The 47,782-nt window shown below is 64.7% G+C and carries 45 protein-coding genes, 1 tRNA gene and 2 pseudogenes (1 of these 48 running past the window's edge); 19 read left to right on the top strand and 29 right to left on the bottom strand.

Annotated features, from left to right (window positions below; translation table 11 throughout):
- On the bottom strand, nucleotides 1-568 hold the 5' portion of the coding sequence (locus ACM9ME_RS10965; protein ID WP_415643500.1) for a hypothetical protein. It extends 326 nt beyond the left edge of the window; only the first 568 of its 894 coding nucleotides appear in the window; it begins with the start codon at nucleotides 566-568; its stop codon lies off the left edge, out of view.
- Between the two features lie 223 nt (nucleotides 569-791).
- Here ACM9ME_RS10965 and ACM9ME_RS10970 point away from each other — a divergent pair, with 223 nt between their 5' ends.
- Genes ACM9ME_RS10970 through ACM9ME_RS10980 form a run of 3 tightly spaced genes read left to right on the top strand, consistent with a single transcriptional unit; the run spans nucleotide 792 to nucleotide 4,157 of the window.
- Complete coding sequence (locus ACM9ME_RS10970; protein WP_415643501.1) at nucleotides 792-1,796, top strand: PEPxxWA-CTERM sorting domain-containing protein; 1,005 nt, start codon at nucleotides 792-794, stop codon at nucleotides 1,794-1,796.
- Nucleotides 1,797-1,839: 43 nt separating this feature from the next.
- The gene (locus ACM9ME_RS10975) at nucleotides 1,840-2,427 is read left to right on the top strand and encodes a response regulator transcription factor (protein WP_415643502.1); all 588 of its coding nucleotides are present in this window, start codon (nucleotides 1,840-1,842) and stop codon (nucleotides 2,425-2,427) included.
- The gene (locus ACM9ME_RS10980; RefSeq protein ID WP_415643503.1) at nucleotides 2,427-4,157 is read left to right on the top strand and encodes an ATP-binding response regulator; all 1,731 of its coding nucleotides are present in this window, start codon (nucleotides 2,427-2,429) and stop codon (nucleotides 4,155-4,157) included. Before ACM9ME_RS10975 ends, ACM9ME_RS10980 begins: the two co-directional genes overlap by 1 nt.
- Before the next feature lie 15 nt (nucleotides 4,158-4,172).
- On the opposite strand, the gene ACM9ME_RS10985 is transcribed toward ACM9ME_RS10980, so the two are convergent.
- The gene (locus ACM9ME_RS10985; RefSeq protein ID WP_415643504.1) at nucleotides 4,173-4,796 is read right to left on the bottom strand and encodes a trimeric intracellular cation channel family protein; all 624 of its coding nucleotides are present in this window, start codon (nucleotides 4,794-4,796) and stop codon (nucleotides 4,173-4,175) included.
- 102 nt (nucleotides 4,797-4,898) lie between these two features.
- Between ACM9ME_RS10985 and ACM9ME_RS10990 the strand changes: the two genes are divergently transcribed.
- On the top strand, nucleotides 4,899-6,203 hold the full coding sequence (locus ACM9ME_RS10990; protein WP_415643505.1) for a chloride channel protein: 1,305 nt from the start codon (nucleotides 4,899-4,901) through the stop codon (nucleotides 6,201-6,203).
- A gap of 12 nt (nucleotides 6,204-6,215) precedes the next feature.
- On the opposite strand, the gene lpdA is transcribed toward ACM9ME_RS10990, so the two are convergent.
- From lpdA to ACM9ME_RS11035, 9 genes are all read right to left on the bottom strand, one after another.
- Nucleotides 6,216-7,610, bottom strand: a complete 1,395-nt coding sequence (gene lpdA, locus ACM9ME_RS10995) for a dihydrolipoyl dehydrogenase (protein ID WP_415643506.1) — start codon at nucleotides 7,608-7,610, stop codon at nucleotides 6,216-6,218.
- Between the two features lie 3 nt (nucleotides 7,611-7,613).
- A complete protein-coding gene (locus ACM9ME_RS11000) occupies nucleotides 7,614-7,964 on the bottom strand; it encodes a gamma-glutamylcyclotransferase family protein (protein ID WP_415643507.1) in 351 nt (116 codons plus the stop codon).
- 4 nt (nucleotides 7,965-7,968) lie between these two features.
- Nucleotides 7,969-9,186: a 2-oxoglutarate dehydrogenase complex dihydrolipoyllysine-residue succinyltransferase gene (odhB, locus tag ACM9ME_RS11005; protein WP_415643508.1), complete on the bottom strand. Its 1,218-nt coding sequence runs from the start codon at nucleotides 9,184-9,186 to the stop codon at nucleotides 7,969-7,971.
- Between the two features lie 12 nt (nucleotides 9,187-9,198).
- Nucleotides 9,199-12,036 carry a 2-oxoglutarate dehydrogenase E1 component gene (locus ACM9ME_RS11010; protein ID WP_415643509.1) on the bottom strand — a complete coding sequence of 946 codons (2,838 nt, stop codon included), beginning with the start codon at nucleotides 12,034-12,036 and terminating at the stop codon, nucleotides 9,199-9,201.
- Between the two features lie 18 nt (nucleotides 12,037-12,054).
- Nucleotides 12,055-12,939 carry a succinate--CoA ligase subunit alpha gene (gene sucD, locus ACM9ME_RS11015; RefSeq protein ID WP_415643510.1) on the bottom strand — a complete coding sequence of 295 codons (885 nt, stop codon included), beginning with the start codon at nucleotides 12,937-12,939 and terminating at the stop codon, nucleotides 12,055-12,057.
- Between the two features lie 68 nt (nucleotides 12,940-13,007).
- Complete coding sequence (locus ACM9ME_RS11020; RefSeq protein ID WP_415643511.1) at nucleotides 13,008-13,568, bottom strand: hypothetical protein; 561 nt, start codon at nucleotides 13,566-13,568, stop codon at nucleotides 13,008-13,010.
- Entirely contained in the window at nucleotides 13,565-14,527 is a 963-nt protein-coding gene (gene mdh / locus ACM9ME_RS11025) for a malate dehydrogenase (RefSeq protein ID WP_415643512.1), read from the bottom strand. The genes ACM9ME_RS11020 and mdh overlap by 4 nt, the downstream gene beginning before the upstream one ends.
- A 106-nt stretch (nucleotides 14,528-14,633) precedes the next feature.
- Nucleotides 14,634-14,993, bottom strand: coding sequence for a hypothetical protein (locus ACM9ME_RS11030; RefSeq protein ID WP_415643513.1), 360 nt, complete (start codon nucleotides 14,991-14,993; stop codon nucleotides 14,634-14,636).
- Nucleotides 14,994-15,063: 70 nt separating this feature from the next.
- Nucleotides 15,064-15,663 (bottom strand): HD domain-containing protein, encoded by a 600-nt coding sequence (locus tag ACM9ME_RS11035; protein ID WP_415643514.1) that lies wholly within the window; start codon nucleotides 15,661-15,663, stop codon nucleotides 15,064-15,066.
- Nucleotides 15,664-15,744: 81 nt separating this feature from the next.
- Between ACM9ME_RS11035 and ACM9ME_RS11040 the strand changes: the two genes are divergently transcribed.
- Together ACM9ME_RS11040 and ACM9ME_RS11045 are read left to right on the top strand one after the other, a co-directional pair.
- Nucleotides 15,745-16,836, top strand: coding sequence for a sensor histidine kinase (locus ACM9ME_RS11040; RefSeq protein ID WP_415643515.1), 1,092 nt, complete (start codon nucleotides 15,745-15,747; stop codon nucleotides 16,834-16,836).
- The gene (locus tag ACM9ME_RS11045) at nucleotides 16,833-17,639 is read left to right on the top strand and encodes a LytR/AlgR family response regulator transcription factor (protein ID WP_415643516.1); all 807 of its coding nucleotides are present in this window, start codon (nucleotides 16,833-16,835) and stop codon (nucleotides 17,637-17,639) included. The genes ACM9ME_RS11040 and ACM9ME_RS11045 overlap by 4 nt, the downstream gene beginning before the upstream one ends.
- A 6-nt stretch (nucleotides 17,640-17,645) precedes the next feature.
- On the opposite strand, the gene ACM9ME_RS11050 is transcribed toward ACM9ME_RS11045, so the two are convergent.
- The 4 genes from ACM9ME_RS11050 to ACM9ME_RS11065 are packed head-to-tail and all read right to left on the bottom strand — an operon-like array spanning nucleotide 17,646 to nucleotide 20,245.
- Nucleotides 17,646-18,137 carry an NUDIX hydrolase gene (locus ACM9ME_RS11050; RefSeq protein WP_415643517.1) on the bottom strand — a complete coding sequence of 164 codons (492 nt, stop codon included), beginning with the start codon at nucleotides 18,135-18,137 and terminating at the stop codon, nucleotides 17,646-17,648.
- The gene (locus tag ACM9ME_RS11055) at nucleotides 18,134-18,805 is read right to left on the bottom strand and encodes a TPM domain-containing protein (RefSeq protein ID WP_415643518.1); all 672 of its coding nucleotides are present in this window, start codon (nucleotides 18,803-18,805) and stop codon (nucleotides 18,134-18,136) included. Before ACM9ME_RS11055 ends, ACM9ME_RS11050 begins: the two co-directional genes overlap by 4 nt.
- A complete protein-coding gene (locus tag ACM9ME_RS11060) occupies nucleotides 18,799-19,662 on the bottom strand; it encodes a TPM domain-containing protein (protein ID WP_415643519.1) in 864 nt (287 codons plus the stop codon). Before ACM9ME_RS11060 ends, ACM9ME_RS11055 begins: the two co-directional genes overlap by 7 nt.
- Nucleotides 19,663-19,666: 4 nt before the next feature.
- Complete coding sequence (locus tag ACM9ME_RS11065) at nucleotides 19,667-20,245, bottom strand: LemA family protein (RefSeq protein ID WP_415643520.1); 579 nt, start codon at nucleotides 20,243-20,245, stop codon at nucleotides 19,667-19,669.
- An 87-nt stretch (nucleotides 20,246-20,332) separates the two neighbouring features.
- Here ACM9ME_RS11065 and mscL point away from each other — a divergent pair, with 87 nt between their 5' ends.
- Nucleotides 20,333-20,773, top strand: a complete 441-nt coding sequence (gene mscL, locus ACM9ME_RS11070; protein WP_415643521.1) for a large conductance mechanosensitive channel protein MscL — start codon at nucleotides 20,333-20,335, stop codon at nucleotides 20,771-20,773.
- A 107-nt stretch (nucleotides 20,774-20,880) separates the two neighbouring features.
- Here the strand turns inward: mscL and ACM9ME_RS11075 are convergent, their stop codons facing one another.
- The gene (locus ACM9ME_RS11075) at nucleotides 20,881-21,312 is read right to left on the bottom strand and encodes an RrF2 family transcriptional regulator (RefSeq protein WP_415643522.1); all 432 of its coding nucleotides are present in this window, start codon (nucleotides 21,310-21,312) and stop codon (nucleotides 20,881-20,883) included.
- A 56-nt stretch (nucleotides 21,313-21,368) separates the two neighbouring features.
- Here ACM9ME_RS11075 and pyrC point away from each other — a divergent pair, with 56 nt between their 5' ends.
- Nucleotides 21,369-22,403, top strand: a complete 1,035-nt coding sequence (gene pyrC, locus ACM9ME_RS11080; RefSeq protein ID WP_415643523.1) for a dihydroorotase — start codon at nucleotides 21,369-21,371, stop codon at nucleotides 22,401-22,403.
- Nucleotides 22,404-22,491: 88 nt separating this feature from the next.
- Here the strand turns inward: pyrC and ACM9ME_RS11085 are convergent, their stop codons facing one another.
- Nucleotides 22,492-23,214: a DUF1134 domain-containing protein gene (locus tag ACM9ME_RS11085; protein ID WP_415643524.1), complete on the bottom strand. Its 723-nt coding sequence runs from the start codon at nucleotides 23,212-23,214 to the stop codon at nucleotides 22,492-22,494.
- A 114-nt stretch (nucleotides 23,215-23,328) separates the two neighbouring features.
- Here ACM9ME_RS11085 and ACM9ME_RS11090 point away from each other — a divergent pair.
- A tRNA-Ser gene (locus tag ACM9ME_RS11090) sits at nucleotides 23,329-23,420 on the top strand.
- Between the two features lie 81 nt (nucleotides 23,421-23,501).
- On the opposite strand, the gene ACM9ME_RS11095 is transcribed toward ACM9ME_RS11090, so the two are convergent.
- Nucleotides 23,502-24,158 (bottom strand): DUF305 domain-containing protein, encoded by a 657-nt coding sequence (locus tag ACM9ME_RS11095; protein ID WP_415643525.1) that lies wholly within the window; start codon nucleotides 24,156-24,158, stop codon nucleotides 23,502-23,504.
- 72 nt (nucleotides 24,159-24,230) lie between these two features.
- On the opposite strand from ACM9ME_RS11095, the gene ACM9ME_RS11100 reads away from it, so the two are divergent.
- Nucleotides 24,231-25,307 (top strand): transposase, encoded by a 1,077-nt coding sequence (locus ACM9ME_RS11100; RefSeq protein ID WP_415643526.1) that lies wholly within the window; start codon nucleotides 24,231-24,233, stop codon nucleotides 25,305-25,307.
- 230 nt (nucleotides 25,308-25,537) lie between these two features.
- Here the strand turns inward: ACM9ME_RS11100 and ACM9ME_RS11105 are convergent, their stop codons facing one another.
- The 7 genes from ACM9ME_RS11105 to ACM9ME_RS11135 form a co-directional block, all read right to left on the bottom strand.
- On the bottom strand, nucleotides 25,538-26,686 hold the full coding sequence (locus ACM9ME_RS11105) for a copper resistance protein B (protein WP_415643527.1): 1,149 nt from the start codon (nucleotides 26,684-26,686) through the stop codon (nucleotides 25,538-25,540).
- Nucleotides 26,683-28,617, bottom strand: coding sequence for a copper resistance system multicopper oxidase (locus ACM9ME_RS11110; protein ID WP_415643528.1), 1,935 nt, complete (start codon nucleotides 28,615-28,617; stop codon nucleotides 26,683-26,685). The genes ACM9ME_RS11105 and ACM9ME_RS11110 overlap by 4 nt, the downstream gene beginning before the upstream one ends.
- Nucleotides 28,618-28,769: 152 nt before the next feature.
- Nucleotides 28,770-32,006, bottom strand: coding sequence for an efflux RND transporter permease subunit (locus ACM9ME_RS11115; RefSeq protein ID WP_415643529.1), 3,237 nt, complete (start codon nucleotides 32,004-32,006; stop codon nucleotides 28,770-28,772).
- The gene (locus ACM9ME_RS11120; protein ID WP_415643530.1) at nucleotides 32,003-33,151 is read right to left on the bottom strand and encodes an efflux RND transporter periplasmic adaptor subunit; all 1,149 of its coding nucleotides are present in this window, start codon (nucleotides 33,149-33,151) and stop codon (nucleotides 32,003-32,005) included. Before ACM9ME_RS11120 ends, ACM9ME_RS11115 begins: the two co-directional genes overlap by 4 nt.
- A complete protein-coding gene (locus ACM9ME_RS11125) occupies nucleotides 33,148-34,407 on the bottom strand; it encodes a TolC family protein (RefSeq protein ID WP_415643531.1) in 1,260 nt (419 codons plus the stop codon). The genes ACM9ME_RS11120 and ACM9ME_RS11125 overlap by 4 nt, the downstream gene beginning before the upstream one ends.
- A 51-nt stretch (nucleotides 34,408-34,458) precedes the next feature.
- Nucleotides 34,459-34,761, bottom strand: coding sequence for a hypothetical protein (locus ACM9ME_RS11130; RefSeq protein WP_415643532.1), 303 nt, complete (start codon nucleotides 34,759-34,761; stop codon nucleotides 34,459-34,461).
- Nucleotides 34,762-34,849: 88 nt separating this feature from the next.
- A complete protein-coding gene (locus tag ACM9ME_RS11135) occupies nucleotides 34,850-36,175 on the bottom strand; it encodes an MFS transporter (protein ID WP_415643533.1) in 1,326 nt (441 codons plus the stop codon).
- Nucleotides 36,176-36,250: 75 nt separating this feature from the next.
- Between ACM9ME_RS11135 and ACM9ME_RS11140 the strand changes: the two genes are divergently transcribed.
- Nucleotides 36,251-36,520 (top strand): metal-sensing transcriptional repressor, encoded by a 270-nt coding sequence (locus ACM9ME_RS11140; protein ID WP_415643534.1) that lies wholly within the window; start codon nucleotides 36,251-36,253, stop codon nucleotides 36,518-36,520.
- A gap of 33 nt (nucleotides 36,521-36,553) precedes the next feature.
- Here the strand turns inward: ACM9ME_RS11140 and ACM9ME_RS11145 are convergent, their stop codons facing one another.
- Genes ACM9ME_RS11145 through ACM9ME_RS11155 form a run of 3 tightly spaced genes read right to left on the bottom strand, consistent with a single transcriptional unit; the run spans nucleotide 36,554 to nucleotide 37,850 of the window.
- Nucleotides 36,554-37,123 (bottom strand): RNA polymerase sigma factor, encoded by a 570-nt coding sequence (locus tag ACM9ME_RS11145; protein ID WP_415643535.1) that lies wholly within the window; start codon nucleotides 37,121-37,123, stop codon nucleotides 36,554-36,556.
- A gap of 11 nt (nucleotides 37,124-37,134) precedes the next feature.
- Entirely contained in the window at nucleotides 37,135-37,572 is a 438-nt protein-coding gene (locus ACM9ME_RS11150) for a periplasmic heavy metal sensor (protein WP_415643536.1), read from the bottom strand.
- Entirely contained in the window at nucleotides 37,572-37,850 is a 279-nt protein-coding gene (locus tag ACM9ME_RS11155) for a hypothetical protein (protein ID WP_415643537.1), read from the bottom strand. Before ACM9ME_RS11155 ends, ACM9ME_RS11150 begins: the two co-directional genes overlap by 1 nt.
- Before the next feature lie 175 nt (nucleotides 37,851-38,025).
- On the opposite strand from ACM9ME_RS11155, the gene copC reads away from it, so the two are divergent.
- The 4 genes from copC to ACM9ME_RS11175 all read left to right on the top strand — a co-directional run bounded on the left by copC (nucleotide 38,026) and on the right by ACM9ME_RS11175 (nucleotide 42,192).
- Entirely contained in the window at nucleotides 38,026-38,403 is a 378-nt protein-coding gene (copC, locus tag ACM9ME_RS11160) for a copper homeostasis periplasmic binding protein CopC (protein ID WP_415643538.1), read from the top strand.
- Between the two features lie 2 nt (nucleotides 38,404-38,405).
- Nucleotides 38,406-39,341 carry a copper homeostasis membrane protein CopD gene (gene copD / locus ACM9ME_RS11165; RefSeq protein ID WP_415643539.1) on the top strand — a complete coding sequence of 312 codons (936 nt, stop codon included), beginning with the start codon at nucleotides 38,406-38,408 and terminating at the stop codon, nucleotides 39,339-39,341.
- Nucleotides 39,342-39,418: 77 nt separating this feature from the next.
- Nucleotides 39,419-41,794 (top strand): heavy metal translocating P-type ATPase, encoded by a 2,376-nt coding sequence (locus tag ACM9ME_RS11170; RefSeq protein ID WP_415643540.1) that lies wholly within the window; start codon nucleotides 39,419-39,421, stop codon nucleotides 41,792-41,794.
- On the top strand, nucleotides 41,791-42,192 hold the full coding sequence (locus ACM9ME_RS11175; protein WP_415643541.1) for a Cu(I)-responsive transcriptional regulator: 402 nt from the start codon (nucleotides 41,791-41,793) through the stop codon (nucleotides 42,190-42,192). The genes ACM9ME_RS11170 and ACM9ME_RS11175 overlap by 4 nt, the downstream gene beginning before the upstream one ends.
- Nucleotides 42,193-42,200: 8 nt before the next feature.
- Here the strand turns inward: ACM9ME_RS11175 and ACM9ME_RS11180 are convergent, their stop codons facing one another.
- On the bottom strand, nucleotides 42,201-42,686 hold the full coding sequence (locus ACM9ME_RS11180) for a DUF4440 domain-containing protein (protein ID WP_415643542.1): 486 nt from the start codon (nucleotides 42,684-42,686) through the stop codon (nucleotides 42,201-42,203).
- Between the two features lie 181 nt (nucleotides 42,687-42,867).
- Between ACM9ME_RS11180 and ACM9ME_RS11185 the strand changes: the two genes are divergently transcribed.
- The 4 genes and pseudogenes from ACM9ME_RS11185 to ACM9ME_RS15475 all read left to right on the top strand — a co-directional run.
- Nucleotides 42,868-44,049: an MFS transporter gene (locus ACM9ME_RS11185; RefSeq protein ID WP_415643543.1), complete on the top strand. Its 1,182-nt coding sequence runs from the start codon at nucleotides 42,868-42,870 to the stop codon at nucleotides 44,047-44,049.
- Nucleotides 44,050-45,356: 1,307 nt separating this feature from the next.
- A pseudogene (locus ACM9ME_RS11190) lies at nucleotides 45,357-45,908 on the top strand (hypothetical protein); the annotation flags it as partial.
- Nucleotides 45,909-46,103: 195 nt separating this feature from the next.
- Nucleotides 46,104-47,474 (top strand): hypothetical protein, encoded by a 1,371-nt coding sequence (locus ACM9ME_RS11195; protein ID WP_415643548.1) that lies wholly within the window; start codon nucleotides 46,104-46,106, stop codon nucleotides 47,472-47,474.
- Between the two features lie 61 nt (nucleotides 47,475-47,535).
- Nucleotides 47,536-47,667, top strand: a pseudogene (locus ACM9ME_RS15475) (IS6 family transposase); the annotation flags it as partial.
- Nucleotides 47,668-47,782: the final 115 nt, after the last annotated feature.

Genomic DNA, 47,782 nt, shown 5'->3' on the forward strand with positions numbered 1-47,782 from the left:
GCCCGCTCGTGGCCATCAGCGCCCCGTTAATGGTGAATTGCCGCAGACCGCAACCACCGTTGCCGCGGATGCATTCCAGATTGGCCCCGGGGCCGATCGCGCCCGTATAGATGTCGACCTCGGCGTGGCCATTGGGACCCGACGAGGTAAACTCTCGTCCGCTGATCGTGACCAACGGCGCATTGAACAGGTTACAGCCCGGCTGGCCCACGCAGAGCGATTGGGCGTAATCGATGATCGCGCTGCGTTCGGCCAAACTCGCTGCCGTATACGTATAGTCGTAACGCAGCGTTCCCTGAGCCACCGCAAGGCCGGATTCATAGGTATACCCGGTCGGGTTCACGAACGCGCTCGCCACGATTGCGGGATAGGGCGACGGCTGCAACGCGACATAGGCTTGTCCATAGGACCGCGCATCGAGGTGGACGCCAGCGTCGGTGCCGCTTGAGGTGTTTTGCATCGGCGTTGTCGAATATTGGGTTGTTGTCGTCCATTCGATGTTCGCCGCCGCGGCGGGCGAAGCAAAAGCGGCAAGGACGGCCATAAATGCAGTCAGTCGGCGCAACATGATGATACTCCCCGGTGATTGCGCCGTCCCTGCAAACACCGGTCAGCCGCGCCAATTGCCTAAAGAGGCAGTTGCCGGTGCTCGTCCCGTTCCGGGACAAGTGCACGTCCCACGCCGCCGACCTGCCTATTTAGGCAATTGGTTCGCACACCCCGCGCGGTCACTAGGGCCTCAATAACGCCGGATAAGGTCGCAAACGGCAGTCGTTTCAGGGAGCTACCCAATGAACCATCGTTTGCTGATCGCAGCGGCATCTGTCGCCATCGCCTGCATGACCTCTTCAGGGGCGTTGGCGTTCAGTCCCGACTGCGAATCGGGTGGCGAATGCAGCACGCCGACCCCACCGCCGCCGCCTCCGCCCCCGCCAGGTGTCGGCGTAGCCCGTGCCGGGTTCTTCTTTGTCGCTCCGGGCGGAGACGTCCTGCAGGGCCAGACCTATTACCCCAACGGGGTACCAACGATCTACATTTTCAACCATGGTCCTGGCGGCACAGTCTTGACCGACACACCTTTCAGCCAAGGTGACGGGACCACACAGGTGACGCTGATTGCCGACGCTGCGAATGCCCGGGCCACGGCGATTTCGCATATTGGCGACGAATACGGCCGCAACGACGTCGGCGCCGCTCTATATTACGGCCTGAGCTTCACTGCGGGTAGCGACACGGTCGGTGATGCAGTCGCGGCGATCCTCGCGCACGCGCCGCTCGCCAGCCTCTCCGGAAGCTACTCACTCAGTGGGTCGGGGTCGGGCCGCGCGCTGGTCAGCGCCTCGAGCTCTGGTAACAACGCCGGCTACAGTTTCGGTGCCAATTGCGGCTATTATTACAACAATTCCCCGACCTGTGACGCAAATCCGGCGGCGAACCCCTGGTCGATGAGTCTCGCGTTCACGCGTGGTACCGAATTCACCGGCGGCGATCGAAACACGTTTTACGCGACCTTCTCGTTAAATGCGTCGACCGAAGCGGGTTATCCCGGCGGTTACCCCAACACCTACCCGGGCGACGCGACGGCGTGGATCGATCCGACGGTCAATTACAATTCGCAGCTTGGCCAATATGGCAACAGCCTGACGTTCAACGCGCCCGGCGGTCTCGGCAATGGCGGCTTCAGCTTTGTCAGCAGCGGCGCGGTGCCGGAGCCGGCGAGCTGGGCGCTGATGCTCAGCGGGTTCGGCTTGCTCGGCGGGACGATGCGTCGTCGCCGCACGCTCGTAACCGCTTGATCAGGAACCCCCGCGCGGCCAGAGTGCCGGGCGGGGGATGCCCATGCGGCTGCTGCTGATCGACGACCATCCGCTGTTTCGCCAAGGATTTGCGGCGATGATTGCGGAGGCGCGCCCGGATTGGCAATGCACGCCGGTCGGTTGCGGCGAGGATGCCGAAGCCGCCGCACGGCGCGAACGGTTCGACATCGCGTTGATCGACCTGCAGCTCCCCGGGGCCGATGGCTTCCAGACATTGGCCCGCATCGCCGACGCCGCGCCGCTCCTCCCCTGCGCCATCGTGTCGGGCCGGGAGGACGCCGCCGCCCGCGAACGCGCACGCGTTGCCGGGGCCAAGGGCTATATCGCCAAGGCGTCCGAACCCGCCGCGATGATCGCGCGCATCGAAGCGATCGCGGCAGGCGGCGAAGGCTGGGATGCGGGCGATGGCAAGGCGCCCGTGCTGACCGAGCGGCAGAGGCAGGTGCTCGCTTTGCTCTGCGAAGGGCACGGCAATAAGGAAATTCGTCACCGGCTGGGCATCGCCGAAAGGACGGTCCGCGCGCATTTGACCGAATTGTTCGGGGCACTCGGAGCGCACAGCCGGGTACAGGCGGTACTACGCGCACGCACTCTCGGACTGTGCGACTGATGGACCCGCGCGTCCGGGCAGAATCGATCCGGACGCTTTATCTGCAGATGCGCAATGCGACGGCGGCGGCGATGATCGTCACCGTGTACATGGCGGCGACCGCCTGGGCTTTTTCGCCGCACGACGAAGTGCTCGGCTGGCTTGCCGTGCAATTGCTGAGCCAAGTCGGTCGCGAAGCGTTGCGCCGCAGCTTTTCCGCACGGGCGCGCCACGATGAAGAGCTCGAGCCGTGGGCGCGCCGCTCCGCGATATACATGGGCGTGGCCGGCGCGATCTGGGGCGGCACGATCATATTGTTTGCGCATCCCGCCCAGCCGATCACCGTCGCGCTGACGCTGTGCGGGCTTTACGGCATCTCGGGCGGCAGCGTACCGGGCAATGCGTACAACCCCACCGGACTGTACGCATTCGTCGGCACGATCTTCGCCATCGTCCTCGCGCGGCTGCTGGCGATCGGCGATTTCGATTATGCAGTGCTCGGTTTTGCCAGCGCCGGATTCGCCCTGATCATGATCGGCTTCTGCCGGGTGCAAGCGGGCGCGATCGCCGAAAGTTTCCGCATCCGCTTCGAAAACGAACAATTGCTCGCCGCCCTCGCGCGCGAAAAAGGCGAAGCCGACGCTGCCCGCGCCAAGGCCGAAAGCGCCAGCCTCGCCAAGTCGCAATTCCTCGCCGCCGCCAGCCACGATCTGCGCCAGCCACTCTATGCGCTGGGGCTGTTCTCGGCGTCGCTCAAAGAGCTCAAGCTCGACGCCGCGGGGCGCGAGACCGTGGCGCGGATCGGCGGCAGCATCGGCGCGATGGAGCGGTTGTTCGACGGACTGCTCGACATTTCCAAACTCGAAGCCGGGGCGGTCGTCGCACATCTCGAGCCGGTCGACGTCGATGCGCTGTTCGACCGGCTGAGCGGCTATCACCGCCCGATCGCGCTCGCCAAGGGGCTCGATTTGCGTCTCCGCAGTGATGGCGAATGGGTGCTGAGCGACCCCGTCTTGCTGGAACAGGTGCTGTCCAATCTCGTCGCCAACGCCATCCGCTGTGCCGATGACGGCGGCGTCCTGATCGCCGTGCGCCACCGCGAGGGACAATTGCGGTTCGAGGTCTGGGACACCGGCATCGGCATCGCCGAACCCGACCGCGCGCGCATTTTCGAAGAGTTCGTCCAACTCGGCAATCCCGAGCGCGACCGGCGCAAGGGGCTGGGCCTCGGCCTGTCGATCGCCCGTCGCGCCGCCGAGTTGCTGGGCGCGCGGATCGCCGTCGCGTCGAAGCCGGGACGCGGCTCGCGCTTCAGTTTCTGCCAGCCCCTCTGCGAAGCGAGCGTCGCCACCGTCACGCTCCATGTCGCCGCGCCACCGGTCGCGCGCGGGCGCGTGCTGGTCATCGACGACGACGCGGACGTTCGCGCCGCGCTCGGCGAACTGCTCCGGCGCTGGGACGTCGCACACGATCTGGCGGGCGATGCCGAAGAGGCGCGACGGTTAGCGGCCGGCAACGACTATGCCCTTGTGATGTGCGACCAGCGGCTTCCTGGCGCGACCGACGGACTGACTCTGCTCTCCGCTCTCGCGGTCATCCTGCCTGCAGCCGCGCGCGTCCTGATCACCGCCGATTTCGACCCCGCCTTGCTCGCCGCGGCGGAGGCAGCCGGGGTGCCGCTGCTCCACAAACCCGTCGCGCCCGACACGCTGCGCGCGCTGGTCGGCGCGGATCGAACGCCTGTGGGGTGATGCAGTGACGCGTTGCTAGCGCCGATAGGAAGGGATCGACAGCCCCCGCGCAATCGCCAGCGCGCGCAGCGTGAAGCCCGCCACCACCGCCGCAAGAAACGCGATATCGAGCCGCACACCGGCCACATTCAGCGCCACGAAACACGCCGCCGACAAGGCCGCCGCGGTCACATAAATCTCCGGCTTGAGCAGGATCGACGGCGTCCCCGCCAGCAAATCGCGGATGATACCGCCGACGCACGCGGTGATCACGCCCATCATCATCGCCGGAAGCACTGGCACCCCCGCGCTCAGCGCCTTGGCCGCGCCGAAGCTCGCATAGACCGCCAGCCCGACAGCATCGAACCAGTCGAGCGCACGCCCGCGCCACCACCGCGCCGGGGTCAGCCACACCAGCCATGCCGTCCCCAAACACACCGCCGGCACGCGCCAGTCATGCACCCAGAACACCGGCACACCGATCAACAAATCGCGCACTGTGCCACCGCCCACGCCCGTGACCAGCGCAAAGAAACTGAACGTCACCAAAGTCTGCCCCGCCCGCGCCGCCGCCAGCGCACCCGAGGCGGCGAACACGGCAATGCCGAACAGGTCGAGCAACGGCAGAAATTGCGTCATTAGGACGGTCGGCGGGTTCATCGCCCCGCCTTTAGGCCAAGCGCACAGCGATCCAAATATGCCAGCGGAATCGCGCCTTTCCGGCTGACGCCATGGCCAAGTGGCATTAAGTGAGTCCCGAGCATGTCCGCCCTCACTCCCAAATCACGGCCTTGGACGATGGGTCGATGGCGCGCACTCTTGCGCTCTCGCGGGCCACGGTCGCTGATTTTCCGGCGGCGTGTCGCGGTGCTGGCGGGGGCGGTCGCGGTCGGCCTCGCCGCCGTGGTGTTTGCCCGGGCATCCGACGCCGCCGGTCAGGCATTCACGACGTTCGCGGCGGGTTGGCGCTGGGCACCGTTGATCGTCACCCCGCTCGGTTTTGTCGCTTTGGTATGGCTGACGCGGCGCTTCGCCCCGCTGGCGCGTGGATCAGGCATCCCGCAGGTCATGGCGGCGCAGAGCCGACCCGATCTCGGCCAAAGCGACCTGATCTCGCCCCGGACTGCCACGGCCAAGGCCGGGCTGACTCTCGGCGCGCTGCTGACGGGTGCAAGCGTCGGACGAGAAGGACCGACGGTGCAGCTCGCCGCGGCGATCATGGCGCTCAGCCACCGGCTGATGCGCGTGCCGATGCGCGCGTCGGTGGTCATCGCCGGTGGTGCCGCCGGCGTTGCAGCCGCGTTCAACACGCCGCTCGCGGGGGTCCTCTTCGCGATCGAGGAGCTGGCCTCCGCTTACGAACAGCGGGTGACGTTGCTGGTCCTGTTCCTAATCGTCATCGCCGGGATCGTGGCGCAGGGCGTTGCCGGGGACTATCTCTATTTCGGCGCGATCGGCGCGCATATGCCGCTGTCATCCGCGCTGCTGTTCGTGCCCGTGGCCGGCATGCTGGGGGGTTTGGCGGGCGGATTGTTTTCCCGCCTGATGCTGTTTTTTGCGACAGGGACAGGGCCTGTGGTGAAACTGATCCGGGCGCGTCCGCTGGTTTTTGCTTTGCTGTGCGGGCTGATTGTCGCCGCGATCGGTTGCACGACGCAGCTGACCTGGGGCGCGGGTTACGCTCCCGCGCGTGCGATGATCGTCGGGGTCGATGCGCCATGGTGGTACGGCCCAGCCAAATTCGTCGCGACGCTGTCGACGGCGATTGCCGGGCTTCCTGGCGGCATTTTCGCACCAAGCCTGTCGATCGGTGCCGGCTTCGGCAATGTGCTGCGCATGGCGTTCAGCGACGATCCCGCCAGCGCAGTCGTGATCCTCGGCATGGTCGCCTATTTCACCGGCGTGGTCCGCGCACCGTTGACGGCGGTGATCATCCTTAGCGAAACGACTGCCAGCCGCGGTCTCATCCTGCCCATGTTCGCCGCCGCGTTCGTCGCCGATTGGGCCAGCACATTGGTCTGCCGCGAAAAACTATATCACGGACTGGCGCGAACCTTCGCCCGCTGACGATTGTCCGACCTAAATATGGATTGGCTTGCCTGTCACCGCCATGGCGGCTTCCTTGATCGCTTCCGAATGCGTTGGGTGGGCGTGGCAGGTCAGGGCGATATCTTCGCTCGTCGCGCCGAATTCCATGGCCAGCGCAACCTCAGCGATCATCGTGCCGGCAAGGCTGGCGACGATCCACACACCGAGCACCTTGTCGGTCTGCGCGTCGGCGATGATTTTTACGAAGCCGTCGGTGTCGCGGTTGGTCTTGGCGCGGCTGTTGGCCATCATCGGGAACTTGCCGACCTTGATTTCGCCGCGTTCTTTGGCGGCTTCCTCGGTCAGCCCGACGCCGGCGATCTCGGGCATGGTGTAGACCACGCTGGGGATCACATCGTGGTTCACGATGCCGGTGTGCCCGGCGATATTGTCGGCCACCGCGACGCCTTCGTCCTCGGCCTTGTGCGCCAGCATCAGACCCGGCGCGACGTCGCCGATCGCCCACACGCCGGGAACGCTGGTGCGGAAATCATGGTCGATCTCGACCTGCCCGCGCGCGTTGACCTTCAGCCCGATGGCATCGAGGCCCAGCGTGTCGGTGTTCGGCTTGCGGCCAATCGCCACGAGCACCGCATCGGCCTCGAGCGTTTCCGCTGCACCACCTGCCGCCGGTTCCATGGTCAACGTGGCCTTGCCGCCCTTGACGGTGACGCCGGTGACCTTGGTCGATAACTTATACTCGAAGCCCTGCTTCTTGAAGAGCTTCGCCGCTTCCTTGCGGACCTCGCCGTCCATGCCCGGCAGGATCTGGTCGAGATATTCGACGACGGTGACGCGCGCGCCCAGCCGCCGCCACACGCTGCCCAATTCCAACCCGATCACACCCCCGCCGATGACGACGAGGTCCTCGGGCACCTTCAGCAAAGCCAAAGCTCCGGTGCTGTCGACGACGACCTTCTGGTCGATTTCGACGCCCGGCAACGGCGTGACCACCGAGCCCGTGGCGATGACGATGTCCTTGGCGGTGACGCTCTGCCCGGCGACGTCGAGCGTGTTCGGGCCGGTGAAACGGCCATTGCCCTTGAGCCAGGTGACCTTGTTCTTCTTGAACAGGAATTCGATCCCGCCGGTCAGCTCCTTGACCGCCTTGGCTTTTTCCGCGTGCATCTGGTCAAGGTTGAGCTTCACACCCGAGAACTCGACCCCGAACTTGGTCAGATGCCCGCCCATCGCCTCTTCGTACAATTCGGACGCGTGCAGCAGCGCCTTGGACGGGATGCAGCCGACATTGAGGCACGTCCCGCCCAGCGTCTCGCGCCCTTCGACGCACGCGGTGCGCAAGCCCAATTGCGCCGCGCGGATCGCCGCAACATAGCCGCCGGGGCCGGCGCCAATCACGATCACGTCATAGTCGAATTCGGCCATTATCTACTCCACCTGCACCCCGGGTGCGGCGACATAAACCCATGCCTCCCGTCCCGATTCCAGCGTCACGCGCGTCCGCACATAGTCCGCCGCTTCATAGTCATCTGCGGCAGCCAGTTCGCCACCGCTCAACTCGAATATCGTCCCCGCAATCTGGTGCGCCGGATCGTCCGAAGCAACCAGCGCGGGGTGATGGCTCTCGCCACTTTGCCGCACCACCTCCGGGTCGCTGATCGCGATCCGCCCGACGCGAAACCCGCTCAACGTGTCGGCGGTACCTGTCAGCAACCGCCCGAACTGTTCCCGCTGCACGGCGGCATATTGCAGCGTGCCGTAGGAAAAGAGCGGCTCCACAATCCTAAAGATCGATCAGCAACCGCGTCGGATCCTCGATCGCTTCCTTGATCGTCTTGAGGAACGTCACCGCCTCGCGCCCGTCGATCAGGCGGTGGTCGTAACTCAGTGCCAGATACATCATCGGGCGGATCACGATCTGCCCGTCGCGCACCACCGGCCGGTCCTCAATGCGGTGGAGGCCCAGCACCGCCGATTGCGGCGGGTTGATGATCGGCGTGGACATCAGCCCGCCGAACACGCCACCATTGCTGATCGTGAACGTACCGCCCTGCATGTCCGCCATCGTCAGCGTGCCGGCCTTGGCCTTCGCACCCAAAGCGGCGATCGCCTTTTCGATGTCGGCAAAGCCCATCCGGTCAGCATCGCGCACGACGGGTACGACCAACCCATTTGGTGCGCTGACCGCCACAGAGACATCCATATAGTCGAAATAGACGATCTCATCGCCCTGGATCTGCGCATTGGCGCTGGGGATGGTCTTCGCCGCGAGGATCGCCGCCTTGGTGAAGAAGCTCATCAGCCCGAGCCGCACGCCATGCTTGTTCTCGAACGCATCCTTGAAGCGCGCGCGCGCCGCCATGACTTCGGTCATGTCGCAATCGTTGAACGTGGTCAGCAGCGCCGCCGTGTTCTGCGCGTCCTTCAGCCGCTTGGCGACCGTCTGGCGCAGCCGCGTCATGCGGACGCGCTCCTCGCGGCGGTCGGCCGCGGGGGCCGCGGCAGGTGCGGCAGCCGCGGGAGCCGCCTCGGGCGCAGCCGCTTGAGCAGGCGCGCCGAGCACGTCTTCACGCGTCAGGCGCCCGTCCTTGCCGGTGCCCTTGATCGTCGTCGGATCGACGCCCTTTTCCAGCACCAGCTTGCGCACCGAAGGCGAAAGCGTCGGCGCGCCGCCACGCTGATCGTCGCTCGCCGCCACAGGCGTCACCGGCGGAGACTGACGCACATCCTCGACCTTGGCCGGTGCCGCAGCGGGAGCGCCCGAACCAGCCTCGATCGATCCGATGACACCACCGACCGAAACCGTATCGCCGATCTGCACGCCATACGCGCCCATCACGCCGGCAACCGGCGCGCCGACCTCGATCGACACCTTGTCGGTCTCCAGACTCGCGACCGCCTCATCCTGGGCAACCGCTTCACCCGGCTTTTTGAGCCATTCACCCAGCGTCGCTTCGGTGATTGATTCACCCAGCACCGGCACCTTGATTTCGGTCGACATCGTCAGTTCCTCTTATGCCGATGCCTTGCCGACAACCGGTTTCTGGTTGTCGCGGACACGGCGAATTTCTTCACGCACGCTGTGGCCCAGCGCATCGGCGACGAGCGCCGCCTGCTCGGCCTGATGCCGCTTCATCAGCCCCGTCGCGGGCGATGCCGCCGCCTTGCGCCCGGCATAGCGCGCGCGTTTGTCGGCATGCCCGGTCTCGGCCAGGCACTCCTCGATAAAGGGCTCGACGAAGAACCACGCACCGTTATTCTTCGGCTCTTCCTGGGCCCACACCACTTCCTTCAAATTGGGCATGCGCGACAGACGCAGCGCCAACGGCTCGGACGGGAACGGGTAAATCTGCTCGACGCGCAGCACCGACGTTACACCGTCATCGTCGGCATCGCGCGCATCGAACAGATCGTAAGCCACCTTGCCGGTGCACAGCACCAGCCGCTCGACCTTGTCGTCGGCCAGCTCGCGCGGATCGCTGAGGATGCGGCGGAAATGGCTGCCCGAACCGAAATCTTCGGCCTTCGAAACCGCGCGCTTGTGCCGCAGCAGCGATTTGGGCGTCATCAGGATCAGCGGCTTGCGGAACGGCCGGTGCATCTGCCGCCGCAAAATGTGGAAGTAGTTCGCCGGCGTGGTGCAGTTCGCGACCTGGATATTATCCTCGGCGCACAATTGCAGATAACGTTCGAGCCGCGCCGACGAATGCTCCGGCCCCTGCCCTTCATACCCATGCGGCAGCAGCATCGTCAGCCCGTTTGCCCGCAGCCACTTAGCCTCGCCCGATGCGATGAACTGGTCGATCATCACCTGCGCGCCATTGGCGAAATCGCCGAACTGGCCTTCCCACAACACCAATGCTTTCGGGTCTGCCGAAGCAAAGCCATATTCGAAGCCGAGCACACCGAACTCGCTGAGCGTCGAATCGAGCACTTCGAACCGCCCGTGCGGCACCGTGCACAACGGAATGTAGCGGCGTTCGTCATTCTGATCGACCCACACCGCATGGCGCTGGCTGAACGTGCCGCGCCCCGAGTCCTGCCCCGACAGGCGGACTTGATAACCCTCCGACAGCAAGGATCCGAACGCCAGCGCCTCGCCCGTCGCCCAGTCGAAATTCTCACCCGTCTTGAACATCGCCGCCTTGGCATCGAGCACGCGCTTCAATGTCGGGTGCACCGTCAGATCGTCGGGCACCGTCGTCAGCGTCCGGCCCAGCGCGTCGAACAATTTCTGCGACAGGCCGGTGTCGACATTGCGTCGTGCGGTTTCGGGATCGGCGGGTTTGGACAACCCCGACCAGCGTCCACCGAACCAGTCGGCCTCGTTCGCCTTGTAATTCGCGCCCGCAGTGAATTCGTCCTCCAGCATCGCGACGAAGCTGTCGGTCTTGTCCGCGACCCACTTGCCGTCAATCACGCCTTCGCCTTCCAGCTTGGCGGCGAACACCGCGCTGACCGGCGGGTGCTGCTTGATCGTCTTGTACATTAAAGGCTGGGTGAACATGGGCTCGTCGCCCTCATTGTGCCCGAACCGGCGATAGCACCACATGTCGATCACGATGTCGCGGTGGAACCGCTGGCGGAACTCGATCGCCATCTTGCAGGCAAAGGTCACCGCCTCGGGATCGTCGCCGTTGACGTGGAAGATCGGCGCCTGGACGCCCTTGGCCACATCCGACGGATAAGGCGACGACCGCGCATATTGCGGACTGGTCGTGAAACCGATCTGGTTATTGATCACGAAGTGAATACAACCACCCGTGTTATAACCGCGCACGCCGGAGAAGCCGAGACATTCCCAGACGATGCCCTGCCCCGCGAATGCCGCGTCGCCGTGGATCAGCACCGGCAGAACCTGCTTATGCTCCTCAAGATCGTTGCGATCGGTCTGGATCGCGCGCGCCTTGCCCAGTACCACCGGGTCCGCCGCCTCGAGGTGCGACGGGTTGGGCACGAGCGACATGTGCACCTTGATCCCGTCGAACTCGCGGTCGGTCGAGGTGCCCAGATGGTATTTCACATCGCCCGATCCGCCGACATCGTCGGGATTGGCGCTGCCGCCCGAAAATTCGTGGAAGATCACGCGGAACGGCTTGGCCATGACGTTGGCGAGCATGTTGAGCCGCCCCCGATGCGCCATGCCGTAAACGATCTCGCGCACGCCGAACTGGCCGCCATATTTGATCACGGCCTCCATTGCCGGGATCATCGCCTCGCCACCGTCCAGCCCGAACCGCTTGGTGCCGACATATTTGCGGCCGAGGAATTTTTCCCACTGCTCGGCCTCGATCACCTTGGCCAGGATCGCCTGCTTGCCCTCGGGCGAAAACGAGATGGCGGCGTCCTTGCCCTCCATGCGCTGTTGCAGGAAGCGGCGCTCCTCGACATCGCCGATGTGCATATATTCGAGGCCCACATTGCCGCAGTAATTGCGCCGCAGAATGTCGATGATCTCGCGGAAACTCGCGCGATCGAGCCCCAGTGCCCCGCCCAGCCACACCTTACGGTCGAGATCAGCCTCGGACACGTCGAAGAATTCGGATTTCAGATCGTCGGGTAACGTCCGGTTGCTGAGGCCCAACGGATCGAGATTGGCCGCCAGATGCCCACGCACGCGATAGGTGCGGATGATCAGCATCGCCTTGATCGCGTCTGCCGCCGCCTGCTTCACCGATGTTTCATCGACCGGCGCGCCCGCCGACTTCGCCGCCGCCTTGACCGCCACCTCCATCTGCGTCGGGTCGAGCGCGGCCGTCAGATCGTCGCTGTCGAGCACCGGCCATGCCGGGTTCGCCCATGACGGCCCGGCTTCGTGTTCGGCGTTGAATTCGTTCGTTTCGTAACCCATCGACCCGCTCCTCGCGGTTTAGCCGTTCAGAACGGCCTTCAACGTCGTGCCCAATTCGCTCGGCGACAGCGACACGCGGATGCCCGCCGCCTCCATTGCCGCGATCTTGCTCTCGGCATCGCCCTTGCCGCCTGACACGATTGCCCCGGCATGGCCCATGCGCCGTCCCGGGGGCGCGGTGCGCCCGGCGATGAAGCCGGCCATCGGCTTCTTCCGCCCGCGCTTGGCCTCGTCGATCAGGAACTGCGCCGCCTGCTCTTCCGCGTCGCCGCCGATCTCGCCGATCATGATGATCGACTGCGTCGCCTCGTCCGCCAGGAACAGTTCGAGCACGTCGATAAAGTTCGTGCCGTTGACCGGATCGCCGCCAATGCCGACCGCGGTGGTCTGGCCGAGGCCCTCATTGGTCGTCTGGAACACCGCTTCATACGTCAGTGTGCCCGAACGCGACACGACGCCGACCGAACCCTTGGAGAAAATCGACCCCGGCATGATGCCGATCTTGCACTCGCCGGGGGTCAGCACGCCGGGACAGTTCGGCCCGATCAGCCGCGACTTCGAGCCACTCAGCGCGCGCTTGACCTTGACCATGTCGAGCACCGGAATGCCCTCGGTAATGCACACGATCAGTGGCACTTCGGCGTCGATCGCCTCGAGGATCGAGTCCGCGGCGAAGGGCGGCGGCACGTACACCACGCTGGCATCGGCGCCGGTCATCGCGACAGCCTCTGCCACCGTGTTGAACATCGGCAGCCCGATATGCGTCTGGCCACCCTTGCCCGGCGTCACGCCGCCGACCATTTGCGTGCCATAAGCCAGCGCCTGTTCGGTGTGGAACGTGCCGGTATTGCCGGTCATCCCCTGCGTGATGACCTTGGTATGCTTGTTGACGAGGATGCTCATCGTAACTCCTTGGATGCAGTGCCGCGAAGGCCCGCAAGCGTTTGATCATTTGTGTTGGATGCGTGCATCTATTTGCGGCTATTCACGGGGTTGCGCTTGATCGACTGACGCAGTTTCCAGTCGCCGGTCTCTTCCTTGCTCATCGTCGCTACCTGCAGTTTGACGAACGTGCCTATGCGACCAACATAAAGCTTCTTGCCTTCCTCGGGCAGCGGGAACTCGACCTGCCCATAGCGCGTCTCGACTTCGATAAACCGGCTCCGCTGGGTTGCCGAAAAACGCGTATTGAGTACCTTCTCCCAAGTTGGCGCAAACGGCAGCCCCTGAGCAACAACCGCGCAGCCCTTGGTGTAATACTCGCCCTGCGGCTTGTGATCCCACACCACTAAGTAAGCGGGCTTTGACAAGGTCAGCTGATAATATTTTGCGTCGTCAATATGCCCGTAGGACCAACGCACATCGCTGTGCAAATCCTTGGGCTGGATCGCCTTGACCTGGCCGGGCCCGAATGTCGCCTGACCATGCATGCAGGCCTCACGAAACCGGCTGACCACGTAATCGACCTCGGCATCGGGCAAATCCGACGCACTGATGTCCATTATCATCAAAAGGCTCGCCGCGCCGATCACGCCAGCGAGCTATCGATGCCCTTACACGCCTCAAGCAACTCCTTGACCGCATCGACGCTGACCTGAAGGTTGCCCTTGGCTTCCTCGTCCAGTTCGATCTCGACGATCTGCTCCACGCCGCCCGCGCCGATCACCACCGGCACGCCGACGTATAGTCCGTCGAGGCCATACTGGCCCTCGACATAAGCCGCGCAAGGCAGCAGGCGCTTCTGGTCGCCGAGATAGGCTTCGGCCATCGCGATGCCGCTGGTCGCCGGAGCGTAATAGGCCGAGCCTGTCTTGAGCAAGGCGACGATCTCGCCGCCGCCGCCGCGCGTGCGCTTGACGATCGCGTCGATCTTTTCCTTGGTCGAACGGCCCATCTTGATGAGGTCGGGTACCGGGATGCCCGCGACGGTCGAATATTGGACCACCGGGACCATCGTGTCGCCGTGCCCGCCGAGCACGAAGGTGGTCACGTCCTTCGCCGAAACCTGGAATTCCTCGGCGAGGAAATGCGAGAAGCGCGCCGAGTCGAGCACGCCGGCCATGCCGACGACCTTGTTGTGCGGCAGGCCCGAAAATTCGCGCAACGCCCACACCATCGCGTCGAGCGGGTTGGTGATGCAGATAACGAACGCGTCGGGGGCGTTGTTCTTGATGCCCTCGCCGACCGCTTTCATCACCTTCAGATTGATACCGAGCAGGTCGTCGCGGCTCATGCCCGGCTTGCGCGCCACGCCCGCGGTGACGATCACCACGTCGGCGCCGGCGACATCGGCATAGTCATTGCTGCCGGTGATCTTCGCGTCGAAGCCCTCGACTGCGGCACACTGGCTCAGGTCCAGCGCCTTGCCCTGCGGGATGCCTTCGGCGACGTCGAACAGGACGATGTCGCCCAGTCCTTTCAATGCTGCGAGGTGGGCGAGCGTGCCGCCGATATTACCCGCGCCGATCAGCGCGATCTTCTTGCGTGCCATGAACGAAACCATCCCCGCTTCTACTGGAAACGGAGGGCGCATTAGGCGCGAATGGTTAATGCGGCAACCTAGCGCCGGGAACTATCTTTGCAACTTGTTCGCAATATCAAATGGCTTCGATCCGCAGCGATAAGCTACCCCCGCTTGGCGCATCCTCCAGCGCCACCGCCCGGTCGACAATCCCCGGCGAAGTTGAAGACGACACTTGTACTTCTTGTCCCGTCAGCAGTTTGCGAACGCCATCCACGACCAAAGTCGCCCCGACCAGTTCGGGTGAAGGCGCGGCATAAACGCGGTAGCCGGTTCCCGAATTGCAAAACTCGTGAAGCTTGCCGCCGTTCAACGCGACGCGGCAGGCGAGCGGCACTTCGCCACGGATCGCGATCGTGTAGCTCGCCTCGCTCCGTCCCACCGACGGAATGGTCGCGGCTAGTGCGAACAACGCTGCAATGATCGGGCGGGACATGCCAGCGGATTACGGCGACCCCGGTCAACACCCGGTTGCCCGCGCTGGTTAACGGTTAGTCTTCCATAACTTAAGTCGCGGCACCCTCGATCGGCCCCGCCGACGCGCGCGGGCGCGACATAACGCGGTGAACCATCGGTTCGAAATATTCGAGCGGCAGCGTGTCATAGTCAGGATCGAACGCCGCCTGGTCGTATTTCTCGCAAAACTCCGCGCACGCATCGAAATACGGGTTGCCGATAAAGGCGTCGCGCGCGTTGCGGTTCATCCCCAGGAAGTGGAAGTAATAATAACCCTGAAAAGCGCCGTGCTGCTTGCAAATCCAATGTTCCTCGGGCGTGACGAACGGCTTGACGATCGCCGCACCGATATCGGGATGATTATACGTCCCGATCGTGTCGCCAATGTCGTGGAGCAGCGCCATCACGACATAGCTCTCCCCGCGCCCGTCGCGGTGCGCGCGAGTCGCGGTTTGCAGGCAATGCTGCAGCCGGTCGATCGGAAAGCCGCCATAATCGCCGTCGAGCAATTTGAGATGGGTCAGCACGCGGTCCGCGACGCCGCCGGCAAATTGCATGAAGTGCGTCGCGATCAGCGACCAGTCTTCTTGCGTGCCTTCTTCGAAATTTCGAAACTTGGCCCGCTGCTGCGGTGCTTCGTAATCGGCCATGACCAGTCTCCTCGACGTGGAACCTACGCCGATTGGAAGCAGATTGGAACGGGGCGCCAAGCTCTGCTAGTCCCGCCCGCAATGGCTGCTCCGCCCACCCCCAAGACGTTCTTCGAAGACAAGGACCGCGCGTTCTGGATGCTCCAGGGTGCGGGCTGGACCGGCTATCTGATGCTCCGCGCGGCACAGGGCGTCGCCAACGGGATGAGCATCAGCTTCTTCATCCCGGTGCTGGTGTCCGCCGCCACCGGCTATTCGCTGACGTTGGTGATGGCGGCGGTTTATCGCTTCCTGATCCGCCAGCGCCCGGTGCTATTGTGGATCGGCAGCGTCATTTCGCTGGTCATCGCGGTGTCGGCTTATTCGATCATCGACGCGTTCGTGTTTTCGCTGATCAACCGGGGCGGCGCCTTCGAAGGGGCATTGCTGCTGGCTTCGGTGTTGCTCGACGGGCTGCTCCTGGCCGCCTGGTCGGCGCTGTATTTCAGCATCAATTTCTTCCTGATCGCCGAGGAACAGCGCGTGCAACTGGCGAAGCTCGAAGGTCAGGCGAGTTCGGCGCAGCTGGCGATGCTGCGCTATCAGCTCAACCCGCATTTCCTGTTCAACACGCTCAATTCCATCTCGACACTGGTGCTGCTCAAGCAAACCGACCGCGCCAATGCGATGCTCAGCCGCTTGGCGTCGTTTCTGCGCTACACACTGGTCAACGAACCCGAAGCGCAAGTCAGCCTCGCACAAGAGTTCGAGACGCTGAAGCTCTATCTCGAGATCGAAAAGATGCGCTTCGAAGAACGCCTCCGTGCCACGTTCGAGCTCGATCCCGCCGCGTCGCAGGCACGCATCCCTTCGCTCCTGCTCCAGCCGCTGATCGAAAACGCAATCAAATACGCGGTGACGCCGCAGGAAGAGGGGGCGGAGATCGCAGTCGATGCACGGCTCGTCGGGGATCGGGTGCGAATTGTCGTCTCCGACACCGGCCCCGGCTTGAACGATGTCAGCGTTCGTCCCAGCTTCTCAACCGGCGTCGGCTTGCCCAACATCCGTGATCGGTTGGGCCAGGCCTTCGGGGAGGATCAGACGTTCGACATGACGAACCGGCCAGAAGGCGGGTTCCTCGTGACGATCGACATTCCCTTCGTGACCGACGCGCAGTTGCAAGAGGCCGCATGACCATACGCACCATTCTCGTCGACGATGAAACACTGGCCATTCAGGGGCTGCAGCACCGCCTCGCCGCGTTCGACGATGTTGAAATCGTCGCGACCTGCAACAACGGGCGCGAGGCGATCCGCCAGATCAAGACCGAAAAACCAGACTTGGTGTTCCTCGACATTCAAATGCCGGGGTTCGACGGGTTTTCGGTGGTTCAGGGGTTGATGGACATCGAGCCGCCGCTGTTCGTGTTCGTCACCGCTTATTCGGATCACGCGCTGCGCGCGTTCGAGGCCGACGCGCTCGATTACCTCATGAAACCGGTCGAGGAAGCGCGCCTCGCCGACACGCTCGAACGCGTCCGCGCGCGGCTGCTGGAAAAGAAAGGCGCAGTCGACGCCGAGCGGCTTATGGAGGTGCTGACCGAGCATGCGCCCGAAGCTGCCGAGGAACTTGCCATCGCGACCGACGAAGCGGGACCGGCTGCCGACCGCTACGAAAAGATCATCAATATCAAGGATCGCAACCAGATTTTCCGCGTCGAGGTCGACACGATCGAACGTGTCGAAGCCGCGGGCGATTACATGTGCATCTACACGGCGGAAAACTCCCTGATCCTGCGCGAAACGATGAAGGATCTGGAACGCCGCCTCGACCCGCGTCGGTTCCAACGCATCCACCGCTCGCAGATCGTCAATCTCGACCACGTCAAACAGGTCAAGCCGCACACCAATGGCGAATGTTTCCTGCTTCTCGATTCAGGGGCGCAGGTGAAGGTGTCGCGGTCGTATCGAGAGGTTGTCGCCAGGTTCGTTCACTAAGTCGCCTCAGACGAACGTCAGCAAAGCCAGCAACTTTACGTCCACGACCAAACCTTCGTCCCGCTTGCGCGAAAGAAACGCCGGCACATCCGCCAATGCCACGCGGTGCAGCACTATCCCGTCCTCGGGCGCATCGCCGCTGTCTTGCAACCCTGTCGCGCGCAGCAGTTCGAACGTCTCGCTGACCATCCCGGGTGATGACGCGAACGTCCCCAACCGCTCGACGTTTCCGGCAATCCAGCCGGTCTCCTCGCGCAATTCCTTAATCGCCGCGGACTCGATAGTTTCGCCAGCGGTCTCGTCGCCGACCAGCCCCGCAGGCAATTCGATGGTCCGCGCGTTAAGCGGCACGCGAAACTGTTCGACCAGCAGGACGTGCCCATCATCGACCGCCAAGATCACCGCCGCGCCGATATTTCGCGCTCGCGCTGCCCATTCCCATGACCCGTCGCGCATCGCCGCGATGTAACGGCCCTGCCAGACGGTTTCGCGGCTCACAGTTCGATCAGGCGGTCGGGCAATTCGTTCACATCGCCGTCGAGGCGCGGCAGGCCTTCGCGCAGGATCGAACCGACCTGCGTTACGGCCGCGGCCATGCCTTCGGCGACGCGGCCATGGCGCACTTCGGCGACCAACGCGACCATCGCGTCGCCCCAGCGTTCCTCGGGCACTTTCGCATGGATTGCCTCGTCCGCGATGATTTCTGCCATATGTTCGCGCATCGACAGGTAAATGAGGATGCCGGTGCGCCCGGTGGTGCGGGCTTCGGCGCCGACCTTGAACAGTTCGAGGGCGCGGCGGCGGACGCGGCGGCGTTTGGTCGATTTGGGCACCAGCGCGATGCGCAGCGGCATCCAGGCGAGGATCAGCCGGGTCCCGAAATATTTGAGCGCCAGCGCGATCATGATCACGATCATCAGGTTGCGGAAATCGAGATCGCCCCAGCCGCCCGAGACCAACCCGATCAGCCGTTCGTAAAGCGCCGGAAAGCTCGCAAAGGCGGCGAGCGCAAGGAACATCACCAACACCGCATATTGGATCGCCGCATCATGATACGGATCGGATTGTTCGGTGACGACAGTCAGGATTTCGCCCGAGGTCGTGCCCTCCGCGTCGCTGACCGCCTGCGACACCAGGGCGCGTCCGGCATCGTCGAGCCCTACCATGAGCCCGACGCTCCGCCGCCACCGAAACCGCCGCCGCCACCGCCCGAAAAACCGCCGCCGCCCCAGCCGCCGCTGGAGCCGCCGCCGCCGTCACCGCCAAACATGCCGCCGCCACCCGAAGAACGCCCGCTGTTGAGCGCGCCGTTGATCGCGCTCCACAAGATGATGTTGCCGATCCCCGATCCCGCGCCGCGACTATAGCGCCGCCCGCCGGCAACGCGCCCGATCATCGGAAAAACGAAACCGAACAGAATGACGAGAATGACGAAGATGAAATTGAGCGACACGCCGCCTCCGCCCGAGGATCGCTGGTGCGCCCGATCAAACGCCTGCGTCGCAGCATCGAGGCGCGCCTGAGCCTCCTCCGGCGACGCACGCAGTTGGGCGACGATCTGGTCGGTGCCCGCGGTCATCGCGCCGTCCACATCGCCCGCCTTCAGGCGCGGCATCATCGATTGGTTGATGATCACCGACGACAAGGCGTCGGTCATGATCGGCTCGAGCCCACGCCCGACTTCGATCCGCGGGCCGCGTTGGCCTTGAGGGTTGTTGGGGGCGATGAACAGGATGACGCCATTGTCGACATCCTTCAGCCCGACGCCCCAGGCACGGCCCAATTTATAGCCGTAATCCTCGAGCGGATAACCCTGCAGGTCGGCGATCGTCGCGACGACGACCTGCCGCTTGGTATCGCGCTGCAAGGCCTGCAGCTTCGCGGTCAGATCCGCCTCGGTCTGCGGCGACAACACGTTCGCGTCATCGACGACCAACCCGGTGAACTTCGGGAAATTTTGCGCCGTCGCCGCCGTAGCCAGCAAAGCCAGCCAGGCGGCGAGCAGCGCCCGCCAGAATGTCACGGCGTCAGAAGCTCACTTTCGGAGCGGCTTCCGAACCCGGCGTGGTCGCCTGGAACGGAACCATCGGCTTGGCACCATAGAAGATCTTGGCACCGATCGCGTCGGGGAAGGTGCGGATGCGCGTGTTATACTGCTGCACCGCCGTGTTGTAGTCGTTGCGCGCGATGGTCACGCGGTTCTCGGTCCCTTCGAGCTGGCTCATCAGCGTGGTGTAATTCGCCTGGCTCTTCAGTTCGGGATAGGCCTCCTGCAGCCGCTGCAGCGACAAGCTCAGCCCATTCTGTGCGGTCTGATAGGCCTGCATCTTGGCCGGATCGGTCAATTCGTCGCCCGACACCTTGATCTGGTTGGCCGAGGCACGGGCGTTGGTCACCTGCACCAGAATGTCTTTTTCCTGCGCGCCCGCGCCCTTCACGGTCGCGACGAGGTTGGGGATCAGATCGGCACGGCGTTGATACTGGTTCTGGACGTCAGCCCAGCGCGCCTTGGCATTTTCTTCCGCGGTCGGGACGGAATTCACGCCGCATCCGGCGAGCGCCAGCGGTGCGAGAAAGGCGACGGTGCGAAGGCTCTTCATCGACATGAACTCCATTCTGTTATGCACGGCTAATACACTGCCCCGCCGCGGGGTTGCAATCGCAATCGTGGGGAGCATGATGGTTGCGTTCAAGTGGGAGCACCGCACATTTCGATCGTCGCCGAGTTCAAGGCCTTCGTAAACCGCGGCAACGTGCTCGACCTCGCGGTCGGCGTGATCATCGGCGCGGCGTTCGGCAAGATCGTCACCGCGCTGACCGACGATTTCATCACTCCGATCCTCAGCTTGCTGACCGGCGGGTTCGATTTCACGAACATGTTCGCGCCGTTGCGCGCGATGCCCGACGGCGCGCCACACACGCTCGCGGCGGCAAAAGCAGCCGGCGTACCGGTGTTTGCGTACGGCCACTTCATCACCGAGGTGATCAATTTCCTGATCCTCGCCTGGATCATCTTCCTGATCGTCAAGACCGCCAACCGTGTGCTCAAGCGGCACGACGACGATGCGACACCGGCGGATGTCCTGTTGCTGCGTGAAATCAGGGACGAGCTGAAGGCGCGCCCTAAGGTTTAGCGAACATCCAATCGTCACCCCGGACTTGACCCGGGGTCCATTGGCTCTCCGTCTGAAACGGACGAAGAATGGACCCTGACTTTCGTCAGGGTGACGGGCTTTGCGCCTCAAGCGACGAGCAAATCCTCGGCGGTCGCGTCCGCCAGGCTGGTGCCGTCCAAAATCGTCGCTGTCTTGTCGCGCACCAACAGCATCGCCCGGCGGATCGCGCACGCCGCCTCGCTGCGGCAATCGTCGCAACGGCGATAGGCGGTGCGGCTGACGCAAGGCACCAACGCCAGCGGCCCTTCGATCTGGCGGATGATATCGCCGAACGAGATCAGATGCGGCGCGCGCGCGAGGTGAAACCCGCCCTGTTTGCCGCGCGTCGACACAACGAATCCCGCCTGACGCATTTCGCCCAGAATGATTTCGAGGAACTTGCGCGGAATGTCCGCCTCGGCAGCGATGCGGCTCATCGGCACGGGTGCCGCGCCCGCTTTCTCTCCAGCGAGCAGCAGCATCGCGCGAAGGGCGTAACGGGAGCGCTGGGTCAACATCCACCAATCCCATAGCGATTTGGACCTGAACGGCAAATTGCCGCAAAGGGCGTTTTATGGATGAGATCACGATCCGCACGCCCGACGACTGGCACGTTCACTTGCGCGATGGCGATGCGTTGAAGGCGGTGGCGGGCCACACCGCCGCGCAATTTGCGCGCGCGATTATCATGCCCAATCTGACCCCGCCGCTGACCCGCGTCGCGGATGTCGCGGCCTATCGCGAGCGGATCATGGCGGCGTTGCCGACGGGCGCGGACTTCACGCCGCTGATGACGCTGTATCTGACCGACGGCATGCCGCCGGAGACGATCCGCGAAGGCAAATCGACTGGCGTCGTCACCGCCGCCAAGCTTTATCCGGCGCACGCCACGACCAATTCGGCAGCGGGGGTGACCGCCATCGATCGCATCATGCCCGCATTGGAGGCGATGGCGGCAGTCGGCATGCCGCTGTGCGTCCACGGCGAAGTCACCGACCGCGACGTGGATATTTTCGACCGCGAGGCGGTATTCATCGACCGCACGCTCGCGCCGCTGGTCGCGCGGCTGCCCGAATTGAAGATCGTCTTCGAACATATCACCACGCGCCAGGCGGTCGATTTCGTGACGGCGAGCGGCCCCAACGTCGCCGCGACGATCACGCCGCAGCACCTCCACCTCAACCGCAATGCGATCTTCGACGGGGGCCTGCGCCCGCATGCCTATTGCCTGCCGGTGCTCAAGGGCGAGGAACACCGCCGCGCCGTTCGCGCCGCCGCCGTCTCGGGCAGTGCCAAATTCTTTCTCGGCACCGACAGCGCGCCGCATCTGCGCGGGGCCAAGGAATCGAGCTGTGGTTGCGCGGGCATTTTCAACGCGCCTTTCGCGCTGGAAAGTTATGTCACCGTGTTCGACGAAGAGGGCGCGTTGGACAGGTTCGAAGGGTTTGCCGGCGAACACGGCGCGCGGTTTTACGGGCTGCCGCTGAATGATGGCACACTGACCCTCGAACGCACCGAACTGTCAGTACCCGCCGAGATTGACGGCTACATCCCGTTCCACGCCGGTGAAACGCTGACTTGGCGCGTGGTCAGGCCGACATCGGAGTAAAATCCGATGTCGTCGGACGGGCCGACTGCCCGCCGGCCGGCCCGGCGCGAGTCTCGCCGCTGCGCCGCTACGGCGTGCCGCGCTCGGGCTAGAACGGAAGAATCCGGCTCTTTTCGCTGAACTTCATATAGCCGATATTCGCGCCCAGTCGCATGCCGACGCCCGCACGCACCGGGATCAGCACGACGTTGCCCCGGCGCAGATACGTGGCCGAAAAGCCGCCGATAAAATATGCGCGACCTTCGACCTGCGGATAGCGGCGATACAGGTCGGCCGTATCGTCGAGGTTGTAGACGAGTGTGAACACCTTCGTCGCATCGCCGCCCAGATCGAACCCGATCGACGGCCCGGTCCAGTAAACCGGCCGCTGCCCCTCGATCTTGTGCGTCATCGTACCCGACCCGTAACGCAGCCCAATGCCGATCGCACCCGATGCCTCGCGTCCGGCGATATAGGCGACGGGTTCGCCCTGATCCTTCAGAATTTTTTCGATGATTCCGCCCAGCCCTTCGGCGCCGCGGCCAAATACGCCTTCGGCCGCGCCGATCACGTCGTTCTTTTGATACGTCGCAGGCTTGGTCCCGGACGCCGGCGGCAGCACTTGGCCCTGCGCGTTGGTCGGCGGAATGTCGTTCGCGGGCGGTGGCGGCGGGGCTGGCTCGGTCTGATTGACCGCATAGCCTCGCTCGCCGGGTTGGAGCGTGGTGTCGGTTTGCGCCGCCTTGTCGGGATCGACCGTTTGCATTTGCGCGGGCGCGGTCGTGCCCCACATCAGCAACGCCGCCGCGATCGCCTGTCCGAACTTACGCATCACCAAGCCCTCCCATGCGGTCACGAAAGCGCACCGCACCTGTCGCTACACTGAATCAGGGAGATTGCGGCGGCGCAAGCCCCCGGTTATAGGCACCATCTGCCAAACGCGCGTGGAGACGTGGGTGAGTGGCTGAAACCAACGCTTTGCTAAAGCGTCGTACCCGTTAAACGGTACCGAGAGTTCGAATCTCTCCGTCTCCGCCAATAAAAACAATCCTTATTTATCAATGACTTAATAATAAGGCTAGTGTTGGCAAGTCATTGAATTTAAATAAGTTAAGCATGCTAGTCAGGTCGCCTTGGGGGCATTTCGGGGGCACGGTGCGATTGAGGATGGGGGCACCGGTGAGCATTCCCGATTACCTCAGACCTCGGACACTTATTCGATCGGCTGCAACGTGTTGATGCCGGCGCTTTCGTCGGTCGGGGCACTGGTGGAGCAACGCCCTTGTCGCGGTAAGGCGGCAGATCAGGCGCGCCATTCGGCGTGGGCCTAGCCTCCAGCCGTGCGATCATCGCCTTCATCTCGGCAATTTCGCGCACCTGCGCGTCGATAATGCCGTCAGCCAGCTCGCGAACCTCCGGATCCTTGATGTGGGCGCGTTCGCTGGTCATGATCGCGATCGAGTGGTGCGGAATCATCGCCTTCATCCAAGAAACATCGTCGACGGTCTCCTGGCTTCGAACCAGCCACAGCGCCCCGGCGAAGACTACGATGCTGCCCGCAATGATTGCCAAGTTGACGCGCCGGTTCGAATACATCGACCACATGAAGCCGAGCATGATGATCGCCATCACCGCGCCCATGTAGACCGCCATCCACGTGCGCGTCTGACTGTAGAACACGTGACCCAGAGCATAGGTGTTGAGGTACATGAGCCCAAACATGACAACTGTCGAAGTCGCGATCATCGCCGCGAACCGGCCGTAACCCATTTTCATCTGGGCACCCCCAATAACCCTGGCGTGATCTGGTCGAAGGTGATTCACTGCGCCTGACGAGGGAGGCGGCAGATGCGTCAGGCGGGATTGTTCGGGCTTTCGGATCAGCTGAAGCGGTTGTCGGACTGCGGCGATCCGCTGGAGACGATGGGGCGGGTGGTGGACTTCGAGGTATTCCGCCCGGCGCTGGAGAAGGCGCTGGCCTATGGCGACGGCGCCAAGGGCGGTCGGCCGCCGTACGATCCAGTGGCGATGTTCAAGGTGCTGATCCTGGCAGCCCAGAACACGGTGAGCGATGCGCGCATGGAGTTCCTGATCCGCGACCGGCTGAGCTGGCTGCGCTTCCTGTGCTTTGACCTGGGTGCGGTCACGCCCGACGAGAACACGATCCGGCTGTTCCGCGAGAAGCTGACCCGCGCCGGCGCGATCGATGCGCTGTTCGCCGCCTTTGACCGGCAACTGCGGGAGCGCGGCTATCTGCCGATGGGGGGTCAGATCGTGGACGCGACGCTGGTCGCGGCGCCCAAGCAGCGCAACACCGCGCCCGAGAAGGACGCAATCAAGGAGGGCAAGAGCGCGGCCGAGATCTGGCCGGATCAGCCGGCCAAAGCGGCGCAGAAGGATGTCGATGCGCGCTGGACGGTGAAGTTCGCCAAAGCCAGGCCGCTGCCTGGCGGCAGGCCAGGGATCGACATCGCCATCCCCAGCTTCGGCTACAAAAGCAGCATCGCAATCTGCCGACGCTACGGCTTCATCCGCCGCGGCAAGGTCACCGATGGCGCTCGCTTCGACGGTCGCATGCTGCGCGACGTGGTGACCAACGACAACACCGCCTCCGATGTATGGGCGGATACCGCGTATCGCAGCCGATCCAACGAGGCCTGGCTGAAGACGATCGGGCGGGTCAGCCGCATCCATCGCAAGAAGCCCAAGGGTAAGCCGATGCCGGCACGCACCGCACGTGCCAACGCGGCCAGGTCTGCCGTGCGTGCCCGCATCGAGCATGTGTTCGCTCGGCAGAAAAACCAGATGGGGCTGTTCATCCGCACCATCGGCATCGTGCGAGCCGAGGCGAAGATCACCCTCGCCAACCTCGCCTACAACATCGACCGCCTGATCTTCCACGAACGACGGGCCGCCATGGGATAGCTACGCCCAGCGAAGCCGCTTTCCGGCAGAACCAGCCGGAAGCACCGCCTTCAAAACGACAGAGAGGCACACCGCGCTGTCGTCACGCCGCCGCCGGCGCCAGTGACATGTTGATGTGGGTGCCCATCTTTTCATCGCCGCCCTGCATCCTGTTTCTCCCTTGATCGACGCCCCGCCGCCCATGTTTCCGAAATCGCTTCCACGGGATCAGGACTGATCGTCGTTCGGTATCAGAACCAGAATCTCACCCCGCCAACCAAGCTCGTCGATGTCGCCTTGTCGCCGTCGGCACGCGCGAAGTCGGCGGTGCGCCCGGTCTTGGCGTCGTAGGAGATGCCGACATACGGAGCGAATTGACGGCTGATCTCGTAACGCAGCCTAAGCCCGATCTCGGCGTTGGTCAGACCCGCGCCTAGGCGATTCTCCGGCACGTCCTGCGCCGAGAGGTTTAATTCGACGCGTGGCTGAAGGATCATTCGCTGCGTAATGCGCTGGTCGTAATAACCCTCAAGCCGACCGAGCACATCGCCCTTGTTCGACAGGAACAGCGCGCCCTCCACCTCGAACCAATAGGGAGCGAGTCCCTCGAACCCGACGGTCGCGTAGGTTCGCGTCGGCGACGGCTGGAAGTCATGACGCACGCCAGCCTGGAGGTTGAAATAGGGGCCGATCGCCCGGCTATAGAGTGCCTGGATCTCGGCGGACACGACGCCTTCACGGAACACGCCTTCGCCTTCGGTCTTTACGGTGAGGCGATTGATGTCGCCGCCGAACCAACCCTCGCCGTCCCAGCGATATCCGTCGCGGCCGTTGCGGATCTGTACCTCGGCGAGATTGAACATGATCTGCGAGAAACTGCGTCCCCCCGAATCGCGCATCATGTCGTTACGGGCGCGCGCCATCTCGGATGCTGGAAACTGCCGGTCGGCATAATGGTCCATCGGCGGCGGTGGAGCCGGGGCGTCGCCAGCGGGAAGCGCGGTGCCGGTCATCGCCATGCCAGGCATTGCGCCCGAGTTCTTGGCTCCACCCGACATGTCCATTCCGGGCATCGACTGCATCGACGAGCCACCACTCGGCGTGCCCATGTCCATACCCGGCATCGCGTCCTGGGCCTTCGCGGGCTGAGACCGCTTGGTCGATGGCATTGCCATGCCCGGCATGGCGCCGTCGGCTGAGGGCTTAGGTGCGGCATTTGCCGGCGCGCGGCGCGCGGGCGTGGCCCCGACCTTACGGGCAGCAGGCATCTTAGGAGTCGGCTTCTTAGCGGGAGCCGGCATCGTCATGCCGGGCATGTTGTGCATCGAGTGATCCTGCGCGGCCGCCGGTGCGGCGACGGCGATGGCGGCGGTGACCGCGAGTACGGCGGCGAGGCTCATACCGCTGCCCCCTTCGGACGGACGCTGACGGTCCGCATCATCCCCGCCATCATGTGATAGAGCATGTGACAGTGGAACGCCCAGTCGCCGACCGCGTCGGCGGTAAAGTCCCATGTCACCTTGCCGCCCGGTTGCACGATCACGGTGTGCTTGCGCGGCGCGTGGTCGCCATGTCCCGTAACCAGCTCGAAGAAATGGCCGTGGATGTGGATCGGGTGTCCCATCATGCTGTCGTTGATCAGGTTCACGCGGACGCGTTCGCCCTCGATGAAAGGGATCGGCATGTGGACGTCGGACATCTTCTCGCCGTCGAACGACCACATGAACCGCTCCATGTTGCCGGTCAGGTGGATGTCGATGCTGCGGGACGGCGCGCGGACGTCCGGGTTGGGCGTAAGCGCCATAAGGTCCTTATAGACGAGCACCTTGTGGCCGACGTCCTCCAGCCCCTGGCCTGGCTCGCCGGTACGATCCATCGGCATCGGCGAGATGGTCTGGACGCCGGGTCCCTTCTTCACTTCGGGGGCATAGGAGAAGTCGCGCATCTTCATGGACCCCATGTCCATCCCGGCCATGTCGTGACCCGCCATCCCAGCCGTCGATCCGTGATCCATCCCGGCCATGCCCGAATGGTCCATGTCCGCCATTGCCCCGTGATCCATGCCGGGCATCGCGGCGCCCGGCTTGCCCATCGCCATCGCCGCACCGGCGGCGGTTGCCAGCTTGGCGGACGTGTTCTGCTCGGCGGTCGGATCGACGCCGCGCGTCATGTCGCCGCCCGACATGTCCATGCCCTCCATGCCGGGCATGTTCGCCATGTCCATCCCCATGTCCTTCATGGTCGCGAGCGGCCGCTTGCGTAAGGGCGGCACCTCGGCAGCCATTCCGGCGCGGGGCGCCAGCGTCGCCCGCGCCATGCCCGAGCGGTCGATCGATTCTCCAACAAGCGTGTAGGCGCGGTCCTCGGTCGGGGTGACGACGGCGTCATAGGTTTCGGCGACGCCGATCTGGAACTCGTCGACTTCGACCGGCATCACGTTCTGCCCGTCGGCCTGGACGATGGTGAGCCGGAGGCCGGGGATGCGGACATTGAAGGTCGTCATCGCCGATGCGTTGATGACCCGCAGCCGGACCCGCTGACCCGGCGTGAACAGCGCGGTCCAATTGTCCCGTGGCCCGTGACCGTTGACGAGATAGGTGTAGGCCGCGCCGGTCGCGTCCGAGATGTCGGCCGGGTCCATCCGCATCTTGCCCCAGTCCATGCGATCCTTGAGCGGCTGGTCGCGACCGGGAAGCAGGCCGGCGAGCGTCTGGCGCTGGAAATTGAAGTTGCCGGGATTGATCTTCATCGCGCGGAAGATGGCTTCGGGCGACATCTGGCTGTGGTCGGACAGCACGATGACATGCTCGCGGTCGAACCTGACTGGATCGGCCCCGGCCGGATCGATGACGATCGGCCCGTAATGGCCGAGTTGTTCCTGCATGCCGGAATGGCTGTGATACCAGTAGGTGCCGTTCTGTTTGATCGGAAATTCGTAGAGGTAACTCGACCGGGGCTTGATCCCGGGAAACGAGATGCCGGGAACACCGTCGTGCTGCGGGGGCACGAGCAGGCCATGCCAGTGAATCGAGCTGTCCTCGTCGAGGTCGTTGATGACCTTCAGCCGCACGTTCTGGCCCTCGCGCAGCCGTATAAGCGGCGCGGGCACGGTGCCGTTGATGCCGATCGCCTTCGAGACGCGGCCATCGATCATCATCGTCTGGCGCGCGATCCGAAGCGTAATGTCGTCACCCGACACGGTGGGAAGCGGTGCGACCAGCCCCGGCGACACCGATTGCGCCCAGGCCGGCATCCATGCGGCCAGCGCTAGGCCGCCGCCGGCGGCGCCAGCGCCGCGCAGGAGTTGGCGGCGGTCGAAAACGTGATTCATGATCATCCTGTCGAACGGATAGTTGCGCTGTTACCGTTGGATACGCGGCGCAATCCTTCAGCCCTCGCGCATCCTCCATGATTTTGAGGACATGGTGTTTGACATGGTGTTAGGGTCAAGCCGCAGTCAGCAAGAATTCCGATCCCGTTTCTTCAGGTTGATATCGTCCCGGCATTCTCTTCGGGGCGGTAACCTTTCGGCCAGACGCTGCGCGCGACGAACGCGGCGATCGCCGGCAGAACCAGCAACGTCAGCGCGGTCGAGGTGATCAACCCGCCAATCACCACCGTCGCCAACGGCCGCTGGACCTCGGCCCCGGTCCCGGTCGCCAGCGCCATCGGCACGAAGCCGAGACTCGCCACCAGCGCGGTCATCATCACCGGACGGACACGCTCCATTGCACCGCCGATGATCGCGTCGTCGGCGGCCTCGCCGTCGTCGCGCCGCTTGCTGATCGAGCTCATCATCACGAGTCCGTTGAGCACCGCGACTCCGGAAAGAGCGATGAATCCGACCGCCGCGGTGATCGAGAACGGGATGCCGCGCAGCAGCAGCGCGAACACCCCGCCCGCCAGCGCCATCGGCACCGCGCTGAACACGATCGCCGCCGGCACGAACCCGCCCAGCGCCAGGTAGAGCAGGGCGTAGATGGCGAGGAAGCAGATCGGCACCACGATCATCAGCCGCAGCCGCGCCGACTGCAGGCTCTCGAACGTGCCGCCCCAGTCGGTATACATTCCGGACGGCAGCGTCATGCCGGCGATCTTGGCCTGTGCTTCATTGACGAAGCCGCCGAGGTCGCGACCGCGTACATTGGTCTGGATCACGACCATCCGCTTGCCGTTCTCGCGGCTGATCTGGTTCAGCCCCTCGGTATAGCGGAACCGCGCGACCTCGCGCAGCGGGATCGAGCGCGCCGACTGACCTTCCGCTGATGCGAGCATCACGGGGATCGCGCCCAGCGTCTCGATGTCGTCGCGCTGCGCGTCGGGCAGCCGGACGACCACGTCGAAGCGCCGGTCGCCTTCATACAGCAGCCCCGCCTCGCGTCCGCCGAGCGCGGCGGCGACGGTGTTCGCCACCTCCTCGACCGACAGGCCGTATCGGCCCGCCGCCTGCCGATCGACTTGGATGTCGAACGTCGGTGCGCCGGAGGTCTGTTCCGCCTGCACGTCTGCCGCGCCCGGAATCGTGCGTAACGCAGCCGCGATCTTCGCGCCCTGCTCGGTCATCGCGTCGAGATCATCGCCGTAGAGCTTGACCGCAACGTCCGATCGGACGCCCGCGATCAACTCGTTGAAGCGCATCTGGATCGGCTGCTGGATCTCGGTGCGGTTGCCGATCAGCGGCTTCATCTTCGCTTCGATCCGCTTGAGGATATCGGCCTTGCTGTTGACGCCTTCGGGCCATTCGCTCTCGGGCTTGGGAATGACGTAGGTGTCGGACGCGTTGGGCGGCATCGGGTCGGTGCCGAGATCGGCGTTGCCGTTTTTCGAGAACACCAGCGCCACCTCGGGCAGCGACTTCAGCGCATCCTCGATCCTGAGCTGCATCTGGGTCGATTGGTCGATCGATGCTGACGGGATGCGGAAGTTCGTTACCGTGATGTCCTTCTCGTCGAGCTGGGGCATGAACTCCTCGCCTAGCGCGCCGAACATCAGCACCGCCGCCAGGAACACGCCCGCGCCGCCGGCGATGAACGGCAGCGGCCGCGCCACCGCCTTCGCGAGCAGCGGGGCATATCGCTCCTTGAACCAGCGGATCGGCGGCACCTCGGTCTCGCTGACCTTGCCGGTGATGACGATCGCGATCATCGCCGGAACGAAGGTAATCGACAGCACGAACGCGCTGGCCAGCGCGACCATAAGCGTCGTCGCCATCGGCGCGAAGGTCTTGCCCTCGACGCCCTGGAAAGTGAGCAAGGGCACGAACACGAGGAAGATGATCGCTTGGCCGTAGACGGTAGGCTTCACCATTTCGCGCGCGGCTTCGGCGGTTTCGGTCAGCCGCTCGAGGCGGGTGAGCAGGCGACCTTGATGTTCCTGCCGTTCGGCCAGGCGCCGCAGCGCATTCTCGATAATGATGACCGCGCCATCGACGATCAGCCCGAAGTCGAGCGCACCCAGACTCATCAGATTACCCGATACGCCAAGGCCGTTCATCCCCGCCGCGGTCATCAGCATTGTGATCGGGATCACCGCCGCGGTGATCAGCGCCGCGCGGATGTTGCCGAGCAGCAGGAACAGCACGACGATGACGAGTAACGCGCCTTCGATCAGGTTCTTCTCAACCGTTGCGATCGTCGCATTGACCAATTTCGACCGGTTATAGACCGGCGCGGCCACCACGTCCGGCGGCAGCGTGCGGTTGATCTGTACGAGTTTGTCGGCGACGCGGGTCGCGACGATGCGGCTGTTTTCACCGGTCAGCATGAGGATGGTCGAGATTACCGCCTCCGACCCCATCAGGCTGCCCGAACCGGTGCGCACCGCGCCGCCGATCACGACCTGCCCGACGTCACGCACGCGCACCGGCACGCCGTTCCGGGTGGCGACGACCGCCTCCTCGATGTCGGCGATCGATCGCAGCCGCGCGTCGGCGCGGACCAGGAAGCTCTCGCCTGCGCGACGGACATAGTTGGACCCGGCGGAGAGGTTCGACCGCTCCAGCGCGTCCGCCAGTTCCGTGACCGACAGGCCGTAGGCGGCAAGCGAATTGAGGTTCGGCTCGACGACGTATTGCTTCACATAGCCGCCGTTGGAATCGACCCCGGCGACGCCGGTGACGCCGCGCATCTGCGGCCGGATGATCCAGTCCTGCACGGTGCGCAGGTAGGCGGCCTTGGCGAGTTCGGTCGTCAGGCGTTCGCCTTCGGGCGTCAGATAGCTGCCATCGGGCTGCCACCCGGGCTGGCCGGCGCGATGCTCGCCGCCCTTGCCGTCGGGATGCCGAAACGCGACCGAGTACATGAAGATCTCGCCAAGCCCGGTGGTCAGCGGCGCGAGCTGCGGCTGAACCCCGGCGGGCAGGCTGTCGGCGGCTTGGGCAAGCCGTTTGGTCACCTGCTGGCGTGCGAAGTATATGCTGGTCGAATCCTCGAACACCGCCGTGACCTGGCTGAATCCGTTGCGGGTTAGCGAGCGCGTCATCTGGAGGCCGGGGATGCCCGACAGCGCGGTCTCGACCGGGAAGGTGACCTGCTTCTCCATATCGACAGGGCCGAGCGTCGGCACGAAGGCGTTGATCTGGACCTGGCGGTTGGTGACGTCTGGCACCGCGTCGATCGGCAGCATGGTGATCTGCCACGTCCCGAACGCGACGACGAGCAGCGTCAGGAACGCGACCACCCACCGCGCGCGGACCGAGAAACCCAGAATGCGCGCGATCATTCCGCCGACTCCTTGCCGAGTTCGGCCTTGAGGAGGAACGCGTTGGTGGTGGCGATCGGCGTGCCCGCCTTCAGCCCCGAGGCGATCGCGACGAGGCCGCCGCTGCGGCTGCCGATCTGCACGCTCTGCGCCTTGAAGCCGCCGGGCGTGCGGACGAACACGACGGTGCGACTGCCGATCGTCTGCACCGCGTCCTGCGGCACCATCACGCCGTCGCGCGTGGCGCCGCCGCTCGCGAACACACGCGCCTGGACGAGTTGGCCGGGGACGAGGGTCGATCCGCCCGCGGTCGGTGTCACGATGACCGTCGCTGCGCGCGTCTCCGGATCGACGACACCGGTTGCCGATCGAACGCGACCTTCGAGGGTCAGGCCGTCGCTCGTCGTCAATTCGACGCGATCACCCGCCCGGACGCGGCTCGCGTCTGCGGGCGGCAGACTGGCGGTGATCTGCAACCGGCGCGGATCGGCGACCCGGAACAGCTCGGTCTCGGCCGCGACATACTGCCCGAGGTTGGCGGGCGCGGCGGTGATGCGCCCGCCGATCGGGGTGACCACGGCGACCGAGCGACCATCGCCGGCGACCCGCACGGCACCGGCGGCGGCGTTCGCGCGGCGAGCATCGGCCTGCGCCACCGCGAGGTTGGCCTGCGCGGTCTCGTAGTCGGCGCGAGGACTGACGCCCTGCGCCAGCAGCGAGCGCTCGCGCGCGAGCTGGCGGCTGGCGAGCGTTACCCGCGCAGAGGCCACCGAGCGGTCGGCCACGATCGCGGAGGCGTCGCGACTCTCGACCAGCGCCACGGTCTCGCCGACACGCACTGGATCGCCGATTCGCTTGAGGATGCGGGTGACGGTGCCGGCCGCGCGCGCGGTCAGGACCGCTTCGGCATCGGGTGTCGCCTCGACCGTCGCCGAGGCTGGGATCGCTGCGTCGATTTCGCCCGACGCGGCGGGGGCGACGACGATCTCGGACGTCCGGATGCCCGTGTCGTCGATCGCGACCGCGTCGGTCGGCGCCGCCGATGTTTCCGCGGATTGGGGTTCGGACGGGGCCGGCGCGGTCAGGCGCGCGGCGCCGAAGCCGAGCGCGGCGGCTGCGGCCAGGCCAATCGCGGCGCCGGCATATAGGCGGTTCTTGTCGTTCATTGGACCGGTTCTCCGGTGATGGTGAGGCCCGACAGGCGGGCGAGGCTGGCGCGGGCGTCGAGGCGCGCGGCGGCGGCGTCGAGGACGACACCGCGTGCGACACCGAGGCCGTGGCGCGCGGCGAGCAGTTCGATCAGCGGTGACTTGCCTGCTTCATAGGCGATGCGGGCGAGGCGATAGGTTTCCTCCGCCGTCGCCATGGTGCGCGCTGCGGCCTGCGCGCGCCTATCGGCGGCGGCAACCAGCGCCTGGCCCGACTGCACGCCCGCTAGTGCTTCCAGTCGCGCCGACGCCGCACGCGCCTCGGCACCGCGCAGCTCGGCCTGAGCGGCGGCGATGTTGCCCTTGTTCCGATCGAAGATGTGAAGCGGCAACGACACCCCGGCGACGAGCGCGGTCGCGTTATCCGCCTCCAGCCGCCGGACGCCGATCTGTGCGGTGACGTCGGGAATGGCGCGCTTGCGCTCGACCGTGACGCGGCGTGACGCCGCCTCGCGTTCGGCCTCCGCTGCGCGGAACCCGGCGCTCTGGAGCGGGTCGATTGGTCCAGACGCGGGCTGTGCGGCGAGCCGATCGAGCAGCGATGCCGACAGGCTCGTATAAGGCATCTCGACGCCGGCCAGCGCAGAGAGGCGTGCGAACGCTGCGGTACGCCCCGCCTTCACACCTTCGAGTTCGGCGGTCAGCGTGTTGAGTTCGGTCTCGGCTTGGAGCTGGCGAAGCCGAGCTTCCTTTCCGGCACCGACCAGCGCGCGGGCGACCTTCAGATCGGCGGTCGCTTCCTCAACCTCATCTTCGGCCAGCCCGATCCGCCGATCAGCGATCTCGGCGGCGGCGTAAGCGCGCGCGAGCTCATAAGCATAGGCCTGGCGACCGGCGAGACCGCGCGCCTCTGCCGCAGTGACGCCTGCGCGCCCCGCCGCCATCCGGGCGGACCTTTTGCCGCCGAGTTCGAACGGCTGGTTGTATTGCAGCGTCGTCTCGGTCCGCCCGAACCCACCATAAGGCGAAGTCCCGCCGAAATTCTCGCCATAGACGGTGATCGTCGGATTGGGTCGTGCCCGCGCCTGCTCGGCCAGACCTTCGGCCTGCGCGATCTCGGCATTGAGCACAGCGATCCGCGGTGAGTCCCCGGTCTGCCGCAGAAGTTGCGCGAAGGGCGGCGCGGGCTCCGCCCACGCCGAACCCGCCAGGCTAAAGCCCGCGAGCGTGCCGGCGAGCGCGTAAGCGCGCCACCGGCGGTTGAAGCCGTCCATGTTCGATCATCCTGCACGAGTGAACCACTGCGCACCGCATCGCGCGCGGGATCAGGCTCGTGGTGGACGCAATAGTGACGTTGGATCGAGACCTCGAAGGCCGGCGGGTTCGCCGCTTGGCCAGATCGACGCCAATTCCGTGACCAGATGCGACGGTTCGATATGCGCCGGGACCGCGAGGCTCTGGCCAACGGCGTGCGCGGCCAGATGGATCGCACCGTCCGGATCTTCCTGATCCTTGTCGGCGTGGCTGTGTTCCACGGACGCCGCGTGAACGGGATCGTCGTCGTGGATGGTCGCGCCATGCCAGCCGGACAGCGCGACCATCCCAAGCACGGCGATAAACGCCAGCAAGGTCGCAATAACCATCGATCGGGGTCGGCGTGAGGTCACGATCGCCAGCCTATGCGACAGGCCGCGTCGCAGCAAGGATGTAGCGACGTCACGCCTTCGGCCAGTCGGGATGGCGTCGATCGATGACGAACGGGTGATCGCCCTGGGCGTGAACGCGGGCGTGATCGTCATCGTCGGCAAGGTCGCCGTGACTATGCGCGACGACATCTGGATCGTTCGCCGGCCACAAGAGACACGCCGCCGTCGTGCCGATCGCGGCGAGCACTGCCATGGCTGCGAACGCTGCGGCCATGCTCACGCGCGCGCCAAGTTGGCCGACCAGGGGATAGCAGACCAGCCAGCACACATGGCTCAGCGCGAACTGCGCAGCGAACAGTGCGGGGCGATCGTCGGCGTTGGCCGACCGCTTGAGCAGCCGCCCCGAAGGCGTCACGCTCGCCGAATAGGCAATGCCCATCACCAGCCAGCCGACCAGCAGAACGTGCCAATAGCCGACGCCCGGCGTCATCGTCGCCGCCACCGCAGCCAAAGCCGCCAGCGCGAGCGTCATGACCGCTGCCGCGACCATCATCACCGTTCGGTCCGCGACACGGTCGAGGATCCGCGGCAGAGTGAGCGCGGCGGTGATCGACCCGCCGCCGAACGCCGCCAGTGTCAGTGCGACGTCGCGCTGGCTGAGACCAAGGCCGCGGACGATGACGACGGTGTTGACGATCACCATTGCGCTCGCCGCGGCCGCCGCGAGGGTCAACGCGAGCAGCCCGCGCAACCGCGGCGTCTTCAAATAGATGCGGATGCCGCGCGTCGTCTTGTCGTAGATCCCGCCGCCGTCCCTCGATTGCTCGGGGCGCGGCAGGACGGCCGTGACGACCAGCATCGCGGAGGCAACAAACCCGATCGCGGTGCCCGAGAACAGCCAGTGGTAGCTGATGACCGTCAGCAATCCCGCGGCGAGGATCGGACTGGTCAGGCTCTCCATGTCATAGGCCAACCGCGACAGCGACAGAGCGCGCGTATAGTCGCGCTCGTCGGGCAGCACGTCGGGGATCGTCGCCTGAAACGTCGGGGTAAAGGCCGCCGATGCGGATTGCAGGACGAAGATCAGGACATATACCTGCCATATCTGGTCGACGAACGGCAGGCAGAGTGCGACGCCCGCGCGGATCGCGTCCATCGTGACGAGCAAGGCCCGGCGCGGCACGCGGTTGGCTAACGCGCCGGCGATAGGCGCGACGCCGATATAGGCGATCATCTTGATCGCCAGTGCCGTGCCGAGGACCGCGCCGGCATTGCCTCCGGCGATGTCGTAGGCGAGCAACCCGAGCGCGACGGTCGCAAGGCCGGTCCCGATCAGCGCGATGATCTGCGCCAGGAACAGGTGTCGGTAGGTGCGATTTGCAAGGACAGCCAGCATGACGCTCTCGTATCCCCAAGGGGGGATATGTCAACCGCTCTCGACAGAGTGCCGCGACCGTGGAAGGAAGCGCCGATGGCCCACACCGCTCACACCAGCCACCCCGCGATCGTCAAGCGCTTGAACCGCGCTGGCGGCCATTTGCGCAGCATCGTCGAGATGATCGAGGCGGAACGCCCCTGTGTCGATGTTGCCCAGCAGCTACAGGCGGTCGAGAACGCCATCGCGAGCGCGAAACGCGCGCTGATCAACGATCATATTGACCATTGCCTCGTCCATGCCGAGGAAGGCGAAGGGCCGCAGCAGGCGATCGAGCAGTTTCGCGCGATCTCCAAATATTGGTAGCATCGACCGGTCGCCGGCTTCTCCAAGGCGTGTTCACCGTCGGTCGAGAAGCTCGGCAAGCCTGATCCGCGCGCGCCTCAAGCGAGTCTCAACGGCCTTCTCAGTGATTGCGAGGATCGATGCCGTCTCCGCCTGGCTCATGCCTTCGATGGTGTGCAGGACGAGCGGCTCGCGCAACGCCGTGGGGAGGTCCGCGATCACGCGGCGCAACCGCGCCAGCTCCTGACGGTCGGATGCCGCAACGTCGTGGCCGGGTCGATCGTCGGCGACGTTCTCGACCACGCCCTCGATCGGCAGCGCGAACGAGAAGAGCCGTCGCACCGCGCGGCGGCGTCCCCAGTCGCGGCACTTGTTGATCGCGATGGCCGCCAGCCACGCGCGCATCGGTCGAGCGGGGTCATAACGCTTCAGCGCGAGATGCGCGGAAACGAATGTCTCCTGCACGATGTCGAGCGCCTCGTCGGCATCGCCGATATTGCCGAGCGCGAGACGATAGAGGACGCTGCGATGGCGGCGCACGATCTCGGTGAACGCCGCTTCGCGGCCGACCAGACTCAGCGACGCCAGATCGCCGTCGGACAGCGTCGACAAGTCCAATCTCACCGGATCCCGAGTCAACGGGCGTCGGTCGTCAGCGCCTTCACCACCGCACGATCGAAGACGGCGGCCTGGTCCGTCCGCAGGATCTGCCTCATCGCGAAGATGTGGGCGAGCGTCTCCTTCTGCAGCTCGCCCATCGCCCGGTGCGAGGCATCGACCGCGGCGGAGACGCGCGGACCGTTGCCATGCTCGGCCTCGATCGCGTCGGCGAGCCTGACGTTGTCCGCACGCATCTCCAGTTCGAGCGCCTGCCGCCGAACTGCGAAGCGCTGTTCGAGCGCGTCGAGCTTGGCCTGCTGGTTGGCGTCGAGCTTCAGATCGTGATGGAGAAGTTCGTGCAATTCGGACCCCTTCGCAGCATGCGTAGGGATCAGCACACGGCCGACACTGACACCGACAATCGCCGCAAGGAAGGCGATCAACGCAACGAACAACGTGCGACGGTTGACCATCAGCGATCCGAGGCCAGCAGCGTCGAGGGCGCGAGCGGATTCGATGGACCGAACGGCGACAGCGATGCCGCAGCGGCCGGGGCCGCTGGAAGCATTCCGGCGGTTACGCCCAAGGCGATCGCCCCGAGAGCCGCCATAACCATCAGCGGAGCGCCAAACGCGGCCTCGGAGTGGCGGCGCTCGTGAATGCGCGCCATCACGGTCCCGTCGATCGTGGCAAGACCCGGGTGTTCTTCACTCGCGAGGCGACGGAGGGCAGCATCGATATCGGTCGTCATGTTCGTCTCCATATCCTCGATACGCGCACGCAGCCTTCTCCCCTCGAACATCCCGCACGCGGCGTTCGTATTCAAGAGATCGGCGAAGCAATGGTGGAGACCCGCGAGGGCTGCGCCTCCAAAGCGCGTATCCACCGATACCGGCGAATGGTGCCGGTCGATGGAGTTTACGATCATGCGTTCCCTGTCCCTTGTCGCGGCACTGGCCGCCGCCGCTCTCGCGAGCGCCCCGACCTTCGCCCATCCCAAGCTGCTGTCGGCCAACCCCGCCGCGAACGCGGTCGTCGCAGCACCCACGCGTCTCCAGCTATCGTTCTCGGAAGGGCTGGTCGCGCAATTCTCGGGTGCCGACCTGTCGATGACCGACATGCCGGGGATGAAGATGAAATCGCCGATGAAGATGGCGCTCAAGGCATCGGTCGCCCCCGACGGCAAGACGTTGGTGCTCGCGCTCGCCAAGCCGCTGCCGCGCGGCACCTATAAGCTCGACTGGCACGTCGTCTCGACCGACACTCATCGCGTCCAGGGCAGCTATGCGTTCAAGGTGAAGTGACTTTGGACGCGCTCGGCGTCGCCATCAGGTTCGCGCTCTATTTGGATCTGATGGCGGCGTTCGGGCTCGCCGCGTTCGGCGTGCTGAGCCTGCGCGGCTCCGAACGCGGCACGGCTCTGCCGCTCCGACCGGTGATGGTTGACGCAGGCGCGCTTGGCATCGTCCTGTCGGTACTCGGGCTGTTGGTGATGGCGGCGGCGATGGCGGGCGTGCCGCTGACGGCGATCGACCGCGGGACGGTCACGATGCTGGTGACGGAGACGGCGGCGGGAGCCGCCTGGATAGTGCGAATGGCGGCGCTCGCGCTGGTCGTGCTCGTGCCGATGATGGGGTGGAAGCGGCCCGGCTGGGCTTTGTCCGTCATCGCCTTGGCTGGCGGTGTTGCCATCGCCACGCTGGCGTGGACGGGACACGGCGAGATGGACGATGGCGCGATTGGCTGGCTGCATCTGTGTGCCGACATCGCGCACCTGATCGCCGCGGGGGTATGGATCGGTGCGCTGCTGGGACTGTCGATGCTGGTGATGCGCCGCGCATCGCGCATCGACGCATCGCACCTGGCGCTATCGCACCGTGCGTTGGAAGGTTTCTCAATCACGGGGACCGTCATGGTGGTAGTGATCGTCGTTTCCGGGCTCATCAATTCCTGGCTGCTGGTCGGGCTCGCAGGAATGCGCGTGATCGGCGATAGTCTCTATGGCCAGTTGCTCGTCGCCAAGGTGATGGTCTTCGTCGCGATGATCGGGTTGGCGTCGGTAAATCGCTACCTGCTGACCCCCGCGCTTGAGGCGGCGATTGATCAAGGAAACCACGCTCGCGCCATTGGCGCGCTGCGGCGCAGCCTTGGCTTGGAGACGGCGTGCGCCGTGGCTGTACTGGGAATCGTCGCTTGGCTGGGAACCCTTGAACCTATCGCTTCGGCGGCAGGCAGTTCATGATTGCGAACCGCCCCGATTTCGGCCCTTGACCCTGACATGGTGTCAAACCTCATATCAGTGCGCTCTGGAGAATCGACATGACGAAACAGGCGCACGAGGATGAACACGATCACGCGGCGGGCGGCTGCTGTTCAGCGAATAGCGCGACCGGAAACGAGGGTGCTCATGCAAAGGTCAAGGATGTTGTCTGCGGCATGGACGTCGATCCGGCCGCGACGGCGCATCATGCGACGCACGAAGGGCACGACTATCATTTCTGCTCGGCCGGCTGCCGCACGAAGTTCGTCGCGGACCCCGATCACTATCTGACCGGCAAGCCTGATCCGGGTCCGACAGCAGCGCCGGGCGCAATGTGGACCTGCCCGATGCACCCGCAAATCCGCCGGGAAGGGCCTGGAACGTGTCCGATCTGCGGAATGGCGCTCGAGCCGGAGGAACCGTCGCTCGGCGACGCGCCCAACCCGGAGCTGGTCGATTTCACCCGCCGCACTTGGGTTGCCGCCGCGCTAACTGTGCCGCTGCTTGCGATCTCGATGGTCGCGGAGATGCTCAGCGTTCACTTCGTCCCACCCGCGATAAACCCGTGGCTGCAACTGGCGCTGACCACGCCGATCGTGCTGTGGGCCGGCTGGCCCTTCTTCCAGCGTGGCTGGACCTCGATCGTCACCCGCCACCTCAACATGTTCACGCTGGTCTTGATCGGCGTCGGCGCCGCGTTCGCCTATAGTGTGGTCGCAACCGTTGCGCCCGGGTTGTTCCCGCCGTCGTTCCAAATGCACGGCATGGTGCCGGTCTATTACGAAGCGGCTGGCGTCGTCGTGACGCTCGTGCTGCTCGGCCAGGTGCTCGAACTGCGTGCCCGCGCCGCGACCGGTCGCGCCATCCGGGCGCTGCTCAATCTCGCACCCAAGACCGCCCGGCGCATCGGCGCGGACGGGGAGGAAGCTGAGGTCGAACTGGCCGACGTAGTCGCAGGTGACCGTCTTCGTGTGCGGCCTGGCGAAGCGGTGCCGGTCGATGGCGTGGTGGTCGAAGGTCGCTCGTCGGTCGATGAGTCGATGCTGACCGGCGAGCCGGTGCCGGTGCTGAAGGAAGACGGCGCTACCGTCACGGGCGGCACCGTCAACGGCACCGGCGCGCTGGTGATCGAGGCGCGCGCGGTCGGGTCCGACACGGTGCTCGCGCGTATCGTGAAAATGGTCGCCGAAGCGCAGCGTAGTCGCGCGCCGATCCAGGCGGTGGCGGACCGCGTGTCGGGCTGGTTCGTCCCGCTCGTCGTCATCATCGCGATCGTGACGTTCGTCGTCTGGAACCTGGTGGGTCCGGAACCGCGGTTCGGCCACGCCCTCCTCAACGCGATCGCCGTGCTGATCATCGCCTGCCCTTGTGCACTCGGGCTCGCGACACCGATGTCTATCATGGTCGGCACCGGACGCGGCGCGCGCGCGGGCGTGCTGATCAAGGATGCCGAAGCGCTGCAGATGATGGCCGATGTCGACACGCTCGTGATCGACAAGACCGGCACGCTGACCGAAGGCCGCCCCACGCTCGTCGCGGTCGAGACCGCCGGCGAGTTCGTGCGGAACGACGTGCTCTCCGCCGCTGCGGCGGTCGAAGCGCAGTCGGAGCACCCGCTCGCCCATGCGGTCGTGACTGCCGCTCAGAAGGAAGGGCTGAAGATTGCGCCCGTGGAGGACTTCGACTCCCAGACCGGCCTCGGTGTCAGCGGGCGAGTCGATGGCCGCGTGATATCCGTCGGCAACGCCGCTCAGATGGTACGGGTCGGCGCGGATGTGTCGGCGCTGACGAAGACTGCGGACCGCCATCGCAGCGAAGGTGCTGGCGCTATGTTCGTCGCGATCGACGGGCGATTTGCCGGGCTTCTCGCCGTCGCCGATCCGATAAAGGCATCTGCGCGTGACGCGATTGCCGCGCTGCGCAAGGAGGGGCTGCGGATCGTCATGTTGACCGGCGACGCGCAAGGGACGGCGGATGCCGTTGCCAAGGCGATCGGCGGCATCGACGAGGTCCACGCCGGCCTGAAGCCCGAGGACAAGGCGCGGATCATCGGCGAATTGAAGGTGAAAGGCGCCAAGGTCGCAATGGCGGGTGACGGCATCAATGACGCGCCGGCACTCGCCGCAGCCGACGTCGGCGTGGCGATGGGCACCGGCACCGACGTGGCGATCGAAAGCGCGGGGATGACGCTGACCAAGGGCGATCTCGCGGCCATGGTGCGCGCCCGCCGGTTGGCCAAGGCAACGATGCGCAACATTCGGCAGAACCTGTTCTTCTCGTTTCTGTTCAATGGCATCGGCGTACCGATCGCGGCGGGTGTGCTCTTTCCCGTAGCCGGCATACTGCTATCGCCCATGATCGCCGGTGCGGCGATGGCGCTATCGAGCTTCACGGTGGTGACCAATGCGCTACGGCTGAATGCGACGAGGCTGTGAAGATCGGGCCGGCATCGGACCGGAGCGGCGTCTCGCAGCGCATGATCCGCCACTATGAGAAGATCGGCCTGATCCCGTCGGCACCGCGCCGCGACAGCGGCTATAGGGATTATTCCGACGCCGACGTTCACCGGTTGCGGTTTATCGCCAATGCGCGCGATCTCGGTTTCCCGATCGAGAAGATCAGGACGCTGCTCGGGCTGTGGAGCGATGCCGCCCGGTCGAGCGCCGACGTGAAGCTGCTTGCCACCGCACGTGCCGACGAACTCGGCCGTAAGGCGGCGGGGCTCGAAGCGATGCGCCGCGCTCTTCTCGATCTCGCCGGGCGGTGCCACGGCGACGATCGCCCCGACTGTCCAATCATCGATGACTTGGTTGGAAAGGTCTCGACCTCGTAGCCGAAGCGCTATTTCCACGACGACCAGTGGATGTGGACGATCTTCCACGCGTTGCCGTCCCGTCGCAGGACCATCGTTTCTGTCGAAGCGCTATCGATTGCCCGGCCCTTGTAGCTGCCGGTCGTCCGTGATTCCGTGGCGATCCAGGCCATATCGGCGTCGGCGTTGCCGGATTGTCGCGTCACCTTTCGCGTCGTCACTTTGGCGAACGCGGCGTCGGCGGGAAGATGGTGCGAGGCGTATTCCGCCTTGCTGTGTTCGACCTCGCCGCTTTCGTAGATCAGCGCATTGCTGGCCAGAAGAGCGGAAGCTGCTTCGATATTTCCGACCTTGAGCGATCGGTGAAAAGCCTCGACGACCGCTGCCGCGCTACGCCCCGCGTTCGGCACCAACGATTGAACAGGGTCAGGCTGGTGGGCAACCTGTGCAGAAGCGGGCAGCGATAGGAATGGTGCCGTAAATGACAGGCAGAGCAGCGGAATAAGCAGTCGCATCATAACCCTCGATCTGGCGTGGTACCGGCACAATATACGCAGGCGTCGCGCTGATCCCTCGTCGCCGCGACGGAGCGCATCGATTGATCGCCGGCAATCCGGCCGGGTGTCGTGACGATCAGTTGCTCGCCTGTTAGCGTTGCTCATGGACCCGTTACCTACTCCGACGGATCGCTCGCGCATGAGAATTCCCCGAACCGTCTGGGCGCTGGGCTTCGTCAGCCTCTTCATGGATCTCTCGTCGGAGATCGTGCACGCGCTCCTCCCGTTGTTTTTGACAGTGACCCTCGGCGCGAGCGTCGCGTTGGTAGGCGTGATCGACGGCTTCGCGGAATCGACGGCATCGATAACCAAGGTCTTTTCCGGCTACCTGTCCGATCGGATTGGACGCCGTAAGCCCCTGATCCTTCTGGGTTACGGCCTTGGCGCCCTATCGAAGCCGTTCTTCCCGCTCGCGGGCAGCGCGGCAGCCGTCCTCGGCGCCCGTTTCGCGGACCGGATCGGCAAGGGGCTCCGGGGCGCTCCTCGTGACGCGCTCGTCGCCGACGTGACCCCGCCGGAGATCAGGGGGCGTGCGTTCGGCCTACGCCAATCACTCGACACCGTCGGCGCTTTTGCCGGCCCGTTGCTCGCGATCGGGCTGATGACGATGTTCGCGAACGACATGCGCATGGTTTTCTGGATTGCCGTCATTCCCGGAGCTTTGGCGGTGTTGTTCGTCATGGTCGGCGTCGAGGATGCACCGCACACCGGATCCACGGCGTTAGCGCGACAACCGTTGCGAATGGCGGATCTCCGGCGCTTGCCGCGAGCGTTCTGGGCGACCGTTGCCATCGGCGTCGTCTTCACCCTGGCCCGCTTCAGCGAGGCGTTCCTGATCCTCAAGGCGAACCGAGAGGGTCTTCCGCTGGCCCTTGCGCCATTGGTCCTGGTCGTGATGAATCTGATCTACGCGCTCGGCGCCTACCCGGCGGGCGCCCTCTCCGACCGGGTGCGGCCGCGAACCCTCTTCATCTGCGGCCTTATCTGTCTGATAGCCGCCGATCTGGCGCTCGCCCTGATCCATGGCCTCCTCGGCTCCTTCTTCGGCGTCGCGCTGTGGGGCGCTCACATGGCGCTGACCCAGGGCTTGCTCGCGAAACTCATCGCGGATCATGCGCAGCCTGAGCTGCGTGGCTCGGCCTTCGGCTTGTTCAATCTTGCGAGCGGCATCGCCTTGCTGTTCGCCAGCGTCGTGGCAGGTCTGGTGTGGGATCGTGCAGGGCCGGACGCGACATTCCTGACCGGGGCCGCCTTCGCTGCCTTCGCACTTTTTCTGGTCGCCCGTTATGGGAGCCAGGGTCAGGTCGCTGCACAGGTATGATCAACTCGGGCATTGTGGAACGACGCAGCGAGGTAGAAGAACAAAGATCTCTAATCGACGAACGATTTGCGAGGCATTTTCCGGGGGCACGATAGGGGGCACGGAAATATAACAAGACCAATATTTCTATTTACTATCAAAAGGATAAGTGTCGCAGTGTGGCTCCCTCCGTCTCCGCCAATATCGCCGCTCAAGTTGCTGAAAGTAATCATCTTTCGCCGACAGCGGGCGGTCGGCCCCACTTTCGGGCCCACTGACGCCGGTCGCATTCGAGCGAGGCCGCATCATTCGAACACGAAAAAGGGCACAGTCAAAGACTGCCCTTTTTGGATCGCTGCGGCTGGCAAGAGCTACGCCGGGAGCGCGCGAACTCTAGATATAGCCCAGAGCCATGCCGCCGCTTCTCGGCGCACGCTGCGGTGCGCACCTTCACATGCCAGCCTCATCATAGTGCCGATGTCGTTCCCGGCCGCAGCACACTGAGAGGCACCGCGCTCAGCGCGAAGGCTGGCCTCGCGCAGCGTGGACGGGGCACTATCGGGGTGAGTGAGAAGAAGAGATGACCGTCATATCGAGTCCTTTCCTTGTTGGAAGGCTTACTTTGTCATACGGTTCGATTGGACTTGCAATATCGTAAAGTCGTTGAAGATTATCGTTTCAACACTTTCAACGCTGCTAATACCGTATTTCTGTCACATTACTGCGATCGAATTTATTTATATGTCGTGTTGGTCACCAAATCGGACGGGCCAGATATGGAACTATTGGGTGGTCCAAGGTGGTTATTAGAACGATGATATGGTTTTGTTCGTGTGCAATGGTCACGGTTCCACCAGTTGCGCGGCGCAGACCATGCTTCATGCCCTGCCTGCCCTCTGCCGACCGGACCCCACCCCTCCGGGGGCACCCGGCGCGTCGTCCTTTTTCCATATCCCCGCCACGCACTAAATTTCAGAATTTTTTGGATCGTTTTTGTCGGACCTCGCTACTTGGGAAAGTGGCCGCCCGCGCGGATTGCGTATCGATGGCGTACCGCGAGCAATGCCAGTGCATCATGCGTAGCCCTGGATGGCTCCTTGATCCCCGGACAGAGCCCACCGCGCTCACGCCACGGTAGATATTCGCACGCAAACAAGGCGTTCTGCCCCGACCACGCAGTTACCTTTGCTGTCCCAAATTGATCCGGGCCGAATCGGCTGTTTGGCTATAGGTCAGCCTCGTCAGCGGGTCGCACATCCGGCTGGCGGGGCTGGCAACGACCAGCATCTTTCCCGCACGCCTCACCATGTTTGGGGGGAAATTTTGTAATGTCCGATTTAGCCGCACGCAAATTCATTCTTGCCGCGACCGTCAGCCTGTTTGCCGTCCTCGCTACGCCCAGTGCGGCAAACGAATGTCTGCTCGACACCAACAATAACGGTGTGCCCGACGCATCAGACACCGATGGCGGCGCCCTGTCTGGTTCGAGCGCCCGCTTAGCATGCGGAGCCAGTGCAAACGCGACCGGCGGAAACGCGACTGCCGTTGGCGCTGCCTCGGTTGCTACCAGGAACGATGCCTCGGCTCTGGGCAATGGTGCGATGGCAACCGGGACAGAGACGATAGCACTAGGTGCGTCGGCATCAGCGACCGCGAGTAATGCTACGGCGGTTGGTCAGGGAGCACAGGCGACGATGGTGTCGTCAACGGCATTGGGTCAAATGGCAACCGCATCGGGAACAGGAGCTATTGCGATCGGTGGCGATGGTGGCGACGCCGGGATCACCGGGGCGTTGGCAAATTCGGATGGCGCCATCGCTATTGGCAGGGACACGATCGCAGGCGGGCCATCAGCCATCGCCTTGGGCGACAGTTCCAGCGCCAGCGGATCGAACTCAGTCGCTATTGGCACAACCACGATGGCCGTCGGTACGGCGGTGGCCGTCGGCAATGCAGCAACCGCGTCAGGCAATTTCGGCCCGGTCGCAGTAGGAAACATGGCAACGGCATCGGGTGCATCCGGCGCAGTAGCTATCGGATCCAGCGCCGCGGCAACGATGGCAAACACGGTTGCAGTGGGCTTTCAAACAAAGGCATCCGGCATTGAGACGACCGGTTTGGGCGGCGGCGCGATTGCGAGCGGAGCCTATTCGACAGCCGTTGGTGCGTTCACCGATGCGACCGGAAACAGCTCGATTGCGATTGGGGATGGGACCAACAACGGTGCTCAAGCGACTGCCGACCGCGCAATTTCGATCGGCGGCAACTCCGCGGCGAGCGCCACCGACGCGGTTTCGGTCGGCTTTGCCGCTCAAGCGACGGGCGTGCGATCCATCGCGCTCGGCGCTGACAGTGGAGACGTGGACGCAATCGGTGCCCGCGCCACTCAGACCGACACTATCGCGATCGGCTCGGACGCTCTGGCCTCGAACGCGCAGTCGGTGGCGATCGGCACGACCAACGTCGCCACCGGCGGGATAGGGGCGACGTCGATCGGCAACCGCTCGACCGCGAATGGTCAGGGCGCGGTAGCGATCGGCGATGCCGACAATGCCGTCGGCTTTGGCGCGGTGGCGATGGGCTTTTCGAGCAATGCGACGGCATCGAACGCGCTGGCGCTGGGCAGTTCGTCGACCGCATCGGGATCGGCTGCGGTGGCGCTGGGCAATGGTGCTGTCGCCAGCATGAGCGGCAATCTTGGCCTAGGCTCGTCGGCGCAAGCGACGGGGGTCGTGGCGACGTCGATCGGCTATCTCAGCCAGGCAACGGGCGCGTTCGGCACCTCGATCGGGGCCGCTGCTGTCGCGACCAACGCCCAGACGACTGCGATCGGTGGGAAGAGCACGGCATCGGCGATGAACACCTCGGCGGTCGGTTATATGGCGACGGCCAGCTTTGCGGGATCGACTGCGCTGGGGGCCAATGCCGCGACGACTGCGGTCAATCAGGTCAAGCTGGGCGGATCGGGGACGTCGGTACAACTCGGTGACATCGCCGCCTCCGACGCTGCGCAGAGCGGAACCGAATTCTACGTCACCGTCGATGCCAATGGCACGCTCGGCAAGGGCGGGCAGTCGGGGGCGAGTGCACTTCAGGCCTCTCAGGCGGCCGCGCTGGCCGGCCTGCAACAAGGGCAGGCCGCGATCGACGATACCGTCGCGGCGCAGGGGCGCTCGATCAATCAGCTGTTCGATCTGGCAGCTTATGACCGCCGCGAAAGCCGTCGCGGGACTGCCGCCGCCATGGCACTGACCAACGCGCCGTTCCCGCCCGAAGCGGGGCAGACCGGCTACGCCGCGAACACCGCCGTCTATCGAGGGCAAGTCGCGTTCTCCGCATCGGTGTCGCACCGCTTCGGCGATGCGCCGTTCGCGCTGAACGCAGGCGTCAGCCATGCCGGTGGCAAGAGCACGGGTGCACGGATCGGCGTTGCCGGCGTGTTTTGACGAACCCTGGCCCCGCCCGAGGGCGCTGTCAGACCAACGAGGTAGCGGCTAAATGGTGCGGATGAGACGCAAATCTAGAGCAAAGCCGCCTAGTCCCTTCCGCCGCTTCAACTCCTCGCCCGAGGTGATCCGACTGATGGTGCTGATGCACGTTCGGTTTCCGCTGTCATCGCGGAACGTCCAGGATCTGCTTCTGTGGTTGCCGCCCGGTGTGCAAGAGGTTTCTGATCCAATGCGCGCGTGATCGAGTGCGGTCTTCTGTAAGGCCTGTGAATGCGACATTATGAAAAGTCGCTGGCCGGTATGGT

Source organism: Sphingomonas antarctica (genome assembly GCF_965137005.1).
In the GTDB taxonomy this organism is placed as follows: domain Bacteria; phylum Pseudomonadota; class Alphaproteobacteria; order Sphingomonadales; family Sphingomonadaceae; genus Sphingomonas_O; species Sphingomonas_O antarctica.

Coding starts and splice junctions, on each gene's coding strand:
- ACM9ME_RS10970 (WP_415643501.1), top strand. CDS start 792: ATGAACCATCGTTTGCTGATCGCAGCGGCATCTGTCGCCATCGCCTGC.
- ACM9ME_RS10975 (WP_415643502.1), top strand. CDS start 1,840: ATGCGGCTGCTGCTGATCGACGACCATCCGCTGTTTCGCCAAGGATTT.
- ACM9ME_RS10980 (WP_415643503.1), top strand. CDS start 2,427: ATGGACCCGCGCGTCCGGGCAGAATCGATCCGGACGCTTTATCTGCAG.
- ACM9ME_RS10985 (WP_415643504.1), bottom strand. CDS start 4,796: ATGAACCCGCCGACCGTCCTAATGACGCAATTTCTGCCGTTGCTCGAC.
- ACM9ME_RS10990 (WP_415643505.1), top strand. CDS start 4,899: ATGTCCGCCCTCACTCCCAAATCACGGCCTTGGACGATGGGTCGATGG.
- lpdA (WP_415643506.1), bottom strand. CDS start 7,610: ATGGCCGAATTCGACTATGACGTGATCGTGATTGGCGCCGGCCCCGGC.
- odhB (WP_415643508.1), bottom strand. CDS start 9,186: ATGTCGACCGAAATCAAGGTGCCGGTGCTGGGTGAATCAATCACCGAA.
- ACM9ME_RS11010 (WP_415643509.1), bottom strand. CDS start 12,036: ATGGGTTACGAAACGAACGAATTCAACGCCGAACACGAAGCCGGGCCG.
- sucD (WP_415643510.1), bottom strand. CDS start 12,939: ATGAGCATCCTCGTCAACAAGCATACCAAGGTCATCACGCAGGGGATG.
- mdh (WP_415643512.1), bottom strand. CDS start 14,527: ATGGCACGCAAGAAGATCGCGCTGATCGGCGCGGGTAATATCGGCGGC.
- ACM9ME_RS11030 (WP_415643513.1), bottom strand. CDS start 14,993: ATGTCCCGCCCGATCATTGCAGCGTTGTTCGCACTAGCCGCGACCATT.
- ACM9ME_RS11035 (WP_415643514.1), bottom strand. CDS start 15,663: ATGGCCGATTACGAAGCACCGCAGCAGCGGGCCAAGTTTCGAAATTTC.
- ACM9ME_RS11040 (WP_415643515.1), top strand. CDS start 15,745: ATGGCTGCTCCGCCCACCCCCAAGACGTTCTTCGAAGACAAGGACCGC.
- ACM9ME_RS11045 (WP_415643516.1), top strand. CDS start 16,833: ATGACCATACGCACCATTCTCGTCGACGATGAAACACTGGCCATTCAG.
- ACM9ME_RS11055 (WP_415643518.1), bottom strand. CDS start 18,805: ATGGTAGGGCTCGACGATGCCGGACGCGCCCTGGTGTCGCAGGCGGTC.
- ACM9ME_RS11065 (WP_415643520.1), bottom strand. CDS start 20,245: ATGTCGATGAAGAGCCTTCGCACCGTCGCCTTTCTCGCACCGCTGGCG.
- ACM9ME_RS11075 (WP_415643522.1), bottom strand. CDS start 21,312: ATGTTGACCCAGCGCTCCCGTTACGCCCTTCGCGCGATGCTGCTGCTC.
- pyrC (WP_415643523.1), top strand. CDS start 21,369: ATGGATGAGATCACGATCCGCACGCCCGACGACTGGCACGTTCACTTG.
- ACM9ME_RS11085 (WP_415643524.1), bottom strand. CDS start 23,214: ATGCGTAAGTTCGGACAGGCGATCGCGGCGGCGTTGCTGATGTGGGGC.
- ACM9ME_RS11095 (WP_415643525.1), bottom strand. CDS start 24,158: ATGAAAATGGGTTACGGCCGGTTCGCGGCGATGATCGCGACTTCGACA.
- ACM9ME_RS11100 (WP_415643526.1), top strand. CDS start 24,231: ATGCGTCAGGCGGGATTGTTCGGGCTTTCGGATCAGCTGAAGCGGTTG.
- ACM9ME_RS11105 (WP_415643527.1), bottom strand. CDS start 26,686: ATGAGCCTCGCCGCCGTACTCGCGGTCACCGCCGCCATCGCCGTCGCC.
- ACM9ME_RS11110 (WP_415643528.1), bottom strand. CDS start 28,617: ATGAATCACGTTTTCGACCGCCGCCAACTCCTGCGCGGCGCTGGCGCC.
- ACM9ME_RS11115 (WP_415643529.1), bottom strand. CDS start 32,006: ATGATCGCGCGCATTCTGGGTTTCTCGGTCCGCGCGCGGTGGGTGGTC.
- ACM9ME_RS11120 (WP_415643530.1), bottom strand. CDS start 33,151: ATGAACGACAAGAACCGCCTATATGCCGGCGCCGCGATTGGCCTGGCC.
- ACM9ME_RS11125 (WP_415643531.1), bottom strand. CDS start 34,407: ATGGACGGCTTCAACCGCCGGTGGCGCGCTTACGCGCTCGCCGGCACG.
- ACM9ME_RS11135 (WP_415643533.1), bottom strand. CDS start 36,175: ATGCTGGCTGTCCTTGCAAATCGCACCTACCGACACCTGTTCCTGGCG.
- ACM9ME_RS11140 (WP_415643534.1), top strand. CDS start 36,251: ATGGCCCACACCGCTCACACCAGCCACCCCGCGATCGTCAAGCGCTTG.
- ACM9ME_RS11150 (WP_415643536.1), bottom strand. CDS start 37,572: ATGGTCAACCGTCGCACGTTGTTCGTTGCGTTGATCGCCTTCCTTGCG.
- ACM9ME_RS11155 (WP_415643537.1), bottom strand. CDS start 37,850: ATGACGACCGATATCGATGCTGCCCTCCGTCGCCTCGCGAGTGAAGAA.
- copC (WP_415643538.1), top strand. CDS start 38,026: ATGCGTTCCCTGTCCCTTGTCGCGGCACTGGCCGCCGCCGCTCTCGCG.
- ACM9ME_RS11170 (WP_415643540.1), top strand. CDS start 39,419: ATGACGAAACAGGCGCACGAGGATGAACACGATCACGCGGCGGGCGGC.
- ACM9ME_RS11180 (WP_415643542.1), bottom strand. CDS start 42,686: ATGCGACTGCTTATTCCGCTGCTCTGCCTGTCATTTACGGCACCATTC.
- ACM9ME_RS11185 (WP_415643543.1), top strand. CDS start 42,868: ATGAGAATTCCCCGAACCGTCTGGGCGCTGGGCTTCGTCAGCCTCTTC.